This window comes from Bacillus sp. T33-2 (genome assembly GCF_002860205.1).
GTDB lineage: Bacteria > Bacillota > Bacilli > Bacillales > Cytobacillaceae > T33-2.
In genome coordinates this window covers 173,014-230,684 of the sequence record NZ_PGVB01000008.1, presented here as the reverse complement: position 1 = coordinate 230,684, position 57,671 = coordinate 173,014, and the positions used below count along the sequence as shown (strand labels likewise).

The following is a 57,671-nucleotide window of genomic DNA, read 5'->3' as shown; positions in this document are numbered from 1 at the left end:
CTGTTGCGCCAAAATTTAATTAATCTTGGAATTGAGGAAACCGTACAAAACGGGCTTAAAGAATTAGGAATCGACTTAGACGAGCTGGAGGAAGCTGAATCGGATGCGGGACTTGGCAATGGGGGACTCGGCCGGCTGGCTGCCTGTTTCCTGGATTCGCTTGCCTCGTTAAATCTGGCCGGCCACGGCTGTGGCATCAGGTATAAGCTGGGCCTGTTTGAGCAGAAAATCGTCAACGGTTATCAAGTCGAACTTCCGGAACAATGGTTAAGGCATGGGAATGTGTGGGAAGTGAGAAAACCAGAAGCTGCAGAAGAAATTCCATTCTGGGGAAGGGTGGAGAGCTACTATGAAAACGGGCGCCTCCAGTTTCGCCATCTGCATGCAGAAACTGTAGCGGCCGTACCCTATGACCTGCCGGTAATGGGGTATAAAACAGGGACCGTCAACACTTTGAGGTTATGGAGTGCAGAGCCTTCGCCATATCCAACCCATAAAGATGTATTGAAGTATAAGAAGGAAACAGAGTCAATCTCAGAACTGTTATATCCCGATGACACGCATGATGAAGGCAAGATCCTAAGGCTAAAGCAACAATATTTTCTGGTAGCGGCAAGCCTGCGGTCGATTGTCCGAGAATACCAAAAACAGCACGGCTCTTTGCTGGATTTGCATGAACACATCAGCATCCATATAAACGATACACATCCGGCGCTCGCCGTGCCTGAATTGATGCGAATCTTAATGGATGATGTGGGCGTAGGCTGGGACAAAGCATGGCATGTGACCAAAAATACGATCGCGTATACAAACCACACAACTATGTCCGAAGCGTTGGAGAAATGGCCTGTCAGAATCTTTCAGCCGCTGCTGCCCCGTATCTATATGATCATTAACGAAATCAATGAACGCCATTGCCGTGCTTTATGGGAAAAATATCCCGGAGACTGGCAAAGGATCAGGGACATGGCAGTTATCGCCTACGATGAGGTCAGGATGGCCCCGCTTGCCATTGTCGGGAGCCATAGTGTAAATGGAGTGGCCAAGCTGCATACTGAAATCTTGAAAAACCGGGAAATGAAGCTTTTTTACGAAAATGAACCTAACAAGTTCAACAATAAAACGAATGGCATTACCCACAGGAGATGGCTGCTTAAAGCCAATCCGTCCCTTGCAAAGCTAATATCTGAAGGAATAGGGCCTGACTGGCTCGAGTTTCCGGAAAAAATGTCTGGACTCATAAAATACAGTGGAAACCGTGCGTTTTTGGAGCAGCTTAACAAAATTAAGCAGGCGAACAAAGATAAACTGGCAACGACCATATTTGAAAAAACAGGTGTCGCGGTTGACACTGCATCCATTTTCGATGTCCAGGTAAAAAGGCTGCACGCATATAAACGGCAACTGTTGAATGTCCTCCATATCATGCATTTGTATAACAGGCTTAAGGAAGAGCCGGATTTCTACCTATACCCGCGTACATTTATTTTTGGGGCAAAAGCCTCTCCTGGCTATTACTATGCAAAAAAAATTATTAAACTTATTAACTCTGTTGCTGAAAAAGTAAATAATGACCCTGATGTGAATGAAAAGCTGAAGGTCATTTTTCTCGAAAACTATCGAGTATCCCTCGCAGAGGAAATCTTTCCGGCATCAGACATAAGCGAGCAGATTTCAACTGCAAGCAAGGAAGCATCAGGGACAGGAAACATGAAGTTTATGATGAACGGAGCTTTAACGGTAGGAACGCTTGATGGTGCCAATGTTGAAATTACCGAGAGGGTAGGCCGGGGCAATATCTTCCTGTTCGGGCTTAGTGCCGAAGAGGTACTCAATTATCAAAACAATGGCGGTTACCATTCGGTGGAATACTATCATCATGATGAGCGAATCCGCCAGGTGGTGGAACAGCTGGTCAATGGGTTTTTCGCAGATTCCTATGATGAATTCATGCCGATTTACGATTCATTGCTTGCTCAGAACGACCAGTATTTTGTGCTTCGCGATTTTGCTTCATACGCCGATGTACATGAGGACGTCAGCAGGAAATATGACGATCAGCAAAGCTGGCTGAAAATGAGCCTGGCCAACATTTCCGAGTCCGGATACTTTTCCAGTGACCGGACAATACGTGAATATGCAGATGAGATATGGAAGCTGCAGCCTGTATCAAAAGAAACAGTGGGGATTAACTGATTTTTTTTAGCACTGATGGACAAGCTGTATTGGCGGTTTCTTTATCGAGATATCCACTAATCTAATAAAACCCGGCAGACATTGATATACAGTCTGCCGGGTTTTGTTGATAGATTAAAATTATCGTTTGCCGTCTTCATTTTTATCTTCTTCAATATAGCTGTCCTTCTGTTTGTAGGGGATGTTTCCGAGCTGTGATTCCATGCCGGAATCATCAAGCATGTCTTCATATTCATCTTTTTTTCGGGCTTCAAACACTTGCCGTTCATTTCCTTTTATATCTGTAGCTGCAAACGATTCATAATCCTCGGTAAATCCATCATTACTTTCGCTGTCCTGGTATAGGCTGTCATAATCTGAACGATCCCCATCTGCCATGTCAGCGGGAGTTTCCGATGTTCCAAACTGGGCAACGTCCTGGAAGCTGTCTTCATTGTCGGCCATTTCCGCATTCTGCCTGCGCTGAAATTGTGAATTATGGGTCTGTTCAAGAACATCTTCCTCAACCGGCCTGTTCCTGGATATATTTTGATCAGGAGTGTGCTGTAAACAGTACAGGGTGTACGGCACCGCTTCTAGTCGTTCAAACAGGATCTCTTTTTCACAGACGGCACACCTCCCATAGCTCCCCTCTTCGATCGCTTTTAGGGCATCATTGATTTTCTCGAGCTGATCCCCATGGTGTTCATCCATCGCTAAATTTTTGCTTCGTTCAAAAAGTTCAGTCCCGCTGTCTGCGGGATGGTTGTCATAAAGGGATATTTCTCCAGTAGCGTCCCTTGTACTCCCGTCCAGATAGCCTTCCTCATGATTTCTGTCGACCTGGTCTTCAAGTGCCTGTTTTTCCTCTTCAAGCATCGCCTTAAGCCTTTTTATCTGATCCTTCTTTAACATCAAATCACATCCTCTTTTGTGTCTATGGATTTACAGTAATAGTATTTGATACCCTGTCTTATCTCTAGAAAACATACAAAAAGCTTCCGCCTATCGGCGAAAGCTTTTGTATGGCGGATTATAGAATGTAGGCGATGAATAAACCGATCGACAGCAGGAACCCAAATATTGTGTTGGTTTGCGCGGTCGCCTTCATTGCGGGCATCATTTGCAATGGATTGGATTTGCCGATAAAACCTTTAACGGCGGCGTATGCCTTCGGAATGCTTAACCCGGCTATAGCGAGCCATGGTGAAATTGTCCCGGTTAAAATCAGCACCGCAACCCAGATGTATGAAATGATGAACATTCCCGCGAGCAATGTAATCGCATTTTTCCTTCCGACAAGAATGGCGAGCGTCTTCCTTCCAAACTCTTTGTCTCCATCCAGGTCGCGGATGTTATTGGATAAAAGGATGGCTCCAACAAGGAGGAAGCTTGGAATGGAAACGAGCACACTCGTCGTTGTGACCGTTCCAGTCTGGATAAAGAATGATATCAAAATGATCAACAGTCCCATGAAAAAGCCTGCGACAATTTCACCGAATGGTGTATAAGCTATAGGCACCGGGCCGCCGGTATACAGGTAACCCGCAGCAAGACAGACCAAACCGACCAATGCAAGCCACCAGCTGGTGTTCGCGCATATATATACTCCCAACAGCGTTGACACGCCGTACAACCCAAAGGCGAGGTTGAGGATCGTGCGCGGCTTGATGCCGTGACGGACAATTGCGCCGCCTATGCCGATTGACTCTTCGGTATCAAGGCCTCTTTTAAAATCATAATACTCATTAAACATATTCGTAGCGGCCTGGATTAAGAGGCTCGCAATGAGCATTGCGGCAAAAAGGCCAAAATGGATATCACCATTTTCTATTGCAAGAGCGGTGCCAAGCAGAACCGGGGCGAATGCTGCAGTTAGGGTATGAGGCCTTGTCAATTGCCACCAGACTCTCCACCCATTATCGCGAAAAGTTGGTGAAGAATCAGGCTGTATCTGTGTTTGCATTTATCTTTCTCTCCCTTTAATCAATAATTTCGGGGTTTCCTTGCTAAAATGAACAGAAACTGTCAAAAAGGCAACAGAATCCTTGACAGAATTCGTTTACAATATTAAGTGTAGGTTTTCACATAAAACATGTCAATCTCTATTTCCATAGTTGAATGGGTCATTTTTCCTTGCTGTTGGAGAGCGTACAAATGTTTGAAGCAGTGAAATATATAATAAGGAAAAGACTAGGTGCCTGTGTGACCAATCTTATTGACAGAGTGAAATATGAGGTGTATCTTAAAATAAGTTTGAAAACGTATGATAACAGGTCAAAGGCTGTTATTGGGGGGATTTATTTGGTTACCATTCAAGATACGGAACTAAGGGAAGGAATTCTCACAGCAATAGACAGGGCCAAAGCAATTTCTCGATCCGTTTTAGTGAGTGAGATTCAAAAAATAGACAGGATAGACCCTTTCTTCTTTTTTACAGCTGGAAGGGATGCATTTCTTGGTGAACGCTTCTTCTGGAAAGACCCTGCCGGCGATCATGTACTAGCGGGGCTTGGCATATGTAAACAAATCCAATCGGATCAGGCTTCTGACCGCTTTTTTGTTGTGGAAAAGAACTGGAACGAATTTTTGGAAAATGCAATCATCCATAATCCATATAAAGTGAATGGAACAGGTCCTGCGATGTTCGGCGGGTTTTCTTTTGATCCCTTAAAAGAAAAAACATCACTGTGGTCTAAATTTGCAGATTCTTTGTTCCATATTCCGAAATATATGCTTAGCGTGATTGATGGGGAGGCATATTTTACCACGAATGTTGTTTGCACTCCGCATGACGATAAAACCCTGTATGAAAAGATCATCACAGAGAGACAGGCAATCGTGTCACGATCTGATAATTACACACCATTTTCCCAGCCTGAATTAGGCAATAAGGAGGAAATAGCCCCGGAATCGTGGAAGAAAGCGGTGGAGGAAGTAGTTGCCACTCTCGGCAGCGGGGAATTGAAAAAGGTTGTCTTGGCGAGGGAACTGAAACTGTACTTCCGGGATGAAATATATATTGAAGCTGTCCTCGAACGCTTGATTCAGGAACAGCAGGAAAGTTTCATTTTTGCTTTCGAATCAAACGGGGATTGCTTCATTGGCGCCACACCCGAAAGGCTTCTGAAAAAAAATGAATCAGGCGTCTTTTCTGCCTGCCTGGCCGGATCGACCGCACGGGGGAAAACACCAGAAGAGGACCGTTTTCTCGGGGATTCCCTCTTAAATGACGAGAAGAATTTAATTGAACACCAATATGTTGTTGAAATGATCAGTGAAGCGATGAGGCAAACTTGCGATGAAGTCGTCTTGCCCAATAAACCTCAACTGATGAAGATGAAATACATCCAACATTTATATACTCCAGTTTTAGGAAAAAACCGTGACGGGACATCCTTGCTGCAGATTGCAGGCCGCCTGCATCCGACGCCAGCATTGGGAGGCCTGCCACAACAGCTGGCTGTTGAAAAAATCAGGGATGTCGAGAAGCTTGACAGGGGAATGTATGCAGCTCCCATTGGCTGGATGGATTATGAAGGCAATGGAGAATTTGCGGTTGCCATCCGTTCAGGATTATTAAAAGGCAGGGAAGCTTCGCTTTTTGCAGGCTGCGGCATTGTCGCAGACTCAGACCCTGATAATGAATATACCGAAACTAACATAAAATTTCGCCCTATGTTATCGGCACTTGGAGGAAAAAGCAGATGAACCATCAAGAAGGTCTAACGGCATATCTTTCAGCTTTTGTTGCTGAACTCGCCACTGCCGGTGTTACCGATGTTGTAATAAGCCCGGGTTCCCGATCTACTCCTCTTGCCATGATTATTGCAGAGCATCCGGATCTCCGGGTCCACGTCCAGATAGATGAAAGGTCTGCCGGTTTTTTTGCGCTCGGGGTTGCCAAGGCTTCCAAAAAACCGGCTGCATTGCTTTGTACATCCGGTACAGCTGCAGCCAATTATTTTCCAGCTATCATTGAGGCAAGCATTTCCCGGGTTCCTTTAATCGTCATGACGGCGGACAGGCCTCATGAACTTCGGGATGTAGGTGCCCCGCAGGCGATTGACCAAATCAATCTGTACGGAAAAAATGTCAAATGGTTTGTGGAAATGGCACCCCCTGAAAACACTGAAGACATGATCCGCTATGCCAGGACAGTTTGTGCCAGGGCAGCTGCAACTGCCATCGGTTACCCGGCAGGGCCGGTGCATTTAAACTTCCCCCTGCGGGAGCCGTTGATTCCGGAATTGCATGAGCATTTATTTGAAAGTGCGGAACGTACAAGCGGGTATGTCGAAATCCTTCCTGGAAAATTGACTATGCACGAGGGGATCTTCAAAAAAATTGCTGAACAAATGAATTCCTTTAAAAACGGAATCATTGTGTGCGGGCCGATCGAAGAGGAAGGATTTGCTGAAGCGGTTATTGATCTCGCCGATGCACTCAAGTTTCCGGTACTTTCGGATCCTTTATCCCAACTGAGAAGCCGGAAGCAGAGTTCAGATTTAACCATTGATGCCTACGACACCTTTTTGCGAAGTGAAGAGGCGAGGAATGCACTTAAGCCGGACTTGATCATCCGATTCGGAGCTATGCCGGTTTCAAAAGCCCTGACAACATATATAAAAGAAAACAGGAACGCCCGCCAATTAGTGATTGACGGAGGTGGGGGCTGGCGTGATCCAGGAATTACTGCCACAGAAATGATTTACTGTGATGAAACCCAGTTCTGCCAATCAGTCTCCATGTATGTAGACCGCCGAACTACTTCACCGCAGCTGGAAAAGTGGCAGACAATTAACGCCCTCACAAAGGACAAGCTTTCTTCAATCCGGGATGTAACAGAGTTAAGTGAAGGCAAGCTATTCTTTCAGCTGGCCGACATGCTTCCCGAAGGGGCCACGTTGTTTGTCGGGAACAGCATGCCAATCCGTGACCTGGATACGTTTTTTCATTTGAATGGAAAGAACATCCGTGTCATGGCAAACCGGGGAGCAAATGGGATCGATGGAACCATTTCCACTGCCCTAGGTGCCGCTACAGTTTCCCAGCCTTTGTACCTTGTTGTCGGAGACCTGACCTTTTACCATGACTTGAATGGATTGCTTGCAGCCAAAATGCACAACATCGACATAAATATACTGCTGATCAATAATAATGGCGGCGGGATTTTTTCATTCCTGCCTCAGGCTGACCATCCGAAGCATTTTGAAGTTCTGTTCGGAACACCGGTTGACCTGGATTTTAAACATGCCGTCAAGATGTACAATGGCTCCTATGAAAAGGCAGAGGACTGGAACCATTTTACCGTGGTGATGAATCAATTCAAGGAGAGGAGCGGCTTAAAAGTAGTGGAAGTTACGACAGCAAGAGACTCCAATCTTCAAGAGCATCGAGAATTGTGGAATTCTGTTTCCCGGGAAATGACAAGTTGGCTGTCCGGAGAACCTCAATGAATTTTTTAATCAATGGAGTAGACTATCATGTGGAGGTATGCGGAGACGGGCATCCGCTTGTGTTGCTGCATGGGTTTACTGGTGCGGCTTCTAACTGGAAGCCGTTCTGCCCTGTATGGGGAGCCCATTCACAATTATGGATGGTTGACCTTATCGGCCATGGAAAAACAGATAGCCCTCCAGAACCGGAAAGGTATGGAATCATATCAGCGGCCAACGATTTAAACACGCTCCTTGATGAAGCAGGTGTTGAAAGAGTTGATTTGTTGGGTTATTCAATGGGAGGAAGGCTTGCGACCACGTTTGCATGCATGTACCCGCACCGAGTAAGGAAACTGGTTCTTGAAAGTACAACACCAGGGTTGAAAACTGAAAGCGAGAGACAGGCGAGAAAAATGCAGGACCAGAAGCTTGCAAACACCATTATGTCAGAGGGAATAGAACGTTTTGTGGACTATTGGGAAGGCATTCCTCTATTCAGAACGCAAAAGCGCCTTCCCCGGCCTGTCAGGGAACGTATAAGAGGGCAGAGGCTTATGAACAATCCATTTGGGCTCTCCGGGAGCCTGCTCGGGATGGGAACAGGCTCGCAGCCTTCATGGTGGGGAGAACTGGAAAAGCTGCAGTGCCATACCCTGTTATTAACAGGCTCACTTGATGAAAAATTTAGTGGCATAGCTGGCGAAATGGCGAATTTGTTCCCAAGGAGCGCATGGAAAATAATAAATGGCTGTGGGCATGCAATTCATGTGGAAGAACCCTCAATATTTGGTACAATAGTAAGTGAGTTTTTATCCACAACATAAAGGAGGAATCTTATATGGCAGTAGAATGGGTAGCCGGACGCAATTATGAAGATATTATTTATGAAACATATAATGGCATAGCCAAAATCACGATTAACCGTCCAGAAGTACATAACGCATTCCGCCCGAAAACAGTCATGGAGCTGATTGATGCGTTTGCTTACGCACGCGATGATTCGAATGTCGGTGTGATCATTTTAACCGGGGCTGGCGATAAGGCATTTTGTTCAGGCGGGGACCAGAAAGTGCGTGGCCATGGAGGCTATGTTGGAGAGGATGACATCCCGCGTCTGAATGTCCTTGACCTTCAGCGTCTAATCCGTGTAATTCCGAAGCCGGTGATTGCAATGGTCAAGGGTTATGCAATTGGCGGGGGGCACGTCCTTCATATTGTCTGTGATCTTACAATTGCTGCGGACAACGCAGTTTTCGGACAGACCGGTCCTAAGGTCGGCAGCTTTGATGCCGGATATGGATCAGGATATCTGGCAAGAATCGTCGGCCACAAAAAAGCCCGCGAAATCTGGTATCTGTGCCGACAGTATAACGCCCAGGAAGCTCTTGATATGGGACTTGTCAATACCGTCGTTCCCCTTGACCAGGTTGAGGAAGAAACAGTTAAATGGTGTGAAGAAATTCTTGAAAAGAGCCCGACGGCGATCCGTTTCCTGAAAGCCGCTTTCAACGCGGATACTGACGGCCTTGCAGGAATCCAGCAGTTTGCCGGCGATGCCACATTGCTCTATTACACAACTGATGAAGCAAAAGAAGGCAGGGATGCTTTCAAGGAAAAGCGGAAGCCAGACTTCGGCCAATTCCCGCGTTTCCCTTGATCGTATAGCCTGCGATCGAAACTTGCAAAACAAAGTGATTATATACACTTACAGAAGACAGCTTGGTGGGTTTCCATCAGGCTGTTTTCGTATCGTGAAGAAGGTGGGGAAAGCATATGGGACAACGAATGCCAAACTGGCTAAAAAAGCGGGCTGAACTGACTCCTGACCGTCCAGCTGTATTGTATGAGGGCCGCTGGTTCTCGTTCAAAGAATTATTTAACAGGGCTTCACTGGCATCGGGCCAACTGGCAGCTGCCGGGTTAAGCAAGGGCACGCCAACTGCCGTGCTTCTCTCCAACCATGTGGAAACAGTAATTTTACTTTTTGCCATGCAAATGATGGGTGTAAGGACAGTTATTTTAAACAATCGGCTTTCTTCTGAAGAGCTTGTCTGGCAGATCAAGGATTCGGAGTCGGTTTTCTTAGTAACGGAATCTGCTTTTGGCAGCCGCATTGATGAAATCAGCCCAGTGGTGTCCAACAATACGCAAATCGTGGTAAAAGAAAAACTGTTCATGATGGAGCCATCCTCAGCCGTACTTTTGGAAGAATACGATTTGGACGATGTCTCGACCATAATGTACACGTCCGGCACCACAGGGAATCCGAAAGGGGTTATGCAAACATACGGCAACCACTGGTGGAGTGCTGTCGGTTCGGCCCTGAACATCGGGATGATGGAATCTGACAGATGGCTTTGCGCCGTGCCCCTGTTTCATATCAGCGGTTATTCAATCCTTATGCGGAGCCAGATTTATGGAATAGGCATCAGTCTGCACAGGTCTTTTGACGAAGAAAAGGTGATCGAAGATATTGAACAGAATCATATTTCAATCATGTCTGTGGTGAGCACGATGCTCTCCAGGATACTGGAAAAACTGGAGCATAAACGTCTGCCTTCCGGGTTCAGGTGCATGCTTTTGGGCGGAGGCCCCGCGCCATTGCCACTACTTGAAAAAAGCCTGGAAAAACACATTCCGGTCTTTCAGACATATGGAATGACAGAAACATCATCACAGTTTGCGACCCTTTCCCCGGAATACAGTATCGACAAGCTGGGCTCTGCAGGCAAGGTACTGTTTCCCAACCAGATAAAAATTGCCGGGCCAGAAGGAACAGCCCTTCCACCAAATGCCGAAGGGGAAATAGTTGTTAAGGGGCCAAATGTAACGGCCGGGTACTGGAACCGGGAGGACGAAACAAGTTTGAAAATCCGGGATGGCTGGCTTACAACGGGTGATATAGGCTATATGGATGTTGAAGGGTTTCTGTATGTACTCGACAGGAGGTCTGATTTGATCATTTCAGGGGGGGAAAATATTTATCCCGCTGAGGTCGAGGGGGTGCTCCTGTCCCATCCTGGCATAGTAGACGCCGGGGTGATTGGCATCGGTGATATTGAATGGGGACAGGTTCCGGTCGCTTTCTTAGTAAAACAAGCCGGCTCGGAAGTTGATGCCCAAGAACTGCTCTCCTTTTGCCAGCAGAAGCTGGCTAAGTACAAAATGCCAAAAAAATATTATTTTATCGATGAACTGCCACGCAATGCCTCAAAAAAATTGCTCAGGAGGAAACTGCGTGACTGGCTTGAACAAGGTAATAATCCATTTTAAAACAAAAAACAGGCGGAACCGCCTGTTTTTTTCTATTCAGGTATAAATGTTTTGCAATCCGTTTCTTTGCTGTCATCTGCTGTTTTGCCTTTGTGGCTGACGACATAAATACGGTCGGCGCTGCACAGGTTCCCATCGGCCCAGTAGTGGCAGTTGTTGACTTCACATAATACATCCTTGGCCAACATGTATCACTCCTTTTTGATTGATACACAGTTAGCATTAACTCTGTCATATCAATATATCCGTTGAAAAAACAGGCAACACTATCAAGAATGGCCTTTGTTTCCTTTCTGCGTTAAATAGCGTTTGTCTTTCATGAAAAGGCTCCAAAAGTAAATAAAGCCCGGAAATAAAATGAGAAAGCCGACTATGTAAGTGACAAATACTGCGCTGAACGAACTCGGTTCTGTAAATCCAGATTCGATGGTGACTTCCGGATAGACGATATAAGGAAGATGAGCTTGCCCATATACGTAGCTAGCTGCCAAGTATTGAATGGTAATAGCGACCACGGCTAGCCTTGGCATGCCAGTTGTACCTTTTCTGATGAAGGAGGGCAAGACCAACGCGAGGGTTCCAAGCAGAAAAAAGACAACTGACAAAAGTAGGATAGAGAAGTTGTCCATCATTTTTACGTAAATCCATTCAGCTTCATTTCGCATTGTCAGCATTACCGCAAATGCCATAACTAGAGAAATTGGCCCAATAATGAGAGCATCCCTTCGATAAATTCGATAGGCCTCCTTTTCATCAGCAGCATTCGAATAGTCTGCAAGCAACAGTGCAGAGAGGAACAGTGTGCTGCTGACGGCAAAACCAATAAAGGCATATACATTTGGACTGTTGAACAGCTCAGCGATCTTTAATATTTGTCTGCCTTCAGAAAAGTCGACAAATTCGCCATGTGTGATGGGCAGGACACTAATCAACAGCCCGGGTATGATGATGCCTGTGATTCCCGATGTGTATGTAAGTATCCTTTTATAGTCTTCAGCTATGTGAGAGAAAACAAGAAACGCGCTCCGGACTGATAACAGCAGCAGGATCATACTGCCGGGGATGAGAAGCACCGTACCCAGCGTAAAGGCAGCTCCTGGAAACAAACTGTACACGGCCACTACGAGAGCCACGATAAAAGTGTTGGTTACTTCCCATGTAGGGGATAAATAACGATTCGCAATATTTGTTGCTTTCGTTTTCGTCCTGTTCAAATATACCATTGACCAGAAGCCAGCTCCAAAATCCATCGTTGCCATTACCGAATAAATAAATACAAAACCCCATAAAAGAGTTATTGCTGTCAGTGAATCACTCAAGACGTGTCAATCCTTTCATCACATTGACTTAGGTGTTGGACCCGAATAAAGGAATATTGTTCTGTTTCGCCCGATTTAAGTCGTCCATGACAGTATTTCTCCTGAAATAATACAGCAGCACCAGTACTTCAATAATGCCAAGCAAAACATATATTGAGGCGAACAAAATGAATAAAGTTCCCAAGTCCGCCGCTGTCGTTGCTGAATCTTCAGTCCTAAGGACATGATAAATATTCCAAGGTTGTCGGCCTGTGCAGGAGAAGATCCACCCGAATTCGACTCCCAGCATCGAGAGAGGGCCTGAAAAGACAAAAAGCCACAAAAGCCAGCGGGGGAATTTGTCCCTTTTCAATATTTTGTTCCAAATGAAAGCAATCAATGACAGGGCAATCAACAGCATACCGACCCCGACCATTGCATTGAACAGTGTATGCACAAATAAAGGCGGCCAATTTTCTTCTGGAAATTCGTTTAATCCGGCCACTTCGGTATCAAACCGGTTGTCTGCGAGGAAGCTTAAAGCCCATGGAATTTCAATGCCCCATTTAACCGTTTCAGTTTCACGGTCTGTAAATCCTCCAATTGTCAATGGAGCATATCTTTGGGTTTCAAACAGCCCTTCGGCTGCTGCTAATTTTTCGGGCTGGTGTTCATGGAGGGACTGTGCCACGGTATGTCCGTTGACTGCGCTTAAAATGGAAAATATACCTCCAATGATAAGGCTCGCCATCAACGCTTTTTTATGGAATTGATAAAGCCTCGATCCAAATTCTGCCCTTAAAAGCTTAAATGCTGCAACAGAGGCAATAATGAATGCCCCAGTCATATAGGCTGTTATAGCCACATGCAGCGCATTTTCACCGAAACTTGGGTTGAAAAAGGCTGCCCACGGGTCCACATCAACGATCCTCCCGTTTTCTACCCTGAATCCTGCCGGCGTGCCCTGGAAGGCATGCACGTTCGTGATCAGCACTGCCGAGGCAACTGCTCCAAACGCAACGAGAGCCAGACTGGTAATGCGCATCCACGGGGGAATTCTTTCAGCGGCATATACATAGATAGACATGAACAGTGCCTCAATAAGGAATGCATAGATTTCAATCTGGAATGGCAAAGCCATCACCCTGCCGATTATTTCCATAAATCCAGGCCAGAGCAAAGAAAGCTGTACTCCAGCAATTGTTCCAGTTGGAATGCCGACCCCCAATGTAACAGCAAATGCTTTGGTCCAGCGTTTTGCCATAACAACATAATCATTATCCTTGGTCTTCTGGTAAAGCAGCTCGGCTGCTAACATCATTAAAGGCAAGCCTACACCGATTGTTGCGTGAATAATATGGAAGCCCATCGTTGTCCCAAATAACGAACGAGCAATCAGAATGTCATTCATGCTTTTCATCCTTTCGTTCTATAATATTTGTTTATTTTGTTCGAGTTTCAGAAAAGTATGCAATGATTCCCTTTTTAGTAACAAAAAACCTCCCTGTTCGGGAGGTTTGGTTCTATTGATTTAATGCAATCTGTAAAATCTCAACATTTTTGTTCATAAGCGTGAAATATGTTTCGTTTTGCTTGATATTATCATCTGTCAGAGTGGAAAGATTATGGAGTGATAAACGTTCTGCCCTGATTTGCTTTTGAACGCTTTCTGCCAGCTTGGAACTCACATTTTGTTCGAATAATACATATTTAATGCCCCGTTCATTAGCATGGTCGATCAGGCTCTGTAATTCCTTCTGGGAAGGCTCATCCGAACTGGACATGCCGGAAACACTGACCTGCTCAATGCCATATCGCTTCTCCCAATAGCCGAACGCAGCGTGGGAGACGATGATCTCTTTGCGGGCTGCCGACTGTGACATTTTTAGAAAATCATTGTTCAGGTCATCGAGTTCAGCCGACAAGTCTTCAAAATTCTGTTTAAATACCTGTTTCTGTTCTGGCATCTTCTCTGTCAAACCATCTTTTATTGCTTCAGCTAAATCTTTTGCGTAAACAGGGTCCAGCCATACATGTGGATCGATCCCGTCGTGGTTGTGCCCGTCCTCATGTGAATGTTCTTCACCTTCATCAGCGTGTCCTTCTTCCCCATGCTTATGTTCCCCTTCAGTGACATGTCCCTGTTCCCCATGCTCATGTTCCCCTTCAGCATGGCTGTCATTGTGGTCATCTCCGGCTTCGGTGAACTGGACATTTTCGCCCGCTGCAAGCATTGTAGTATCCTCATTTTTTAATGTTTCTTTTGTTTTATCCACAAAGCCTTCAAGGCCGAGTCCGACATAGATGAATAAATCCGAGTCTGCAAGCTTCATCATGTCCTTCTGAGAGGGTTCGAATGTGTGCTCGTCAGCTCCAGGTGGATAGATCGTTTCCGCCGCCACGAACTTTCCGCCAATTCTATCAGTGAAATATTGCAGTGGATATACAGTGGTATATACCTGCAGGGTTTCGTTTTCCACTTTTTTTTCACTTTTTTGTTCGGTGCAACCGGATAAAAACAGACTAAGCGATAATAGTAAAGTCATAAAAACTTTTATTTTTTTCATTAAGTGCTCTCCTTTTATCAACGAATATATGCTTCTGGATTAAAACGTAGTTATTACGATTTAAATGGTGCAATTTTTAAAAGAATGATAATAATCAATTAATACGTAATGATTACGATTTATCTTTTTGTATCTTACAAAATTATATGATAAAAATCAAGGGTATAATTTTGGATTTCCAACGCGGTTTCTTGTATTCTAGGTTAAAGAGAAAGGGGTAATTGCTGATGAGCTTGTTGGAAGAAATGTTAAAATTTAATGAGCAATTTGTTTCGGAGGAAAAATATAAACAATACGTTACATCGAAATTCCCAAATAAGCGAATGGTCATTTTAACTTGCATGGATACAAGGTTGCTTGAACTGTTGCCTAAAGCATTGAATGTCGCCAACGGGGATGTGAAGATTGTAAAGAATGCCGGGGCCTTGGTCGTCCACCCGTTTGGAAGCATTATGAGAAGCATCCTCGTCGCTGTCTATCAGCTCCAGGCTGAGGAAGTGTTTGTTATCGGGCACCATGACTGCGGAATGAGCAGCATAAAGCCTGATGACGTCAAGGCGGAAATGATAAGGCGCGGCGTTAAAGATGAAGTGTTTGATACTTTGACGCATTCCGGCATTAACATTACTGACTGGCTCCATGGATTTGACAACGTCAGTGATAGTGTGGCGCACAGTGCGGAATTAATCAGAAATCATCCACTGATGCCAGATGATGTTCCGGTGCACGGTCTTGTAATTGATCCGGCCACAGGGAAGCTTGACCTTGTTACTGACGGCTACGACGCTTAAATTTATCAGTATCAGGCCATTTTTCCGGCACTGGATCAACTCCTCCAGGGTGAAGCGGATTACATTTCATTATCCGGATTATCGTCATTAATCCTCCTTTAAACGGCCCAAATCGTCTGACAGCTTCAAGGCCGTAGCTGGAACATGTGGGGTAGAATCTGCACGATGGCGGCTTTAAAGGAGATATTGCAACCTGGTAAAAGCGGATTAAACTTATTATGGCTTTGCGTAACAATTTGTTTGTCTCCTTTATAGAAAAATAGTGCTAAAACAAACATACCACATATTTTTTATTCAGTCTAAAGCACGAATTTCAGGTAAACTGATGAAATAACTCGGAATTTAATGTATGATATAATCAAGAACAAAAAGGAGTGAACATAAAATGCCTTCTGTTGAAAGCTTTGAACTTGACCATAATGCTGTTAAAGCCCCATATGTCAGACATTGCGGTGTCCATAAAGTGGGCAGTGACGGTGTAGTGAATAAATTCGATATCCGTTTTTGCCAGCCGAACAAGCAAGCGATGAAACCGGACGCCATCCATACTTTAGAGCATTTGTTGGCATTCAATATTCGCAAGCATGCAGAAAAGTACGATCATTTCGATATTATCGATATTTCGCCGATGGGATGCCAGACTGGTTATTACTTGGTAGTCAGCGGGCAGCCTGCCGTCGAAGAAATCATCGATTTGCTGGACGATACAATGAAGGAAGCGGTAGAGATCACCGATATTCCTGCAGCAAATGAAACACAGTGCGGCCAGGCGAAGCTTCATGACCTAGATGGGGCAAAGAGGCTGATGCGCTTCTGGCTCGATCAGGATAAAAAAAGCCTTAAACAAGTATTTGCATAAAACACCAAGGGAGCTGGCGCAGCTCCCTTTATTTTTTATTTTCCTTACTGGCTGGCTGATTTTCTCCCGCAGCTTCCCGCAAATACGGGTTATTTTCAATTGGATCGACCGTGTGCTTATACGAATATGCTTTGGACGTCGTGACGACAGCCAGTATTAACACTACAAAGATAATAATAATCGAGATGATTAAGACGGTGTACATAAAACGGCCTCCTTTGCCTCAAAATTATTTTATCATGTTCTTTTCCGGTGCAGGAGAAAATAGGTCTTTAATCTTTCAACCAGCCTGCCAGGGGAATATGAATTTCGAGGAGGATGATACAATGTCAGCAGAAGTAATTCAAGCAGTGAATAAACAGGTTGCGAACTGGACGGTGCTTTATGTTAAACTTCATAATTACCACTGGTATGTGAAAGGGCATCATTTTTTTACGCTCCATGAGAAATTCGAAGAGCTGTATAATGAAGCAGCAGAAATCATCGATGAATTTGCTGAAAGGGTGCTTGCCCTTGAAGGCGGCCCGGTTGGCACAATGAAGGAATGCCTCGAATTGTCGACAGTGAAGGAGGCTGCCGGTACAGAAAAAGAAGAAGATATGGTCCGCACCCTCAGTGACGACTTTTCCAGAATGGTGGACGAACTCCAGGAAGCGATAGAGCTGGCTGAGCGGGCTGAAGATGAGGGGACGGCAGATATGCTTTTAGGAGTAAAGAAACGCCTCAGGAAGCATATATGGATGTTTAAAGCCTATTTGAGCTAAGTTACAGACCTCAAAAAAATAGCCGGTTGTTGGCCGGCTATTTTCCTTACTATGTATAAAATCAATGGACATTGCGGGATTGATACAGATGTGTGCGATGATCGCCACCGAACTCATCCTGGGCAAATTTACCTTTTAAACTCTCGATCAAGTAGAGTCCCATTAAATCATAAAGCTCCTGTTTATCTAAATCCTGGATGATTTTCAATAAATCATCACGGCTCATTTCTTCAAGAAATGCGAAAGCCAGCATATCGATATCTTCTTCGTCTCCGGTCAGCTTGTTGCGGTAGAGCTCATACAATTCGTCAATCAGTTTCATTTCATTCACCTCTCATTCTTTAGCAATCTGCGCTCCATTGATTTTTATTTTCATATTTATTAAATACCCTTTGCCGATAAAAATATTCCTGCCGGGCTAGGCTTTTCCCGACAAAAAAGGTGCCCCTTTCCTTTATTATCTGCTTATACTGCTTCGTTTGGCTATATTTTTTTAGAATTTGCCCCAAAATTTTCGTTAATTGAATAAGGGATGAATTCGGGGGAAACGTTAAACCATGGGGTGAAGCAGCATGGAGCAAAAGAAAAAAACTTATTATGTAGAGGTGGCCAGCGGACTGATCACGCAATCTTCGACCTCATCGCCGTGGAATTTCAAAATTCAGGCCACTGATGAAGAAATCATTCGTTTACGGGAACTGTTCGAGCAAAATTATTCTACAGACTGGCAGAACTTTTTCCGGGCGTATGTGCCATATGTGCAATACCATTATGACAGGGAAAATGATGCCCAGGATAGAAATCTAACCAATATTTATGCAGCCCTCCATCAGCTGGGTGATGCTGAAGCGAAAAAACATATTGAAAGCATGGGGATTCTGCCCATATAAATATAGACAGCCGCGGCCTTTTTAGGGCACGCGGCTTTCGTATTTTTTCATCCCTGTTATTTTTTCCATGTTATTATATAACAATAGCATGAGTTTCCATATTAGTGAGGTTATTTGAATGGAAGAGTTTAAAGATATTAACGGGTCGACTGTAAGGCTCGCTTTTGGGCGTAACGCCTTTCCAAAACCGCCCATTCATATACTGGTAGTCTGCCGTTATGGTGATAAGTGGCTGTTGACGGACCATAAGCAAAGAGGCTGGGAGTTTCCCGGGGGGAAAATGGAAGATGGAGAGACCCTTGAAGAAGCTGCGGCGAGGGAAGTGTTTGAGGAAACCGGTGCCATCCTCAAACACCTTATGGCTGTCGGTGAATATGAAGTGGACGGAAAGTTCGTAAAAAGAATTTATTATGGCGAGGTAAAAGAACTGCAAAGTGAATCATATTATCACGAAACAAATGGCCCGGTTTTTGAGGAAGGCGACCTTTTGAAAGAAAGACTTGGCAGCCATTACAGCTTTATAATGAAGGACGAAGTGATCGATAAGGCCTTTCAATATTTAAAAGAGGCGGGTATGATTTAGCCGGCCTCATTTTAAATGTTTCCATTTTTAATCAGTTTTCTTTCAAGCAGTTCCACGAGCTGGTACATTAAAGTGGCAAATACTGCAATGACCAGCAAAGACAGCAATACGAGGGTAAAATTAAACACTTGGAAGCCATATATGATCATATAACCCAGCCCTTTTGCTGATACTAGGAATTCTCCGACGATCACTCCGACCCAGGACAGGCCGACGTTTACTTTTAAAGTAGAAATGATGGTCGGGAAGGACGCAGGCAGGATTGCTTCTTTAAAGCACTGCGAGCGAGTGGCGCCAAAAGTCTGCAAAACCTTTAAGTAGTTTGGGTCGACTTCCTTGAATGAAGTGTACACGACAATTGCGGTTATGATGATCGAGATAATGGCCCCCATGGCGATGATTGAGGTCAAGCTGGGTCCAAGCGCAACAATTAAGATCGGCCCCAGCGCAACCTTCGGCATTGCATTCAGGACGACAAGATAGGGATCGAGGATTTTTGAAATCATCGGTGACCACCAGAGAAGCGCCGCGAGAAGTGTGCCCAGCAAGGTGCCGAGGAAGAAGCCAAAGACTGTTTCGGTTACCGTTACACCCAGATTCATTGCAAGAGAGCCATCTGCAAGTTTCTCGATCAATAATCCCCAGATTTTTGAAGGCGAGCTGAAGATCAGCGGGTCGACCCATAGTTTACGGCTGGCCAGTTCCCATAGGGAAAAAAACAATATGAATATCAGAGCTTGATAGAAACGCACCCATCGGTTTTCTTTATTCAGGCCATCTTTGTATTTTTGATGAAGGAGATCAATATTCGGCTGATGGTTCAAGTGACTCCATCTCCTTCCAAATAGTCTGGAACAGTTGGGTAAACAAACTATGGTGTCTTGCTTCGAACGGGGACAGCTTTCTCAGTTCTTCCGGAATGATAAAGGTTTTATGAAGCTTGCCGGGGCGGGGCGAGAATAAAAAAATCCGGTCGCTCATCGCGACAGCTTCACCGATATCGTGGGTTACGAGAATAGCGGTCTTTCCAAAAGCCTTCAGAGTATCAGCTACAAGGTCCTCAAGCTTTAACTTGGTCTGGTAATCCAGCGCCGAAAACGGCTCATCGAGCATGAGGAGCTTAGGCTCTGTCGCAAGCGTGCGCACAAGGGCAACCCGCTGTCTCATCCCTCCTGAAAGCTGCGCGGGGTATTGGCGCTCTATTCCTTCAAGGCCCATTACTTTTAATAGTGATAGGGCTTGCGATTTTTTATTCTCGTTCAGGGTGCCGTTTATTTTCAAGCCAAGCAGGATGTTTTCCTCAATCGATTTCCAGGGGAACAAATAATCCTGCTGAAGCATATAGCCCATTTTATTGATCGATAGCTGAACTGGTTTGTTTTCAAGGTGAACGGTTCCTTCCGTTGGATCGATCAACCCGGCGATTATGGACAGCAAAGTAGTTTTGCCACAGCCGCTTGGGCCGAGGAAGGAAACAAATTCTCCTTCCCCGATGTCCAGGTTGATATTGTTGAGGGCGGTTGTAGCGGAAGACACGGTAAAGTAAGTATGGTGTACGGATTTAATAGATAAAAAGCCCATCTTCCTGCATCCTCTCGTTATTTCATGACTTTTTCGGCAACCTCCGTATTCACAAGCGTGCTGTGGGACACTTCTTTTGGAAGTTCACCGGCTTCTCCCATGATATCCTGGAGGTTATTCCATTCTTTTTCATCCAACACTGGATTAGTGGCAAATGAGCCCTGGCTTTTGTAACGGTCCACCACTGTTTCAATCAATGACAATTCTGTATCCTCGAAATATGGCTGGATTGCTTCTGCAGTTTCTTTCGCACTATGTTCCTGAACCCATTGCTGTGCTTTGTACACTGCCCTGGTGAATTTCTCAACCGTCTCTTTATTTTGTTTCATATAGCTTTCTTTCGCCATGAAAGTGGTATATGGTATGTGGCCGGACTCAGTGCCAAACGAAGCAACGATGTGGCCTTTTCCTTCTTTTTCAAACAGGCTGGCTGTCGGTTCAAACAGCTGCACGAAATCGCCTGTTCCTGAAGCAAATGCGTTTGAGAACAAAATACACTCTTTATAAACACCATTTACATGGAAATTGTAAAATCTATATCCCTTTGGAAGGTAATTTGTCCTAACTTGTCGAACTATTCGAAGTAATAAATCTAAAGTTTACAAGGGGTGGAATTTAGTGATTTATCATGGAGCAAAATGGTGGAAATTTGACTTTCATACCCATACGCCTATCTCAATTGATTATGGAAAAGGTCCCAACCAAAATACACTTAAAAGCCGTACACCTCGTGAATGGTTATTAGATCATATGGCAATGCATATCGATTGTGTTGCTGTAACGGACCATAATTCAGGGGAATGGATTGACACACTAAAACAAGAATTAAATTCAATGAGAGAAGAGAATGTAGAAGGCTTTAGGGAAATAACCATTTTTCCTGGAGTAGAAATTACCGTACATGGAAATATTCATTTATTAGCTATATTTGATCCTTCTCAATCGTCCATACAAATCAGTAACTTATTAAGCAAATGTGAATATGGAGGAACTAACGGGGATTCTGATGATTGTACTAATAAATCTTTCAATGAAGTTGTTGATATCATTCATCAAATGAAAGGAATAGCGATACCTGCTCATGTTGATAGTACACGTGGTCTGTTTGAGGAGGAGGAAGGTAATTCCTTAAAAAAATGTTTAAGCGCAAATGGGTTATTAGCCATGCAGGTATGCGACCCAAAATTCGTAAAGCCTCAAATTTATAACGACATGAAGTTGAGTTTTACAGAAATTGCAGGGTCAGATAGTCATCATCCTGAATCTGTTGGATCATGTTACACGTGGGTTAAAATGGAACTCCCTAATTTAGAGGCTTTAAGACTAGCACTACACGATGGTGAAGACGGTATAATTAGATATGATTTAACTTCTGTAAATCCCAACGAGGTAAATAAACGCTTTTTTATCGAATCAATTGAGATAGCTAATGGTGCCAAAGCTGGAAGAGGGAAAAATCCATTAAAGGTAAACCTGAGCCCTTGGCTTAACGCAATTATAGGCGGGAGAGGGTCAGGAAAATCGAGTCTTATTGAATATATGAGACTTCCTTTTGATAAAACCACTGGACTACCGCCAAAATTAAATGAAGAATTTCTAGAGTTTCGAAAAGTCCCTAAAGAACGTGGTAAGGCTGGTATGTTAACGAAAGAAACAACGATTAGAGTGGAAATGCAAAAAGATGGTCGACACATTGCATTAACTTGGAAAGATAATAAAATAATCGAAGAACACCAAAATGAATCCGGGATATGGGAAAAGAAGGAAGAAAGCAGTAACATTGACACTAGATTTCCATTGAGAATTTTTAGTCAAAAACATCTATATTCATTAACTGAAGATCCCAATTACATATTAAGTATTATAGACCAACAATTAGATAAAGTAGGATGGATGGAAGAAAAAGATAGGTTGTGTAAGAACTGGTTGCAAATTCGAGCGAAACTTAGGGATTTATTAACGAAAATTAATGCTAAAGGCAATATCCAAACGGAACTTGATGATGTGAAGGCAAAAATGAAGATATATGAGGAATCTGGACATAAAGATCTCCTAGATGAATATCAAAATTCGCAAATTGTTAATCAGAAATTAAATCAGGACGTTCAATCCATCGAAAATTATTATCTACACTTGAAAAGTGTCATTGAAGAAGCTCCTAAATCCCTATTTGTTAGAGATGAGTTTAAATCTTTGGATCATGATTCGCTAAAAAGTCTAAAAGAACAAGCAGACCAGTTTGAAGTCCTTATGAACAGTATGAATCAAGTACTGACTAACTTTGAACAGTTCAACGCGCAAATTCGAAAATCAATTGGAGAGATTCCATGGCAACAAGTTCGATTGACCTATGAAAAAAATTATGATGATTTTGTTAAAAAGTTAGAGGCAACTGGCGAAAAAAATCCGAATGCCTACAGTGAATTTGTAGCAAGAAAGACGGACCTTGAGAAAAAAATCGCAGAGATATCAACGCTTGAAGGGCAATATGAAATTCAAAAAGAGGAATCAAAAAAGATTTTCAAGCAAATTGACTCACATGAAAAAGAATTAAGAAAAAAAAGATCAGACATAATTAATCAATGGGTAGGTACAAATCCAAATATTAAAATGTACTTAAAAGTGATGGGTAATGTAGAAAATGCGGAAGAATCATTTAGAAGTATTATTCGGAAATCCGGTCATGAATATGCCAAAGATATTCTTGAACGTGATGACGATAATAGGCCTCAAAAAGGATTGTTAGTTGAACTGATGGAATCTGCCGATCCATGGAAATTAAGGAAAAGTATTGTTAAAAAAATTCAATCTGTGAATGAAACTGACACAAAAGGTTATGGAAAACTATTTGTCAGACATTTAGTTGGTCTAAAAAATACTACACCAGAAGACATTGATAGAATGATTATTTGGTATCCAGAAGATAAAATAACATTGAAATTGGTGAATCCCAACAAGAAAGAAGAGGACATTGAGACAGGGTCCGCCGGTCAACGTACGGCTGCTATGTTATCCTTAATGTTATTATTAGATGATTCACCAATCATCATCGATCAACCAGAAGAGGATCTTGATACAAAAAGAATATCGGATCTGGTTGTGACAGGTTTGAGAACATTCAAAACGAAACAACAAGTGATTGTTATTACCCATAATCCGAATATCCCAGTTAATGGTGCAGCAGAAAATATTGTTCAAATGAATTTTGCTGGTGGACAAATACAAAAACAATTGAATGGGGCTTTGCAAAACAGTAATGTCCGAGAAGCAGTATGTGATGTAATGGAAGGTGGAAAAGACGCACTGGATAAACGATATTTTAGAATCTCAAAGGCTTTAGAAGACTAGACTAATGAATGCTGACTACTCTGTCAGCATTTTTTTAATCATATAAACCCTAAACGGTGTTGAATAAGCTGATCTAAGTTTCTTTACATCCTCTTCATAGACAATGTAATCTCCATCCATACTGGAGTAATATGCCTCAGCTTTTTCTGGGGTCTCCCAACGAGAGATTGGTAGCGCCAAGTTATGTTCCTTTAATAAATCGAGCTCTGTTAAGGATAGTTTGATAAACATTATTATCCCACCTTTAAGCCTTTTATCAGGTATGACTTACTTTCTTAGCTTAATTCCCAACGTATTAATACTGTTAACGCTTCAAGTTCCGTTAGGTATCTACCTCTACCCTCGTTTCTCTTATTGATAACAATATATGTACGATTCGAAAAAATAACACCTCTAGACCTCACAAGTAATGGGATGGTAATAAGTAAACAATAGGACGTAATAAAACTGTCGTAAATTTCTGGAACGATGTCGATTTAGCCCTGATATATGAACAAAAAAAGAGACAGTTCGCTAACTGCCCTTTTTATATGTATCCTTAAAGAAAATGATGAATCTTTCACGATTATAGCGAAGGTTTTTGTGGACTTATCGTTTAAAAACATGCAATAAAATAGAATTTTTATATGCTGAGGTCTAAAGGTAAGTCGGAAATGTCTTTCAATCTTTTTCCATTAATCATTATATTTAACATTTCCAAAGCGTCTAATGCTCCACAATTAGCTACAGCTTGCATTAATTCATGTAGGGCGAAATGGTAAACGCAGTCAATGTCACCTGTTCCAAGTGCTATGGAAGCTAATCTGCTAGGTAACGGCTCTCCTGTTATTACAACGATGTGAGGAAGTTTACCCTTTCTGTTTCTAATTAAGTTCAGCGCTTCAGAACGGCTGTTTTGACTTCTATCTGATCGGATTGTCCATTTTGAAGAAATGCTAGCATGTAAAATTGGGTGTTGGTTATTTACCTCTCGTAAAGGGGTGTATTTTGCAATGCTACTATCTACAATTTGGGAATAAGTATTTATTTCTGCGTCTGTCAATGGCTTTCGCGAAATAATAGTATCTGGCGTTATGGTATAGTCTCTCCCAATGGCTGCAGCCAAGACTGGATTTTCTTTAGCAATTACTGTAAGGTCTGCTAAGTGGGAGTATTGTTCAAATTCAGCAATTCCCATTCTACTATTGTTTCCAATTTTCCTAACTTCCCATTCACCAGGGCGAATGTGTCCCATCATCTTGAAAGTGTTAATAATAAATTCTGTATTGATGGTTTCAAATTTACTTCCACTAGTTTGACCTGCCAATCTTTCTCCGGTACTGGATTCAAGAAGGTCTGCAATTCCTGCAGCAATTAATACAGATAGACGGTTTCCTTTATCTGCATTACTTGGTACACCATCTGAATTAATGGTCAGGACAGAGTTGAGAAGTTCTGCGTGGTATCTTTTACGTTCCAACTCTAACTCTGAACGTTTTGGTTTGTTGGTCATGTTTAAATAACACCTTTCTTTTACTTTTCTTCAGTTGCTCAGCTTTTAATATTGCATTTTTGATTTGAACTCCTAAAGCCTGAGCTACTGGCGGTGGGAATGCATTTCCGATTTGTCTGTAAGCAGGTGTTTTCTTACCTGCAAAACGCCAAGAGTCGGGAAAGCCTTGTATGCGGGCTACCATATTATTTGTTAATCTTGGCATACCTTCGAAATCTTGATCTGGTGCTTCATTTGCTATCCCTTTTCCATCAACACCTAGAACGACCCATCTTTTTTTTGCTCCGGTGGGTCCTAAATCGGCTCCACCATGTTTTTTGGATCCTCCAACTATCGTAGGTGCTATCCCATTAGCTTTTACAGCCCATTCTTTTGCTTGTTTCCACCCATTTGCTCCCATCAAATCTACTAGAGTTTCTCCAACCGTGGAAGACTGATCACCTACATTTTCTGGCCATTGAAAATGTTTGAATATTTCGGGCTTCATTACAATTAAAATCGATCGAGGTCTTGTCTGGGGAACGCCATAATCAGATGAATTAATTAGGCGCCACTCGCCTATGTATCCGAGTTGCTCAAGTTGCCATAAAATGTATTGTCGGTAATCTTCAAATTTTTTGTCTAATAGCCCTTTTACATTTTCTAACATAACAGCTTTTGGTTTAATTTCAGCTACTAGTCTAAGAGCTTCCGGAATAAGATCCCTTTCGTCTTCACTGCCTAATTGGAGCCCTGCATTTGAAAATGGCTGGCAAGGAACACCTCCAGCTAATAGTTCAACACCTTTATAGGGTTCACCTTTAAAATCCTCTAAATTTTGTTCTAATACATTCCATTCCGGACGGTTATATCTCAGGGTTTCACATGCATTTTTATCGTTTTCTACTAACGCTACATGATGAAAACCAGCAATGGCTAAACCTAATGCTTGACCTCCTGCGCCGGCACATATCTCTACTGATTTCATTCAATTTCACCTGCTTATTAATCTTTCGAATATAATAAATGCTACTAGATTATTATAATAGCAAGTTTTTTTGCTTTTGAATACAGGTATGACTAATGTTTGAGTTTAGTAGTAAATGGCCGGCTTTTTTGTTTTTTTAAGAGAAGGATTTATCTGTTTTATACAAGAGAATCCTTTGTGAATTTTCATTAAGGGGTTCTGCTGGTGTCATAACTTAAAAGTATTGACGCTGATATGATGACACGGTATTATCAAGGTAATTAAAGGTGTCATAACTTAGTGCCATAAATATATTTATAAAGTACATATAAAAGGCGGGGTTTTCATGAAATACGGATATGCAAGGGTATCGACATTTGGACAAGACTTAGATGGACAAATTCACATATTAGAAAATGAAGGCTGTGAACAGATATATAGTGAGAAGTTTACTGGAACTAAAACCGATAGACCTCAGTTTCAAGAGTTACTCTCGATAGTAAATGAAGGTGACACTATTGTTGTTACAAGATTAGATCGGTTTGCACGTTCAGCGGGTGACGCTATACAGGTTATTAGAGGATTATTTGATAAGGGAGTAAAGGTTCATATATTAAACATGGGATTGATTGAGAATACCCCAACAGGCAAGTTGATATTCACTATAATGAGCGGTTTTGCAGAGTTTGAGAGGGATATGATTGTAGAACGTACACAAGAGGGTAAGGCTATGGCTAGACAGCGTGATGACTTTAGAGAGGGAAGACCTAATAAGTTCACAAAAAAACAAATTGAGCACGCTTTAAAGCTGCTAGAGAGCCATTCATACAAGCAGGTGGAGGATTTAACAGGAATATCTAAAAGTACCCTAATCAGAGCCAAAAGAAAACTGTGGGCGAAGTAAATTGTCTCACATAAAACCAATTACATATGAGTTAACGACAGCAGACGAATTGAGTAGTTAAATACTACTCTTTTTTGTTTTATTAGAAAAGACCATACCCGGTACCGAATCATTCACTTTTGACAGAAAGATTTTGTGTAATGCTTATCCGCTCCGTATAAAAATTTTTCAAAATATCAAGACGTACAATTAGTTTAAAACGTATGACCTAAAACTACCAGATCCAATAAAAGTTAGATACAACCATTTTTACAGGTGATAACTATACATACGCTCGCTCAACTTGCCTAAAAAATTCTTTTCATGTACGCACATCTCAAAGGATTTTAATATTATTTATTTTTTTATATTTTATTAGTTGAATTTATACCGGTATCTGTTAATTATATAAACCTATTTCTTATAATGTTTGTGTCTGAAGAAGAAATAACACAATTTGGAGGGTATGACGATATGGAAAAAGAGTTTATAACAGTACGCTCATTATCAAAATTACTGGATATGAGTGAGCAAACAACATATACATTATCCAGAAATGGGGTAATCCCAGGGCGTGTAAAAGTAGGTAACTCCGTACGGTTCAATAAAGCGGAAGTAATAAAATGGTTACAGAATGGTGGTGTTAAAGATGATAGTGAAAATTGATAGTGTTTCTGTGGAACGAGCTAGCAGAATATTGAATCACTTTAACATTTCGTTCACTGAAAATGCAGTTTTAGGGTATTTGCAACGTCGACAACTAGAAAAAGCCCAACGAATAGAAGTAGGTTATCAGTCACGAAATACTAAATACGGTTACAGTGTAAATGTTCAGTCCCTTGTTGAATTTCTGCTTAACCGTGGGGTTACTGAAACAGAAATTGAAGAAGTTTTATCAGCATAGAAGTTTGCTCACTTCCAGTTGTCAACATACAACCGTACCAGGATTTTGCATTAAGCAATTTTCATTGGTGCGGTTTTTTATTTTCCAGATCATAAATTAGCAACTTATAAGCTTTTCATTTCGATAACTAGATAAGCATTAGCTTTTTTAAAAAACTAAGGAGGATTTACTATGGAATTAATTGCAATAAACCCTAACACAGGCGAAGTAAAAGGAGAAATAGCCTTTTATAGAACCCACGAACAGCAAGAGCAATACCTAAAAATAAAATACCTAGAAAAATACAAATTAAGGGGCAACAGACCTTATGTAAGTTGCTACCACGACTCCATTAAAGATGTTACACAACATCTTTCACTTACTGAAAGTGGAGGGGTGATGAAATTATTACTGTACATGAAACTAAATGCTGATGGTCTTTTACAAAAGGATGGAAAGCCTTTAAAACAGCTTGGTATTCAAAATATCCTTGGTAAGAGTAAAAGGCAAACTGTAGAGATTGTAAAACGGCTTGAATTTCTTTCGATACTTAAAGCGGTAAAGGTGGGGCGAACTAAATTCTTTTACATAAATGAACACTTTCATGTCATGGGAAGAATTACTAGGAAAAGCTACTTTACTAAGTTGCTTACAAATAAACTACGTGAGGTAGTGGAGGATTTAAGACTGGAACAGCTAGGCTTTTTATATAAAGTCCTTCCGTACTTCCACTATAATACATGCGTTCTTGCACATAATCCCGATGAAACAGACGAGCAGAAAATTCGATCCATGAACAGAAAAGAGTTAGCGATTGCTATTAACTATGACGTGGATAATATTACACCTCTAGTTAAACAACTTAGGCAAAAGGGGTTAGTCATGACCACCTATAGTAACGGTAATGTACTTTACTATATACACCCTGATTTAATGTACCGGCAAGCAAATGATGGTAATAAAGAACAATTCAATACTTTACGTGGTATGTTTATGGCACATCAACTCAGTGCAAACAGAAGAATTATAAAAATTAAGGACTGAATTTCAGTCCTTTTTTTGAGAATAAAGTACCTGTACACATAACAATAAGGCACACAGTGCACCTATTATCCAATATACCAGGTATAAACTGCACCAATTAACAGGGTTGGAAAGTTCTATAAAACCAATAGTACCAATGGTTGAAGCGTTTTAGATACATGAAGTCCCTCTTTATCTTTAGATGTTTTTTAACCTTAGTCAACGTACTAAAAAATAATGAATGGTGATATAGGGGCGAGGTACGAAGCCCCCGAAGTGAGCGAAGCGAACGGAGAATAATATTACTAAGTGTACTTTTATCTTTAGATGTTCGAAGAACTCCCTTCGGTCGTTCTTCTCCATGGTGCTCCTAAAGTCGCACCTGGGATTTTCCTTTCTCTTTGTAAAAATATTATTGTGGTGGGAATTTTACAAGTATTATATTTTACTTCTTACCTGCTATCCACTTTTTACTGCAATTCATACATTCATTTACCAAATCACTCTCCCAATAAACCTACGAATGATAGCTTCAGTAAAGCCGATATAAGACTGTAAAAATCCAACAAGGGAGGGGAAGACTAAAACAATAGAAGTTACAAGAGTGATAAGTAACGTATTGAACATTATGGAAAATGTATCCCTTCCTTTTCCATAATTTGATTTTTTACAATGAACTTTATTATCATTGTTTTCCACAATACTAGTTTGATGTGTTTGTTTTACTGCTGTATTACCTCTAAATATACATCGATCACAAATTCCCCCTAAAAATTTCCCCCTAAAAATTATCGCAACTAATTCCCTGCATAAAGCGATTACTAGGAGGTAAAGAGTAGTTCCTTGGTTGAGTTGAAGGCTACTAATATTAATGTTCTTGTGGAAATACACTTTATTAATCCACAACATCGGGGTGAGGGCATGATAAGAAACGAAAGTGGGGAACGGTTGAAGGAAATTGTATTTGGTAAAACCAAATATATACACAAAACAGATACCGAATATGACTACTTAATTGATAAATCAAATAATAAAGTCAAGGTGAACTTGACATTTACAAAGAATAAGGAGAAAAACGAAAAGGCAAAGGAAGGACTTAGAAAATTCTTTTCGGGAATATCGTCATGATATTCTATTTTTTTGTGTTATAATGACAGGCAAGTGATACAGGTGAAAAAATGAGGTGTATATTTGATGAAACGTGTATGGAGTCTTTATCGAGTATCAACTAAGAAACAAGTAAATACAGATGATGATATTCCAGTGCAAAGAAATGCCTGTCATGAATTTGTGAGGACAAAGGAAGATTGGCAAATAACAAATGAATTTTATGAAAGGGGTATATCAGGATGGTCTAAAAAAGCAGATGAAAGGGATGAATTAAATGTAATTAGAGAAGGTGCTATAAAGGGGGAATTTGATGTTTTACTAGTCTTTATGTATGACCGTTTGGGTAGACGTGAAGATGAAACACCTTTTGTAGTTCAATTTTTAATTGAGCAGGGTATAGAGGTTTGGTCTGTTAATGAAGGTCAATCTAAAATTGAAGACCATTCCGATATTTTAGTGAATTTTATTCGCTTTTGGCAGTCATCAGGCGAAAGTAAAAAAACATCAATTCGAGTTAGAGAAGCTAAAAAGCAGCTTAGTGCACAGGGGTATTTTCAAGGTGGACCAGCCCCAATCGGTTATAAGATAATTGAAACAGACCAAATGCATTGGAAAAATAAGGATAGGCATATAAAGGAATTAGCCATTGATGATGAAGAGTCAGAAATCATAAAGCTGATTTTTGGTTTATATGTAGACAGACATATGGGATATCGAAAAATCGTTGACTATCTAAATTCCAACGGGTATCGAAATAGAGATGGTAAAATATTTGGGGTTAGTACAATTCAGAGGATTTTAACTAATCCAATTTATATCGGCACGAAACGGTATGAAGGGTTTAATGGCGAAGAAGGAGATACCCAACCTTATAATGAGAAATTAAGGATAGTAACAGATGATTTATTCAAACAAGCGGAACACATTCGCAATAAGAGAAAAAGGAAATTGAACGAACAAGATAAGTCAGAAATACCGCTAGTAGGAAAGCTAATGTTTTCAGGGTTAGCTTTTTGTAAATATTGTGGGGCAAAATTAAGCGGAAATTATCTATATCGAACAAATAAATATAAAGGTGTAGATGATTATTATAAAAGCATTGTGTACCGCTATAGATGTCCACTTAATAAGGGGAGATTGAACTGTAATCATGACCAAAATATTTGGGGGGCAAACAAGTACGATACCATTATTATCAGGCAAGTTAAGCAAGTGTTATCACAACTAGACCTCAACGCATTTATTGCTGGTTCAATTAATCAAAAGAAAACAATTATTAAACAGAAGGAGCGGAATCTTAGGAACTTAGAAAGGGAACTCTATACATTCAATAATCAACTTGAAAAGTTAAATGGAGAAATTGCAAAATCATTAGTTGGTGACAGTGATTTTACTCCACAACAGCTATCAGTGGCTATTGGAGGGGTAGAGAAAAAGATAAAGCAAACTACCGACAGAATGAATAGTTTGATAGAAGAAATGGAGAACGAAAGGGAAAACTATTCTGATGTAAACTATATGGTAAATGAATTAAATAATTGGGAAACCAAGTTTGATAATGCAGATGATGATTTAAAGAAGGCTATGCTTTCCAGGATCATTGATAAGGTACATTTGGGTAAGGAAGAAGTGAACATAACCTTTAATTTAACACTCCAAGAATGTTTACAGCAAAATGAAGCGGAAACATCTATAAAATAGGTGCTCCGCTTTTTTATAAGTAGTGTATTTTGCACCTGAATGCAAATGCGTTCGGAATATTTGCGAAATCAACATTTTGGATAAGGTTCAGGTCTGCGTGAGGGTCGATGCCATGTTTTTTCAAAACGAATTCACCGGCCATCTGTGGCATTCCGCCTTTGCGCTGTCCCAGGAACGTTTTTCCGTTCAGCTGGTCCCATGAGAAATTGTCAATCTTATTCCTGGCGACAAGGAAAGTGCCGTCTGTCTGGGTGAGCTGGGCAAAGTTAAGTACAGGGTCATTGGAACCCTGGGCATATACATAAATGGAGGTTTCCGATCCGACGAGCGCAACATCCGCCCCGTTCGACAAGAGGGCCGTCATTGTTTTGTCGCCGCCCCATGTTGTCTTAAGCTCAACTTTTAAACCCTCATCCTCAAAAAATCCTTTTTCAAGGGCAACATATTGGGGGGCATAAAAAATCGAGCGAGTAACTTCAGCAATGCGGACTTTCTGGATTTCTTCTTTGCCGCACGCCGCGAGCGGTATGGTAAGAATTAGCGCAGCTAACAGGGTGATGCTGCTTTTTAGCCACTTTTTCATTTGAAATCCTCCTTAATCAAACTATTATATTAATCAGCCTGGTAATTGGCTTATGATATCGTATGACATAGAGAAAAATGTGTGAATGCCCAGTTCGATATAAAATTGATAAAAAAAGGAGACGAGGCACAGATGGACGGCGAGATTATTTCAACACAAAGATTTCCCTCCCCAAATCCGGAGGTTGAACTTATTGTCGTGACTTACATAGCGGGGGGGTTAAAAGTAAAGGGAATGCTCGCAAGGCCGGTATCAGGAACGGCACACCACGGCTTTCTGTATTTGCGCGGAGGGATAAAAAATGTTGGCAGGGTCAGGCCCGCGCGAATCGCCCAATTTGCCGTGGAAGGTTTTATCGTATTTGCACCCTTTTATCGTGGGAACCAGGGGGGAGAGGGGAACGAGGACTTCGCCGGGGAAGACCGTCGTGACGCCTTTGCAGGATTCGAACTGCTTCGCAAATACCCAGGCGTGGAAAAGGTCCATGTGTTCGGGTTTTCACGCGGCGGGGTAATGGCTTTGTTTACTGGAATCGAGTACCCGGATGCTGCATCGGTTGTTACATGGGGCGGGGTCAGCGATATGTTTTTAACCTATGTTGAACGAAAAGACCTGAGGCGGATGATGAAACGGGTGATTGGAGGGACCCCCATCAAAGTTCCCGACCTGTATAAGGCCAGGACTCCCCTTTTCAATTTGGAAGACCTGAAAGCGCCGGTGCTGATCATTCATGGAGTGAGGGATGAAAATGTCTCAGTTGAGCATGCCTACCGGCTTGAGAAAAGGCTGAAGGAATTGGACAAGCCCGTTGCAAGCTGGTACTTTGAGGAATTTACGCATTATTTTCCGCCGGCAATCAACCGAAAAGTTGCGGAGGATTTGACGATTTGGATGAAAACACAGGCAGAAGAATGATAATATAAAGTTAAGGAAACAAGAAGGGGCGATTTGGCTATGGGAATGCCTTTAGAGCTAAATACAATGATCGTGACAAAAGGCAGGGAAAATCGGCTGGATAATAATTATTTTACTTTAAAAAAGGATGGCTACAGGCTTTACCCGATTGATATCCCGATTGACGTTAAAAAGACCATCGAGGGCGATTCTAGCGGGACGGCAGTGATTAAAAAGGTAGAATGGGCCGAAAATGCCACCGTTCTGACTTATCAGCTGATATCTTTAAATTCAACCAATTAGGCAGGGCACAACGGTGTTCTGCTTTTTTTCTTGCCTTTTCTAAAAAAGGGTGCATGAGTTGTAATGAAAATTGAACGTCATCCGTCTTATTCGTAAAAGGAGGGTGGACTGGATGGAAGCCGGCCGGCAAATTGAAGAATGGTTTCACCAATTTGAAAAAGATATCACGAATTATCTCGTTTATTATACTGGATCACCAGATGTTGAAGACATGGTTCAGGAAACTTTCCTTAGGGCGTTTCAGCACCACAGCCAGTACAAAAAAGAGGCCAACCCGAAAACCTGGCTTATTTCGATCGCACGGAATACGGCGATTGATCATTTCCGGAAGAAAAGTGTCTGGCAAAAACTGAAAGAGAGGATTGGGAAGGATTCCGAGGAAACAAGCATCCCAACTCCTGAGAAACTTATCCGGCAGGAGGCAAATGCGGCTCTGTATGATGCGATTAATCAGTTAAAACCGCAACAGCGAGATGTTGTTATTTTGAGGGGGATTTCCGAGTTGAGCTCAAAAGAAACAGCTGAAGTGCTGGGGTGGACACCGAATAAAGTGAACGTGACCTTCCACCGGGCAGTCCAAAAGCTTAACAAATTATTGGAAGGGAGAGAACCTCGTGGCGAATATATCGGATAAACAATTGCTTGACAGATTAGGAGAATTTCAGAAGCATGGCTTAAGCTTTGAACAGAAAAACAGGATCATTGTTTCCTTGCGAAAGGCAAGAACGAAAAAAAAGTACGGCTGGAAACCAATGCTGCCGGCTGCCGCAGCCATGTTGGCATTGCTGCTTGTCCCCGTATTATTTTTCTCGCAGCTTGACCAGAATCAGGGCGGCACTGGGGAACAAATAAGGCAGGGGGCAAAAGGATCTGGCCCGGGCCACAATTATGCTGAACCTGGAATTAAAGCAACGCCTGCTGAACGTTTCACACTGCATGATAAAGAACATCCTGAAAGCAGCCTGGACGTGGTTGGAATCCCCGGAAAAATTGCGGTAATGGATCCGTTTGAATGGGTTGCCGAAGATAAACGCAATACTGCTAAAATGTTGGTATTTGCATGGGGAGAAGAAAAAAAACTGCTGAAAAATCCTTTGAAAATTGAAGCAACTCACGTAGATACGGGAATCACTAAACTTTTGGCACATGCCCAACTTGGCTCAAAACGTTACGGTTCCGATGCCCATGCAGTAACATCTTTTCAGCCCATTCCAAAGAGCGGTACCTGGATTCTATCATTCAGCTTTGCGAAAGAAAAGTTCGCTGAATTTTCAGTCCATGTTAAAGAGCCATATGTGAACACCGCTGTTTCAACGCTTCTCATTTCCCAGGAGGACCTCCATCCGGGAACGTTTGAAGACATCTACCTGGATGTCCAGCAAACAGGATTGCCGGAACAAATCGAAGTTAAATGGTGGAACAGTGACAATCCGATTAAAGAACAAACATATATATTTAAAAAAGAATCAGAGTTTGCCGACTCTACCCTTTATAAAGGCGGGTTTTCGGTCGATGCCCCTGGCACATGGAGAATGACTGTACTGGGAGAGTCTACTGCGGTTGATATCTTCGATTAGATTTACCGGGTTAAAACAAAAAGGCAATTGCCAGTTAGATTGGCAATTGCCTTTTTGCTTGTTATACGATTGGGCCGCCTTTGGCCATAATGTCCGCTGGAACGTTTGTGAACTTCTTGAAGTTCTCCCTGAATGCGGCAGCAAGCTCGTGTGCTTTTGCTTTGTAGGCATTCTCGTCCGGCCACGTTCTTGCAGGCTGGAGCACATCATCTGGGACACCTGGTACATGTAAAGGTATATTTAAGCCGAAAATCTCATCTTTGACTGTTTCAACATTGTTTAGCTCTCCTTCAAGGGCGGCATGTATCATTGCACGAGTGTATGCGAGCTTCATGCGGCTGCCGACTCCATACTCGCCTCCCGTCCAGCCTGTGTTGACAAGGTAGACACGTGCGCCGTGCTCATCAATTTTGGTGCCAAGCATTTCGGCGTAACGGGTTGCAGGAAGGGGCAGGAATGGCGAGCCAAAGCATGTGGAGAACGTCGCCTGCGGTGAAGTGATGCCGCGTTCTGTCCCTGCCAGCTTCGATGTGTATCCGCTCAAGAAGTGGTACATCGCCTGTTCTTTTGTCAGCCTCGCGATTGGGGGGAGGACTCCAAATGCGTCCGCTGTCAAAAAAATAATCGTATTCGGGTGTCCGGCAATGCTTGGATCCACAATATTGTCAATCGCCTGGATCGCGTAGGCAGCCCGGGTATTCTCGGTAAGGGTGCTGTCATGATAGTCTACGACCCTCGTTTCATTATTGATGACTACATTTTCAAGTACTGACCCGAAGCGGATTGCATTATAAATTTGCGGTTCTTTATCTTTAGACAAATTAATGCATTTTGCATAGCAGCCACCTTCAATATTAAAAACTCCATTTGCCGACCAGCCGTGTTCGTCATCACCTATCAAGCGGCGGTGAGAATCTGCAGAAAGCGTCGTTTTCCCGGTTCCTGACAATCCGAAGAAAAGGGCAACATCCCCTTCACGGCCTACGTTTGCTGAACAGTGCATGGATAATATGCCGCTCTCGGGAAGAAGATAATTCATGACAGAAAAGATGGACTTCTTCATTTCACCTGCGTATTCAGTCCCCCCGATAAGGACTGTACGGCGTTCAAATGAAATCATGATGAATGTTTCTGATTTTGTCCCGTCAACAGCAGGGTCCGCTTTGAAATTTGGGGCGGAAATGACAGTAAACTCGGCATTATGGCTCAGCAGCTCTTCTTCATTTGGGCGGATGAAAAGCTGATGGGCAAATAAATTATGCCATGCATACTCATTAATAATCTGAATGGGCAGCCGGAATTTCTTATCTGCGCCTGCGAATCCCTTAAATACATACAACTCTTCTTTTTCCTTTAAATATTGTAAAACTTTATTGTATAAATTCGTGAATACTTCTTCCGGGATTGGCTGGTTAACTGGTCCCCAGTCAATTTTATCCCTTACTGAAGCTTCATTGACAATGTATTTGTCCTTCGGAGAACGTCCTGTATATTTTCCTGTCGCAGCACCTACGGCCCCGGTCGAGGTCAACAAACCCTCGTTTCGAGTCAGAACCTTTTCAACAAGCTGGGGAACAGACAGTTGAGTATGAACATTGTTTCCCGACAATAACTCGCTTATATCGCTCATCACACTTATATAACCCATCTGCGAATACCTTCCCTTTCAAAATAATGTTTGGCAGACTTTGCATCCTGAAATTAGTATAACACAATTAAACAATTAATCTATACTATTTGTTCGATATATATGTATTTCTTCCTTTTTAATGGACGTGCACACACTTTATCCCTTTAACCGGAAGAAACAATTGCTTGTTATGGGCGAATAGTCAGGTTGGTAATCGACTATAGAGCAACAAAAACCCTTGTAAAGGTCGAATAGAAAGGCTCTAATCGCCTTTAGGTCCACACAAACCCTTGTAAGGTAGATTAGAAAGGCTCTAATCGACTCCAGGTCCACACAAACCCTTGTAAAGGTCGAATAGAAAGGCTCTTATCTCCTTTAGGTCCACACAAACTCTTGTAAAGGTCGAATAGAAAGGCTCTAATCGACTCTAGGTCCACAAAAATCCTTGTTAAGGTAGAATAGAAAGGCTCTAATCGACTCTAGGTCCACACAAACTCTTGTAAAGGCAGAATAGAAAGGTTCTAATCGACTCTAGGTCCACAAATATCCTTGTTAAGGTAGAATAGAAAGGTTATAAATCAACTTTTAGCGTCTGCCTTCCTGTTGAATAAAATAAATATGATAAAATATAAATGAATATAAGAATTTTTTTGATAGGAATGGTCAATTTGAAAACGACTGCCCTTTTTGATAATACCTGCAGTTTATGCAGGGAGACCAAAAAAACGTTTAAAAAACTTGACTGGTTTAGTGCGGTGGATTGGATATCATTACAGGAGTATGAGAAGAACAGCACACAGCCTGCTTATGGATTGAACGTTCAAAGACCGACATTCGACAAGGCCGAGCTGAGAAAAGAGCTTCATATCATTACTTCAGGCGGCCGTGTGTTAAAGGGCTTCTATGCAGCCAGAAAGCTGATGATCCTTTCACCTCTGACATTTTTCCCCGGGCTGCTGTTATATTTACCTCTTGTGCCGTTGCTCGGGAACCCTGCCTATCGCTGGATTGCCAGGAACAGGCACAGAATTTTGCGGAGGAAATGCGACGACGGAAGCTGTGCGCTATGAAAGTTATAGACAAAATCATTGACAGTAATGTTTCTGTCCGATATGATTTTGTTTTGAACGGATACTCTCTTATCCCGAGCTGGTGGAGGGACAGGCCCTATGAAACCCAGCAACCTGCCAACATTGCATATGACTGCAGATTCAACCGTGATTCCTGGTCATTGCCGAGGCAAAGGTGCTAACCTGACGCAAGGTGGAAGTCCTTGAACGATAAGAGCGAAAGGCGCGAATTTGATTTTTACACCTTTCCTCAGACTGGAAAGGTTTTTTGCTGTTTTCTGAGTACGAATCTTTTTGTAAATGGCATAAGAAAAGTATAGCGTCTGAACGTAAACGCAGTTACTTCTGTTTTCCTTGCTTCATGGGCAGGATGGACATGAAGCAGCTCTGTGGAAATACAACGATTGCGTCAATTTTTCTAATAAAAACTCTGCGTTTATTTCATACTACATAGGGAATGAGTACCGTATCAATCTGAGGTTTAGCCATGTGATAACCTCTTGTTATTTTATAAATGAGGAGGAAAATCAATGTCGACAAGACGCCGTTTGTTCACTTCTGAATCAGTGACGGAAGGCCATCCGGACAAAATTTGTGACCAGATCTCTGATGCAATCCTGGATGCCATTTTAGCGAAGGATGCAAATGCCCGTGTTGCTGCAGAAACTTCTGTCACTACTGGCCTCGTGCTGGTGGCGGGAGAAATCACGACTTCTACATACGTAGATATCCCAAAAATTGTCCGGAAGACAGTCAAAAATATTGGCTACACACGTGCCAAGTACGGTTTCGACGCAGAAACATGTGCGGTTTTGACTTCTATTGATGAACAATCGCCTGATATCGCGATGGGGGTAGACCAGGCGCTTGAGGCCCGGGAAGGCCAAATGACCGACGAACAAATCGAAGCGATTGGTGCCGGGGATCAGGGGCTCATGTTCGGTTTTGCCTGCAATGAAACAAAAGAACTAATGCCATTGCCAATCTCATTGGCCCATAAGCTTTCCCGCCGTTTGACTGAGGTGCGTAAGGAAGAAATCCTGCCATACCTCCGCCCGGATGGAAAGACTCAGGTGACTGTTGAATATGACGAAAATGACAAGCCTGTACGGATTGATACAATTGTCATCTCTACCCAGCACCACCCTGAAATCTCTCTTGAGCAGATTCAGCGCAACCTGAAGGAGCACGTCATCAACCCGGTCGTCCCTGCGGAACTGATTGATGAGAATACTAAATATTTCATTAACCCGACAGGCCGGTTCGTCATTGGCGGACCTCAAGGGGATGCCGGGCTGACGGGCCGGAAAATCATTGTCGACACATATGGAGGATATGCCCGCCACGGTGGAGGAGCGTTCTCCGGCAAGGATCCGACAAAGGTTGACCGTTCTGCTGCATATGCAGCGCGCTATGTTGCAAAAAACATCGTCGCTGCAGGACTTGCTGAAAAAGTGGAAGTCCAGCTTGCATACGCGATTGGCGTAGCCCGCCCGGTCTCGATCTCTGTGGATACATTCGGCACTGGCAAGGTTACCGAGGATGTCTTGATTGATGTCGTCAGTAAAAACTTTGACCTTCGTCCGGCAGGGATCATCAGGATGCTTGACCTGCGCAGGCCGATTTATAAGCAGACAGCTGCCTATGGGCATTTCGGCCGCACAGACGTTGACCTCCCATGGGAACGTACCGATAAAGCTGATGCATTGCGCCAGCAGGCCTTAAACCAATAATTTTTAACTGGGAGTTACATTTTTATGTAACTCCCGTTTTTAATTTTTCGTCATATATAAGATACGGTTTGTCTGTTGTAAAAGCAGGTAATATATAGCGTTACCTGTTTTTTCCGCAGAATTTTTTGACTCGCCACTGCCAATCTATTACGATTAGTGGTAGTATTAGATAGTATGTTTTTGATGAGGATTGTCATAAACAAAGTGAATAAATTTTTTTGAAATGGAGTAGGTGAAGTACATAATGTGTGGCTTTATCGGTTGTGTACATGAAAAAGCACAGGAATACAGCAGTGAACAAAAACAGCTGTTTAAAAATATGAATGATATCATTACTCATCGTGGCCCTGATGATGATGGCTATTTTTATGATGAGCATATCCAGTTCGGCTTCCGCCGCCTCAGCATCATTGACATCGAGTGCGGACACCAGCCGCTCACTTATGAAAATGAACGCTATTGGATCATTTTCAACGGGGAAGTGTACAACTATGTAGAACTTCGAGAAGAATTGATCCGGGAGGGGTTGTCATTCGCAACACACTCTGATACAGAAGTCATTATTGCCCTGTACAGTCATCTGAAGGAAAAGTCAGTCGAAAAACTGCGCGGGATGTTTGCTTTCGTTATCTGGGACAAGGAGGAGCAGGTTCTGTTTGGCGCCAGGGATCCATTTGGAATCAAGCCGTTCTTTTACTACGACGACAAGGAAAGGACTTTCTTTGGATCCGAGAAGAAGAGCATCCTCCATGCCCTTGAAAATGATGTGCTGGATTATCAGTCTCTCCAGCACTATTTAACGTACCAGTTCGTCCCTGAGCCTGACACTATGTCCGAAGGAATAAAAAAGCTTGAGCCAGGACATTTTTTCACAAAAAAACTAGGCGCTCCAATGAACATCCAGAGGTACTGGAAAGCGCACTTCCAGCCGGTGCAAAAATCGGAGGCCCATTTCATCAAGGAAATTAAGGATGTACTATTTGATTCAGTAAAAATGCATATGCGCAGTGACGTGCCCGTTGGATCGTTCCTTTCCGGCGGAATTGACTCTTCGATCATTGCTTCGATCGCAAAGGAATTCCATCCAGCCATCAAGACTTTTTCCGTCGGTTTCGAAAGGAACGGCTTCAGTGAAATTGATGTGGCGAAGGAAACAGCCGACAAGCTAGGCGTCGAGAATATCAGCTATGTGATCACCCCGGAAGAGTACATGAAAGAACTTCCAAAAATCATGTGGCATATGGACGATCCTCTTGCCGACCCGGCGTGTGTCCCGCTTTATTTTGTAGCCCGCGAAGCGCGAAAGCATGTCACTGTCGTCCTGTCCGGTGAAGGGGCAGATGAATTGTTCGGCGGCTATAATATTTACCGCGAACCGCAGGATCTGGAAGTATTCAACAAAATTCCCGAGGCAGGGAAATCGCTCCTTAGAGGCATAGCGAAAATAATGCCTGAGGGAATGAAGGGCAAGAGCTTCATCGAACGTGGCGTGACCCCAATGGAGGAACGCTATATCGGCAACGCCAAAATGTTTACCGAGAATGAGAAGCGCGAGCTGTTGAATGTTTATCAGGACGGTGTTCAATATACGGATATCACAAAACCGTTATATCAGGAAAGCAGAGGCTATGACCCGGTAGACCAGATGCAGTATATTGACATCCATACGTGGATGCGCGGGGATATCCTGTTGAAAGCAGATAAAATGACAATGGCCCATTCACTGGAGCTGCGCGTTCCGTTCCTTGATAAAGTGGTGTTCGAAACAGCTTCGAAGATACCAACGAGCCTAAAAACTGCGGATGGCACGACAAAGTATATTTTGCGGAAAGCTGCAGAGGGGATTGTGCCAGACCACGTCCTTAACCGTAAAAAGCTGGGCTTTCCTGTTCCAATCCGCCACTGGCTGAAGGACGAAATGCATGATTGGGCGAAAAACACAATCCGCGAAAGCAACACTGACCATTTAATCAATAAACAATATGTATTGCGGCTGCTTGAAGACCACTGCCAGAACAAAGGCGATTACAGCCGGAAAATATGGACCGTTCTTATGTTCATGGTATGGCATGATGTGTATGCCGAAAAAAAATACTCCTTCCAGGAGGAGTATGAAGCGAAAAAATCATTGCAGGCGACTCAAGGCTAATGAGGAAGGTAGGTGATCGCCTGCCTTCCCATCTGCACCCATGATTCTTCGAAATCAGCGATGGGTGCTTTTTTATTTTTTTCGCCGGTAAGAGGGTCATTAAAATATATGGATTGTCCGTCGTACCCGGTAAGCAATACCGAATGTTCCTTGTAGGTAACCTTGATTTCCCCATCTGGGGTTTGCCAAGTCTGAAAAGCAGTTTCCGGCAGTTTTTTGAACTGTATATTCGTGATGACCCAGACCGGCCGTCCTTCAGAAAGATGGTTTTTAATTTCCTGCAGTTCAGAACCGGTTAAATCGGCAATTCTTCCGGGAAGATACTGGTCTGCCAGTTCTTTGATTGGAACATGGTAAACTCCAAGGCCGGGTTCACTGAAAGTATACATATTGCCTACAAACCCTTTATTTGGATCTCCAAAATAAATTTCGCCGCCTTCTGCCTTGTATGTTTCAGGATTTTTTTTAACTTTTTCGGCAAGGATCATTTTATCAACAGAAATGCCCGCATGCTGAAGAAGCATCGTCAGGCTGGTCACTTCACAGCCCCGCGGAAGCTCCGGCATTTGGGAAATTGCCGGTGCATCGATCAGTGCGTGGTCCTTGATTTCAATGATCGGCACCGGCTGGCTATGCTCAACAAATGTTTCTGTTTCAACAGCCGGCGGATAAGCCCATTGTTTGACAGAAACAACGGCCCTTGCGACACGGCCGCTTTCTTCAATGTCTGGCAGAAAAAACGCCATCACAAGCAGGAATACCGCATAAAACGTAATCGCAGCTTTCAGGAGATGTCCGCTGTTTCTTAGGAGAAGAAACAGCGAGAGCGATAAAAATCCGATTAAAATATATAATAAAGTCAAATATATCACCTTTAAGGCCTTGTTTGATGATGTCTTAAACAGGCAATCATTATATATTTATATCGGCTTTTTGCAGCGAATGTTAAGCGGGATTCATCACGAAAAAAGGCATATAATGCCATTTTTGGGGTAAAGTTCGATTAGCCGGTACTTTGTCCGCCATTTTTCGTTTGCACGCTTTTATATGATTTCGCTTTTTCAACATATTCCCGTGATATTCGTTCCATATCTGCAATATCTTCTCTTGTAAGCTCACGGACCACTTTTGCCGGCCTTCCGAAAGCAAGAGTATTAGGCGGGATTTTTTTTCCCTGGGGGACAAGGCTGCCTGCACCGATAAATGCCCCCTCACCGATTTCAGCACCGTCCAGGACAATCGCTCCCATGCCGATCAATGCTTGTTTCCTGACGATGCAGCTGTGAAGAATGACCTGGTGCCCAACTGTCACCTCATCCTCAAGGATAAGCGGATTGCCAGGGCTCTGGTGCAGGGTTGAATTGTCCTGGACGTTCACACGGTTGCCGATCATCACAGGCGCTACATCACCCCGAATGACACAGTTAAACCAGATGCTGGATTCTTCACCGATTTCGACATCACCGGTGATTGTAACGTAATCTGCGATAAAGGCTGACTCAGCAATTTTAGGTAATTTACCATTATACGGGTAAATCATTTGCCCACTCTCCCACGAAAAAAATGATATTAGTATTTTGTGCAGTGTAAAATTAATGCTTTTAACTTGCACAGTGCGCAGCGCGTCAAGTTAATTATATATTATTTAGAAAACAGTGAAAGTTAAATGGCAGGAGGAAGAAATGATGTGGAAATGGGAAGCAGAAGGTGAGGCAAAGGCGGTTATCGTAATGGTGCATGGTGCTCTTGAGCATCATCGCAGATATGGATGGCTGATTGAAATGTGGCGCTCATCAGGCTTTCATGTCATCATGGGGGATTTGCCCGGGCAAGGGCTGACAACAAGGGCAAATCGCGGCCATATTGATTCCTTTGACGAGTATTTGAATGAAGTAAAGGACTGGGTCCATGCCGCCTACGAATTTGAATTGCCAGTATTTTTGCTTGGCCACAGTATGGGAGGACTGGTGGCAATCAGGCTTCTCCAGGAAGCCAATCTTAATTTGGCAGGAGTCATCCTGTCATCTCCATGCCTTGGGCTTGTAGCGGCTCCGTCAAAGTTCAAGTATATGCTTTCGCATATCTTGAATGTCTTTATGCCCGCGTTCAGAATGCCGGCGGGCATTACGGTCGATATGGCCACCCGCAACCAGGACGTACGGGACGCTGATGCGAATGATTCACTTTACGTCACTAAAGTATCAGTGAGGTGGTACAGGGAGTTGGCGGCAGCGATGAAGCTTGCATTTGCCAGCCTGGATAAGGTGCGGGACGTGCCGATGCTCTTGATGCAGGCCGGAGATGATAGGATTGTCAATAAACATGCGGTAAAAGAATGGTTCAATCAAGCCCCGCAGTCAGAAAAACGGTATAAAGAATGGCCGAAATGCTATCATGAAATTTTTAATGAGCCTGAACGGGAAGAAGTGTTTGAATACGCGAAGGATTTTGTTTTGAGCCAGTTAAAAGCAATTGGCTATGCTTATTAAGGAAGGAGCCATCTATGTCGATTCCATCAAAGCCGTTGAGCTTAATGTACCATGTATACAGAAAAGTGCTTCCTGAAGTCAACCGCGAGATCCAAAGGTGGAAGCGCAGGGCTGGGATGATACCCAATCCCGAATTGAGAAAGCAGGCTCTGGCAAGCATTGAACTAAAGGCGTTTCATTGTGAAGGAGGCGCAATCTTCAGCCTGGCAGCACTGGAAAACAGCAGCGATGCAATCCGCTTTATCGTAGCCTATCAAACGATCAGTGATTATTTAGATAATTTGTGCGACAGAAGCACATCACATGATCCGGCTGATTTTGCGGCTCTCCACGAAGGGATGTCCGATGCTTTGTCACTTGGCGCGGCGTCTGGGACCTATTACCGGGAACGGCTGGACCGGGATGACGGAGGGTATTTATCCGAACTGGTTCAGACGTGCAGAAGCGTGTTAAAAAAAATTGAGCACTTTAACTCTATCAGCGAGCATTTGATGGAGCTGTGCCGACTCTATTGTGATCTGCAAGTCCACAAACACGTCGTCGTAAACGACAGGGTGCCAAGACTGAAGAGCTGGTTCGAAAACCACCGCTCGATCATTCCTGATATGGAATGGTACGAGTTTTCGGCATGTACAGGCTCTACCCTTGGGATCTTTTGCCTGGTATCTTATGCGATGAGGGAGGATTTTCGTCCGGAGCTTGCCGCAACAATCAAGAGCGGCTATTTTCCTTACATACAGGGGCTGCACATCCTGCTTGATTATTTAATCGACCAGGAGGAAGACCGAGCAGGGGGAGACCTGAATTTCTGCACTTATTACGAAAATGAGGAAAGGCTGTTTGAAAGGCTGAAGCATTTTATTGACAACGCTGATCTTCACACCTCCAAGCTTCCTCACAGAAAATTTCACCGACTGATCAACAGGGGTCTGCTTGGAGTATATTTATCAGATGCCAAGGTCCGCAGCCAGCGAAAAGTCAGAAAACTGGCGGTACAGATGATTAAGCAGGGAGGGGCGGCCAGCTATTTTTTTTACTTCAATGGTCTGATTTACCGCTCTGTGCAAAGATGGAGCCCTGCCGGATTGATGAGGACAATCATGGGCTTGCTGGTGCCGGGGAGATAGTTACTGTCGTCAACATATATAGAGGGGCTGGGAGGGCCAGCCCCACTTTTCATTTATCTTTTCTCAATCGCGACCACGAACGGCGGATTGTTTTTTTGATTTATAAACTGGTATTGCAGGACATGGACGAGGTTCTGGTCCAGGGTTCTTACATACTTGAGAAGGTAATCGCGTTCTACAGCACCTTCAGGATGGCCATGGTAGATGACGAGCACGATTATTCCCCCTGGTTCCAACAGATGGATCAGCTGGTCGACTGCTGCAATGGTTGTTTTTGGCGCCGTGACCACCTTTTTGTCACCGCCTGGCAAATAACCCAGATTAAATACTGCGCCTGAAATTTTCCCATGATGCAAGGGAGGAATACATTCGGCAATTTGTTCATGTCCATTACAAAAGAGGGTGGCCCTGTCAATCATGCCATGCTGAATCAATTTGGACTTGGTCGACAACAGCGCTTCATCCTGGATGTCAAAGCCGTAAACCCTCCCTGACGGACCAACGAGATTGGCTAAAAACAGTGTGTCGTGGCCATTTCCAATTGTTGCATCAACCGCAATATCACCGGGCTGTACGGCTTTTTCTAAAAGGCTTCTCGCGAATGGCAGGATTCTGTCAAGTTTCATCAGTTCACCTCAACCTTGTCGCTAATTTCCCGGAAGAAACAAGATCTGTTTGCAACATTTGCCTCTGGACAGTTATTACGGAAATATTTTCCCTGCATGCTGCCCCTTCTTTTAAGCTCAGCATCAATCGCGTTCAAAACTTGCCATTTGTTGACGCTCCACATCGGCCCCACCATTAAGTCAATCGGTCCATCGCCGGTAATCCGGTGCACAATCATTTCAGGAGGGAGTATTTCCAGCTGGTCGCATACAAGATGTACATACTCATCGAATGACAGGAATTGAAGCATTCCTTTTTCGTACTGTTTCACCATAGGCGTACCTTTTAGAAGATGCAGCAAGTGGATTTTGATTCCCTGCACATCCAATTTTGCAACCTCCCGAGCTGTTTCCATCATCATTTCAGGGGTTTCAAGCGGAAGCCCATTGATGATGTGTGTACAAATGCGGATTCCGTGCTTGCGGAGCTTATTCACCCCCTGGATATAGCATTCAAAATCATGCGCCCTATTGATGAGGAGGGCTGTCCGTTCATGGACTGTCTGGAGGCCAAGTTCCACCCACAAATATGTTCTTTCATTTAGTTCGGCAAGATATTCTACGACATCATCCGGAAGGCAATCCGGCCTCGTGGCAATTGACAGGCCTACGACTCCATCCTGTTTCAGTACAGTCTCGTATTTTTCCCTTAAAGCTTCAACTGGGGCATGGGTGTTTGTGTATGCCTGGAAATAGGCCATGTATTTGCCGTCCTTCCATTTCGTGTGCATCTTGTTCTTGATGTTCAGGAATTGGGTATCGAGGTCCTCAGCCCGGTTGCCGGCAAAATCCCCTGAACCAGCGGCACTGCAAAAAGTACAGCCGCCGTGTGCCACTGTCCCATCCCTGTTCGGGCAATCAAAGCCTCCATCCAATGCCACTTTAAACACTTTATGTCCAAATGTGTGGCGGAGGTGATAATTCCACGTATGGTATCGTTTCTCATCTGCTGCATACGGAAAAGGGTTGATCCGGTTCAATTCAGTACCCTCCTTGCTTACGTTTAAAAAGGAAATCATATTATTTTATCATGAGGAATGCCCATATCCAATGGAAATCAATAATGGAAGCATCTAGCAAGCAGGAAAAGTGATAGAAATGCTGATGTGAAACACAATAGAACTGAAGCCTCTAATCGCTTCATTCAGAATTCAAGGAGGGTTTGCATTGGCGACTCGTCAGTCTGTAGATGACCTTCTCCATCGTTGTGACCTGGCAATCCAAAATGCAGAGGAAGAATACAATGAGTCAAGCAGGCAGGAGCAATACAATGGCCTGGACTACACGGATACGCTTCAGACGCTTGAAGCAGCCTACAATGATCTGACCAGGCTTGCTGCCAGCTGTAATGCAGAGCAGCGTGACAGGCTTCACAGGATGAGGCTGAGGCTCCAGCAGACGCAGAACCGCATGATTTTACTTGATCAATAATTGGCAAGGCCCGGTTCCCCAAAGGAATATGGGCCTTGCCATCTTTTTTGCGGCAATTTTGAGTTATTGTAAATGATGCGGTAAACCGGGTTTTCACTATTTATATAGTCGTTCACAAAACGGTTAAAACTTGGTGAATTTCTGTGATTATAATCACAGATTGAACGTGTTTATAAATGGTTTAAATAAAGTAGATTAAAAATGCATTTTATTTTTATATTGTCCATATCTGCTTTTAGATAACCTCTGCCCGAAGTCGAGTCACGGTAAAAGTCATACTAACCGGCTTCATGGGCACCCAAATAAGTGTGCTTGTGAAAATATTCACGAAATCGTCAAATTTACCGGACTGACCCGAAACGAAATAGCATATGTGCTGGAGAGGATGTTTCAACAATGAAAAAAATAGCGCTATCCTGGTCCATGATCATTTGCCTCCTCGCCGCCGTCCCCGGGCTGGCAAGTGCGGAAAATCATCAAAATGCCTTGCAGATGGAGGAATTGACCATCCAGGTGATGCCGGAATTTTCTTACCACCCGAAGGATAAAAAGAAAAACAGGCCGCCGCTTTTGGTCGGTTACCACGTATCACTTAAAAACAACACAGACAAGCCGCAAAAAGGCCAGATTGAAGTACCGATTCCTATCAAGGACAAAAACTTCCGGATTGGATATGTCGCTGATTATTCGCTGGACCTGACAGAAATGAACGAAATCAATTACCAACTTGACAAGCAAAAAGGCACTATTTCATGGGAGACGAGCGAGGAAATCAAGCCGGAGGAAATTTATAAATTTGTGATTGAGTTTTACACTGACAGCATCAACGAAAGCAAGGACAGTAAAACACTTGATTATAAATTCGAAAGCTTTGCGGACACAGCATTGTTGAACCTGATTTTTGTGGAGCCGCTCAAGACCGACAGCTTTACCCTTAAGCCCGAGGCTGAATCCCACCAGAAAAATACTTACAATATGAACATGTTTTTGTACCAGGCCCAGGGGATGAAGCCGGGGGAAAAGAAGGAAATCCAGCTGAAGTACAAACGGGCAGAAACAAGAACGACCGGCGAAATCATGGATGACAAGGCTGGTGAATCTGCCAAACAAACAAATACGACGAACAACGAGGAAAAAATGCCACTCTGGATTGTTGTCTCCGTAGTGGGCGGAGTTACAGCAGTTGCAGCAGTCCTCCTGATCTTCGTGCTGAGGAGTCGCGCTAATCAATCCGGGAAGAAGGACAAATCCCAACAGCAAACAACTGAAAACGTGAAAAAAACAAAGCTCCGTTCGATGCTTTTGGATGGAAGGGTAACTGAAGAGGAATACAACGCATTATTGAAAAAGCTTGGAGGCCAGTAATTATGTCAAAAAATAAAAAAATCATGGCCGGGTTAGTACTGGCTGCAGCTGCAATCATGATCATGCTGTTCTCGACGATGCCGAGCGCCGGAAGCAAAGAGATTACAATCGCCGACCTGGTTGAAAACAGTGATAAATTTGACGGTGACTATGTGATGACCCAGGGCCTTTTAAAGAAAGAATCAATAAAGTGGGATGCCGACAAGCTTGAACTCCGCTTTGACATATATGAAGAAGGCAAAGGCAGCCTTCCTGTGTTTTATAAAGGCGTCAAGCCGGATAACTTCTCGGATGGCGTGATTGTCATTGTCGAGGGCTTTATTAAAGAAAACGGCGTATTTGAAGCTGAAAAAGTACAGACTAAATGCCCTTCCAAATATGAGGGCGAAGACATGAAGAACTACGACACTGAAATGCACAAGGAAATCTTCCATGGCAAACAGGATTAAAACAGATGGGTGGTTATCTGCATGTATTTGATCGGAAATATTGCTCTCTATCTCGGAATTGCTATATCGGCCTACGCACTAGTCGCCAATATCATTGGGCTTAAAAATCGGAGCAACAAGTGGCTGGAAAGTGCAAGAGGAGGAATTTTATCACTGGTTTTTGTGTCAAGCATCGCCTCATTCCTGCTGCTCTATCTGCTCGGAACAAGCCGGTTCCAATATAAATATGTTGCGTTGTACACGAATGAGAGCTTGCCGCTAGTGTATAAGCTGACAGCCTTCTGGGCAGGAAATGCCGGCTCTTTGATGTTATGGGCTTTCCTGCTTTGCATTTACGCTGGCATACTCGTATTTTCGAAAGAAAAAAGAAATGCGATGATGCCTTACGTATCCAGCATTTTGCTTTTAAACATATTATTCTTTTTCATTGTCATGGCCCTTAATGCCAACCCGTTTGAAATGACAGATAAAGTGCCCGCAGACGGCAAAGGGCTGAATCCGATGCTTCAAAATCCTGGCATGGTCATTCATCCGGTGACCCTTTATATGGGTTATGTCGGGCTTGCTGTCCCGTTCGCATTTGGCATCGCGGCACTGGTCATGAAAAGGATGGATGCTGAGTGGATCAAGCTTACAAGGCGCTGGACACTGACAGCATGGCTATTTTTGACCATCGGAAACATCGTCGGCGGCTGGTGGGCCTACCTCGAGCTCGGATGGGGCGGCTACTGGGCATGGGATCCGGTTGAGAACGCATCGTTTCTGCCGTGGCTGACCGTATCTGCGTTCCTGCACTCGGTCATGATCCAGGAAAGGAAGAACATGCTGAAAACATGGAATGTCAGCCTGATCATCCTGTCATATATTTTATCGCTATTTGGAACCTTCCTTGTGAGAAGCGGCATTTTAACAAGTGTCCATGCTTTCGGGGACAGCAATCTGGGCACTTATTTCCTTGTTTTCATGGCGTTCATGATGCTTTTGTCCATCTATATCGTGATGTCGAGGTACCAGCTCATTAAAAAAGAAAGCAATCCAATCGAATCCTATTTTTCAAAGGAAAGCAGCTTTTTGTTAAACAACCTAATCCTCATCGCTGCTGCTTTCGCGGTATTCTGGGGAACGATGTACCCACTTATATCTGAATCCGTTACAGGTACAAAAGTAAACGTCGGGGCACCGTATTTTAACAAGGTCATGGCGCCAATCATGCTTGCACTGATCGTGCTGATGGCAATTTGCCCTTTGATTGCGTGGCAGAAGGCGGCTGTTGAAATTTTTTTAAAAAACAGCGTGTGGCCTTATGCATCAGGGGTGCTGGCCGCAGTAGTGCTGCTGTCATTGGGAGTTAAAGGGATATACGCAATTATTGGACTGTCCGCAACTGCATACATGCTTGCGACACATTTGCAGGAATTTGCGCGCGGCATGCAGGCACGGATGAAGGCGACAAGGGAAAATGTATTGCAGGCAGCTCTCAAGCTGACGTTGAAAAACCAGCGCAGATACGGTGGCTATCTTGTCCACATCGGGGTTGCGGTATTGGCTGTCGGGGTAATATCTTCCCACGCCTATTCCGATGAAGTTTTGAAAACGGTCGACAAAGGGCAGAGCTTCCAAATCGGTGAGTATGAGCTGACATTCAACAGCATGACCGAGCATAGCAAAAACGGCAACGGGATCGTCGTCGCGAACGTGGACGCAAAATATAAAGGTAAAAGCATTGGAACAATCAAACCCGAAAAAATCTTTTATGAAACATGGCCTGAGCCATCGACTGAAGTGGCAATCAAGACGCATTGGTCTGAAGACCTTTATGTTGTCCTAAGTTCATGGGAGAACAAAGAAAAAGCCACATTCCTTGTCAAAGTAAATCCGTTTGTCAGCTGGATTTGGGCGGGGGGAATCATCATGATGGCCGGAACGGCGTTGGCCCTTTTTGGAGGCAGGACGGTTCCCTTCCGGTTGGCATACAGTTCAAGCGTTAACGTACAGGGAAGGTGATTTGGATGAAGACAAAAATAACGGTGATAGCCTTGTTCATCATCATTCTGATTCCAGGGCTGACTGCCGCTTACACATACAACTCGAAGGAATTCCAGCATATCATCAAACAGCTTGACATGCAGGGCCACGCCGACCATGAGCTTTCCACCTGTTCTGTGAAAAAGGTTTATTATGAAGAAGTTGTTGAAATGCTTAACGGCGGCAAGTCAGAAAAAGAAATCATCCAGTCCTATGTCGATGAATACGGCCAGGCCGCGCTCAGGACCCCTGGCAGCGGAAAAAGCGGCCTGATTGCCTGGGGAATGCCTGCAGCCGGGTTTGCGGCCGGCATCGCCGTCGTGGCAATTTGGCTGAAAAAGCTAAAAGGCAATGGGCACAGACAGAGCGATTTCAAAACAGTGAAATGGGAGTCAGACACCGAAAAAGAGATCGCCGGAAAACTATTTGATGAAGAGCGACGAAAGCTTTTCTAACAGTTAATCTGTTCTGAATCAGGATAATTGTCTAGCTTCAGCGCCTTGCCCCTCGGGTCATAAGCCGTCTCCTTTCGGAAATCGGGATTTCCTGCAGGAGCCGTCTTATGCCTGTCGGGGCTGACCAAGGCGCATACGCTTTTCTTTTAGGAGTTGATAGATATGGACTTTATACTATTAATAGCTGGAGCCGCGGTGATCATTACCTGCTTCTATTTTATTGTCTCGCCGTTTTTTGCAGGGAACCGGGGTGAGGCCGCTGCAAAGGAAACTGGGGAAGAGCGTCTTACGCTCGACATGGTTTACGGAGCTGTAAATGAATTGGAAATGGATTATTTGATGAAAAAAGTGAATGAAAAAGACTTTGTCCAGATGAAAGAACAATACCAGCTTCTTGCTAGTGAGATTATGAAGCAGGAAAGCAAACCAAAATCAGCTGCTGCCAGCAAGAACCGGTCAGACCAGGCTGAGCTTGAAATTTTGCGCGAACTGCAAAAGCTGCGCAAACAGGAAGGAAGATAAGGATGGGTGAAATACCTGCTTTTCATCCCGAATGGCTTGTCACGTTTTGGCTGACCACGCCGGGACTGAACTTGCTCAATCCGCACTATCTCCTGATTTTTATCGCCATTTTTACACTCGGGATGTATTTTTTCAGAAAACAACGTGTTGCAGTACAAGTGCCCGATGAGGATGAAAAACGCTTTAAGCATTTGCTCATGAAAAAAACTGTCATCGAAAAGCAAGTAGACGAATTGGAAGAGAGCCGAAAACAGGGAAGCCTCACCGAGGAGAAATATGAACAAAAAGCAAAGGAATTGGAGAAACATCTTGACCAGGTGAAGAAAGAACTGCTCCACTACACCTTATGAAAGAGTGGGAACCATGCTTGAATTGAAAAGTTTGACGAAAGTACTGGGAGATAAGTTAATTTTACGGAATGTCACTCTTTCGCTGGAAAGAGGGGAGACGCTCGCAGTCATAGGCCCGAACGGTGCCGGAAAAAGCACATTTTTTAAATGCACGGTCGGCCTGCTGCAGCCCACAAGCGGGGAAATTCTTCTGGACGGCGAACAGGTGAAAAAGAATTCACCAGCCGTTAAGCAGAAGATCGGCTTTCTCGGACATGAGTCATTCCTGTACAACACCCTTACGCCAATGGAGAATCTTAAATTCTACGGAAAATTGTACAAAATTAAAGAGATTGACCGAAAGGCAAACGAATTATTGAAGGAAGTGGGCCTCCACCTGTTCCGTGATATGCCGATCCGATCTTTTTCAAGAGGAATGATGCAGAGGCTTGCGATTGCACGGGTACTCCTTGCCGAGCCGGAAATCCTGATGCTCGATGAGCCCCATACCGGCCTTGACCAGGACGCGGTTGCGCTGTTGAACCGGATCATTAAAGAAAAGCAGCTAAGCGGAACATCGATTTTGATTATCTCCCATGATTTTGAGCAGGTATATGCACTTGCCGACAGGGTGGCCATTTTGAGCAAAGGAAAGATTGCCGGTACGATGGACCTTAACCCGGATGTTGGCCTGGATGTGATGAGGCAATGGTACGAGAAGGCGGTGAGGGGAGCATGAATTCGATCCTCGGAGACGCCATGACGATTGCCGGGAAAGACTTGAGCAATGAGCTGAAGACAAAGCAGACGATCGGGATGATGGTCATCTTCTCAAGCCTGGTCATCCTAGTATTGAGCTTTGCATTTGACCCAACAAATAATATGGTGAAGGCAATCATTCCGGGCCTGGTCTGGCTGATCACCGTCTTTTCCGGAATCCTCGGCCTGAACCGTTCGTTTCTTTCGGAACATGAAAATGATTGCCTGACGGGCCTCCGTTCGGCTCCTATTGACCCGGCAAGCATATATCTTGGCAAAGTGATCGCCAATTTCTCACTTGTCACAGTTGTTCAACTGATCAGCATACCTGTGTTGTTCATCTTGTTCGATTATCATTTTATCGGCTCTTATGTCTGGTTCACCCTGGTTGTATTATGCGGCACTTTCGGCTTCATCATCGTTGGCACCTTTCTCGCGGCGCTCGCGGCAAACGCCAAGAACAGTGAAATGCTGCTTCCTGTCCTGCTGCTGCCGCTGCTCAGCCCGTTGATGATTGCCGGTGTGCAGGCAACAAGGATTGTGCTTGAAAATGAAAATATGAAAGACGCTGTATCATGGCTTCAGCTGATGGCGGCATATGACCTTTTGTTCCTCGCAGCTTGTTTCTTCTTATTTGAATTTATCATGGAGGGATCTTAATGAAACACAATTCAGGCCTTATTGACCGGGTGTTGCTTTACACACTCGTTCCGTCGTTCTTTGTCGCCCTTTATCTAGTGTTTATCTGGTCTCCAGTTGAAAAGGTCATGGGAGCACCCCAGAAAATCTTTTATTTTCATGTTGGCTGTGCATGGGTGGCATTCCTGGCGTTCATCACGGTCGGCTACTATAGTGTCAGGACGTTGATCAAGCCAAAAATAAACCATCACATCAACGCGGGTATTGCAGCTGAAATTGGTGTCCTGTTTACAACAATCACCCTTGTGACCGGGATGATCTGGGGGAAATCAAGCTGGAATGCATGGTGGACCTGGGAACCGCGCCTTGCGACTACGTTAATCCTTTGGTTCATCTATGTAGCATACCTGTTCGTGAGAAAAATGGATGGGTCATGGGAAAAAATCGCAAAATTGTCCGCGGTATTCGGCATTATAGGTTGCATCAATGTACCGATCGTCTTCATGGCAATCCGCTGGTGGAACACAAAGCTGCACCCGGTAGTGTTCGGTGACGGCAAGAACCAGCAGGGTGGAGGCATCGAGCCGGATATGCTTGTTACTTTATTGTTTTGCATTTTTACAATCACAGTGCTTTACGCATTCATGATGCGTAAAGGTGTTGAAATCGAAAAAATGCGCTTCATTGTGAAAGAAGCGAAGAACAAAGCGATCAGCAAACTTGCTGGATAACAAAAATAGTCGAAAAACAATTGTTTCAACAAAAAAGGAGGCAACATCAAATGACTTATCTATTCATGGCATATTCAGTAATTTGGGCTTTAATTGTGGGTTATGTACTGGTTCTCGGAAAACGCCAGAAAGACCTGAAAAAAGAACTGCAGCTGTTAGAGGAATGGAATACAGAACATTGAACTACCCACCACTTATTTTTCTAACGAAAATTTGAAGTGGGGGATTCCTGCGAACACCAATGTATCCACTGATTATTTAGCAGGCTACCCCCGTCGCACCGACGGTTGGCAGTACAAGCGACTTTTTTAGTCTCCTGCGGTTTGCAAGTTTGTACGTTGGACTCGCCACACGCCCTACTTCACCTTGGTTTTCGCAACTTCGGAACGTGTGAAGGCGATTAGAACGTTGAAGATTTTACCTGGCAGACGTTTTTCCTGCCAGAACCTCATATCTTCAGTTTTCAAAGAACAACTTGTACAGGAATATAATTCCATGCATGTTTTGTTAATCGAAAAGGCGATTCATCTTCTACTCATTTTGGGCTATGCCCTCTACAAAATTGAAGTAGGAGTGTTCCCGCCTAGAAAAATAAAAGCAGGTGAGAGAATGGGGAAGAAAATCGTTCCGTTGTTCGTCATCATCGCAGCATTTGGGATCCTCGGGTTTCTCATGAATGGCCTTGGCGGTAAAGCCTCGGCCAATCCCGGGGACAAGGCGATCGAGTTTGAACTAAAAGATATATATGGGAAAAAGTATAAATTATCCGATTTTAATGGCCGGACAGTAGTGCTGAACTTCTTTGCCACCTGGTGCCAGCCATGTATAGATGAAGCACCGGAGCTTGAGGCATTCGGAAAAGATTACAAAAATGCAAAGCTGCTCATTATCGCTAAAGGCGAATCGACAATGAGGATGAAAAAATATATTAGCGAAAGCAACTCGAAGTTAACTTACTTATTGGATACAAAAGAAGATACTTCAAAGGCTTACAATGTCGTCGGCCAGCCCGAAACTGTGATTATCGATAAAAACGGGTTAATTGTACACAGATTTTCCGGACCGACCACAAAGGACAATTTAATCGATTTGATTGAGAAAAAGGCTTCACCATAACCTGGTTAAAACACGTTCAGTGTTTTAATAGATTCATTATTTGTATCTAGCTATGGCGCCTAGCCCCTCGGGTCATAAGCCAGTCCCCTACAAAAGTCAAAAAGCGACTTCCTCCGGGGACTGTCTTATGCCTGTCGGACTTGCACAGGATGTGCTGACGTGGACGTTCGCCACAGGACGTGGCGGTTTTTAGTCGAAGTTCATCTGTCAAGGCGCCTCCGCTTTTATGCTTTAAGGGAAGGTGAAAGTGATGTTAAAAAAACTCTTGGCTATTGACAAGAGGATGCTGTTGTTCATCGGTGTCTTTGCCGGGATCATTGTTTCGGTGGTCACCGTGAAGACATTGGCGTATACGGATTCCCCGGATTTTTGCAGCAGCTGCCATATCATGACCAATGTCAATGAATCGTTTTCCGATTCAACGCATGCTGAACTGGCCTGTGGGGACTGCCATCTGCCGCACGACAATATGGTCAAAAAGTATTCGTATAAGGCAAAAGCCGGGATGACACATGTTTATTACAATACTCTGGGGGAAGAAAAAATTCCTAAAGTGCTGCATGCAACAGACAGCACAGAAGATGTAGTCAGCCACAACTGTATCAGTTGCCACGAAAACACATTAGAGAACGTGTCGCATGATGCAAAAGACAACTGCACAAGCTGCCACCAGTCTGTGCCGCATGGAAAAGGCTTTAAGACAGAAGATTACTTTAAGCCGCCAAAATCAGGGGAGTTACTAGAAAATAAGGGAGGTACTATGAACAATGGCTAGGAATTTTCGGTGGGGATACTTGATCCTGGTCGCTGTCATAATGATCATTTCAGGCTGCTCAGGCTCGGAGGATAAAGCAACTTCAGCCAGTGAGCTGAAAACCGGGCTGAAAAAAAATGAAATAAGCAACGAAGCATTCAAGGATTTATTCCCGCTTCAATATGACAGCTACAAGAAAAATGAAAAAATGCAAGATACAAAATACAGCGGCTCCGTCAAACGCAGCAAGTTTGACCATGATAAAGAGCCTTACCTGCCAGTCCTTTTTAACGGATACGGCTTTGCGACCGAATACAACGAAGACCGCGGCCACACATACGCAAACGAAGACATCCGCGCGGTGGCACGTATCACTGACAAGTCGGTCGGTTCTTGCTTAACTTGTAAATCAACGGCTGTTCCACACATGATCGAGGAAATGGGCGACGACTATTGGGGCGGCAATTTCAATAAAGACATCTGGCCAAAGGCAGAAGCAATGGGCCATTCGCCAATCGGCTGCTCCGACTGCCATGATCCGCAAACGATGGACCTGCGCGTTACCCGTCCAAGCTTTGTTAAAGGAATGGAATCACAGGGTATTGACATATCGAAGGCTACCAAAAATGACATGCGGAGCTATGTATGCGGACAGTGTCATGTTGAATATTACTTTGCCGCAGATAACAGCGAAGTCACTTTCCCTTGGTCCAAAGGGTTCAAGCCTGAGGACATGTATGAATACTATGAAACAACAGCGAAAGAAAATGGTTTCGAAAAAGACTGGGTCCATAATGTTTCCGGGACACCAACACTGAAATCACAGCATCCAGACTTTGAAACCCATATGGAAGGTCCTCACGGAAAAGCTGGTGTAAGCTGTGCAGACTGCCATATGCCATATGACCGTGTTGACGGCAAGAAAAAAATCAGCTCCCACTGGTGGACTTCACCGCTTAAGACAATGGATCAATCCTGTGCAACATGCCATAGCAACCGGGAAATGGACGACCTGAAGGAACGCGTCACGGACATCCAGGATACACATATGGAAGGGCTTCATAACGCAGAAGATGTCTCGATCACTGCACACTACTATGTCAATAAAATGATTACATCTGGAGTAAGCGCAGAAAAAGTGAAGGTAGCTCAGGAACATGTCCGAAAAGGCCAGTGGTTCTGGGATATTGTTGCGGCTGAAAGCTCCGCAGGATTCCATAATCCGCAAGGATCGATGAATTCGTTAAGAATTTCAATGGAAGCATCCA

General features: G+C 43.5%; 60 protein-coding genes, 2 pseudogenes and 1 riboswitch (2 of these 63 only partly in view). Of the genes and pseudogenes, 41 read left to right on the top strand and 21 right to left on the bottom strand.

Annotation, left to right across the window (positions count from 1 at the left end; translation table 11 throughout):
* A protein-coding gene (locus tag CVD19_RS06600; protein WP_101581062.1) for a glycogen/starch/alpha-glucan phosphorylase crosses the window boundary here: on the top strand, positions 1-2,196 show its 3' portion. It extends 222 nt beyond the left edge of the window; 2,196 of the gene's 2,418 nt are visible here — the last part of the coding sequence; its start codon lies off the left edge, out of view; its stop codon occupies positions 2,194-2,196.
* 120 nt (positions 2,197-2,316) lie between these two features.
* Here the strand turns inward: CVD19_RS06600 and CVD19_RS06595 are convergent, their stop codons facing one another.
* Together CVD19_RS06595 and CVD19_RS06590 are read right to left on the bottom strand one after the other, a co-directional pair.
* Positions 2,317-3,090 (bottom strand): TraR/DksA C4-type zinc finger protein, encoded by a 774-nt coding sequence (locus CVD19_RS06595; protein WP_101581061.1) that lies wholly within the window; start codon positions 3,088-3,090, stop codon positions 2,317-2,319.
* Between the two features lie 118 nt (positions 3,091-3,208).
* Positions 3,209-4,141, bottom strand: coding sequence for a 1,4-dihydroxy-2-naphthoate polyprenyltransferase (locus CVD19_RS06590; RefSeq protein ID WP_101581060.1), 933 nt, complete (start codon positions 4,139-4,141; stop codon positions 3,209-3,211).
* A 191-nt stretch (positions 4,142-4,332) separates the two neighbouring features.
* Here CVD19_RS06590 and CVD19_RS06585 point away from each other — a divergent pair, with 191 nt between their 5' ends.
* The 5 genes from CVD19_RS06585 (at position 4,333) to CVD19_RS06565 (ending at position 10,889) form a co-directional block, all read left to right on the top strand.
* Positions 4,333-5,886, top strand: a complete 1,554-nt coding sequence (locus CVD19_RS06585; RefSeq protein ID WP_101581059.1) for an isochorismate synthase — start codon at positions 4,333-4,335, stop codon at positions 5,884-5,886.
* The gene (gene menD, locus CVD19_RS06580; RefSeq protein WP_101581058.1) at positions 5,883-7,634 is read left to right on the top strand and encodes a 2-succinyl-5-enolpyruvyl-6-hydroxy-3-cyclohexene-1-carboxylic-acid synthase; all 1,752 of its coding nucleotides are present in this window, start codon (positions 5,883-5,885) and stop codon (positions 7,632-7,634) included. Before CVD19_RS06585 ends, menD begins: the two co-directional genes overlap by 4 nt.
* A complete protein-coding gene (gene menH, locus CVD19_RS06575) occupies positions 7,631-8,440 on the top strand; it encodes a 2-succinyl-6-hydroxy-2,4-cyclohexadiene-1-carboxylate synthase (RefSeq protein WP_101581057.1) in 810 nt (269 codons plus the stop codon). Before menD ends, menH begins: the two co-directional genes overlap by 4 nt.
* Positions 8,441-8,454: 14 nt before the next feature.
* On the top strand, positions 8,455-9,273 hold the full coding sequence (menB, locus tag CVD19_RS06570) for a 1,4-dihydroxy-2-naphthoyl-CoA synthase (RefSeq protein ID WP_101581056.1): 819 nt from the start codon (positions 8,455-8,457) through the stop codon (positions 9,271-9,273).
* A gap of 116 nt (positions 9,274-9,389) precedes the next feature.
* Positions 9,390-10,889 carry an o-succinylbenzoate--CoA ligase gene (locus CVD19_RS06565; RefSeq protein ID WP_101581055.1) on the top strand — a complete coding sequence of 500 codons (1,500 nt, stop codon included), beginning with the start codon at positions 9,390-9,392 and terminating at the stop codon, positions 10,887-10,889.
* 32 nt (positions 10,890-10,921) lie between these two features.
* On the opposite strand, the gene CVD19_RS06560 is transcribed toward CVD19_RS06565, so the two are convergent.
* From CVD19_RS06560 to CVD19_RS06545, 4 genes are all read right to left on the bottom strand, one after another.
* Positions 10,922-11,074 carry a DUF1540 domain-containing protein gene (locus tag CVD19_RS06560; RefSeq protein WP_101581084.1) on the bottom strand — a complete coding sequence of 51 codons (153 nt, stop codon included), beginning with the start codon at positions 11,072-11,074 and terminating at the stop codon, positions 10,922-10,924.
* Positions 11,075-11,158: 84 nt separating this feature from the next.
* Positions 11,159-12,208, bottom strand: a complete 1,050-nt coding sequence (locus tag CVD19_RS06555) for a cytochrome d ubiquinol oxidase subunit II (protein ID WP_101581054.1) — start codon at positions 12,206-12,208, stop codon at positions 11,159-11,161.
* A 28-nt stretch (positions 12,209-12,236) separates the two neighbouring features.
* Complete coding sequence (locus CVD19_RS06550; RefSeq protein ID WP_101581053.1) at positions 12,237-13,598, bottom strand: cytochrome ubiquinol oxidase subunit I; 1,362 nt, start codon at positions 13,596-13,598, stop codon at positions 12,237-12,239.
* A 112-nt stretch (positions 13,599-13,710) separates the two neighbouring features.
* Complete coding sequence (locus tag CVD19_RS06545; RefSeq protein WP_101581052.1) at positions 13,711-14,754, bottom strand: metal ABC transporter solute-binding protein, Zn/Mn family; 1,044 nt, start codon at positions 14,752-14,754, stop codon at positions 13,711-13,713.
* 227 nt (positions 14,755-14,981) lie between these two features.
* Here CVD19_RS06545 and CVD19_RS06540 point away from each other — a divergent pair, with 227 nt between their 5' ends.
* A complete protein-coding gene (locus tag CVD19_RS06540) occupies positions 14,982-15,545 on the top strand; it encodes a beta-class carbonic anhydrase (RefSeq protein WP_101581051.1) in 564 nt (187 codons plus the stop codon).
* Here CVD19_RS06540 and yidD read toward each other — a convergent pair.
* Positions 15,523-15,780, bottom strand: coding sequence for a membrane protein insertion efficiency factor YidD (gene yidD / locus CVD19_RS06535; RefSeq protein ID WP_101581050.1), 258 nt, complete (start codon positions 15,778-15,780; stop codon positions 15,523-15,525). The two genes, CVD19_RS06540 and yidD, sit on opposite strands and share 23 nt — an antisense overlap.
* A gap of 150 nt (positions 15,781-15,930) precedes the next feature.
* Here yidD and CVD19_RS06530 point away from each other — a divergent pair, with 150 nt between their 5' ends.
* Positions 15,931-16,404 (top strand): S-ribosylhomocysteine lyase, encoded by a 474-nt coding sequence (locus CVD19_RS06530; RefSeq protein WP_101581049.1) that lies wholly within the window; start codon positions 15,931-15,933, stop codon positions 16,402-16,404.
* Between the two features lie 28 nt (positions 16,405-16,432).
* Here the strand turns inward: CVD19_RS06530 and ytzI are convergent, their stop codons facing one another.
* Entirely contained in the window at positions 16,433-16,609 is a 177-nt protein-coding gene (gene ytzI / locus CVD19_RS06525) for a YtzI protein (RefSeq protein ID WP_101581048.1), read from the bottom strand.
* Positions 16,610-16,730: 121 nt separating this feature from the next.
* Between ytzI and CVD19_RS06520 the strand changes: the two genes are divergently transcribed.
* Positions 16,731-17,168: a Dps family protein gene (locus tag CVD19_RS06520; RefSeq protein ID WP_101581047.1), complete on the top strand. Its 438-nt coding sequence runs from the start codon at positions 16,731-16,733 to the stop codon at positions 17,166-17,168.
* Positions 17,169-17,229: 61 nt separating this feature from the next.
* Here CVD19_RS06520 and CVD19_RS06515 read toward each other — a convergent pair whose 3' ends face one another.
* A complete protein-coding gene (locus tag CVD19_RS06515) occupies positions 17,230-17,490 on the bottom strand; it encodes a DUF6154 family protein (RefSeq protein ID WP_101581046.1) in 261 nt (86 codons plus the stop codon).
* 250 nt (positions 17,491-17,740) lie between these two features.
* On the opposite strand from CVD19_RS06515, the gene CVD19_RS06510 reads away from it, so the two are divergent.
* Both CVD19_RS06510 and ytkD read left to right on the top strand, forming a co-directional pair.
* Positions 17,741-18,058, top strand: coding sequence for a hydrolase (locus CVD19_RS06510; protein ID WP_101581045.1), 318 nt, complete (start codon positions 17,741-17,743; stop codon positions 18,056-18,058).
* 118 nt (positions 18,059-18,176) lie between these two features.
* On the top strand, positions 18,177-18,641 hold the full coding sequence (gene ytkD, locus CVD19_RS06505; protein ID WP_101581044.1) for an RNA deprotection pyrophosphohydrolase: 465 nt from the start codon (positions 18,177-18,179) through the stop codon (positions 18,639-18,641).
* A gap of 11 nt (positions 18,642-18,652) precedes the next feature.
* Here ytkD and CVD19_RS06500 read toward each other — a convergent pair whose 3' ends face one another.
* From CVD19_RS06500 to CVD19_RS06490, 3 genes and pseudogenes are all read right to left on the bottom strand, one after another.
* A complete protein-coding gene (locus tag CVD19_RS06500) occupies positions 18,653-19,465 on the bottom strand; it encodes an ABC transporter permease (protein WP_101581043.1) in 813 nt (270 codons plus the stop codon).
* The gene (locus tag CVD19_RS06495) at positions 19,443-20,222 is read right to left on the bottom strand and encodes an ABC transporter ATP-binding protein (protein WP_101581042.1); all 780 of its coding nucleotides are present in this window, start codon (positions 20,220-20,222) and stop codon (positions 19,443-19,445) included. Before CVD19_RS06495 ends, CVD19_RS06500 begins: the two co-directional genes overlap by 23 nt.
* Positions 20,223-20,239: 17 nt before the next feature.
* Positions 20,240-20,707, bottom strand: a pseudogene (locus tag CVD19_RS06490) (ABC transporter substrate-binding protein); the annotation flags it as partial.
* Positions 20,708-20,840: 133 nt separating this feature from the next.
* Here CVD19_RS06490 and CVD19_RS06485 point away from each other — a divergent pair.
* Complete coding sequence (locus CVD19_RS06485; protein WP_101581041.1) at positions 20,841-23,570, top strand: TrlF family AAA-like ATPase; 2,730 nt, start codon at positions 20,841-20,843, stop codon at positions 23,568-23,570.
* A gap of 15 nt (positions 23,571-23,585) precedes the next feature.
* On the opposite strand, the gene CVD19_RS06480 is transcribed toward CVD19_RS06485, so the two are convergent.
* The 3 genes from CVD19_RS06480 to CVD19_RS06470 form a co-directional block, all read right to left on the bottom strand.
* Positions 23,586-23,801, bottom strand: a complete 216-nt coding sequence (locus CVD19_RS06480; RefSeq protein WP_101581040.1) for a hypothetical protein — start codon at positions 23,799-23,801, stop codon at positions 23,586-23,588.
* 391 nt (positions 23,802-24,192) lie between these two features.
* Entirely contained in the window at positions 24,193-25,062 is an 870-nt protein-coding gene (locus CVD19_RS06475) for an NgoMIV family type II restriction endonuclease (protein WP_101581039.1), read from the bottom strand.
* On the bottom strand, positions 25,019-26,029 hold the full coding sequence (locus tag CVD19_RS06470; protein WP_101581038.1) for a DNA cytosine methyltransferase: 1,011 nt from the start codon (positions 26,027-26,029) through the stop codon (positions 25,019-25,021). The genes CVD19_RS06475 and CVD19_RS06470 overlap by 44 nt, the downstream gene beginning before the upstream one ends.
* A gap of 325 nt (positions 26,030-26,354) precedes the next feature.
* Between CVD19_RS06470 and CVD19_RS06465 the strand changes: the two genes are divergently transcribed.
* From CVD19_RS06465 to CVD19_RS06440, 6 genes are all read left to right on the top strand, one after another.
* Complete coding sequence (locus tag CVD19_RS06465) at positions 26,355-26,912, top strand: recombinase family protein (protein ID WP_101581037.1); 558 nt, start codon at positions 26,355-26,357, stop codon at positions 26,910-26,912.
* 453 nt (positions 26,913-27,365) lie between these two features.
* Complete coding sequence (locus tag CVD19_RS06460; RefSeq protein ID WP_180953544.1) at positions 27,366-27,557, top strand: helix-turn-helix transcriptional regulator; 192 nt, start codon at positions 27,366-27,368, stop codon at positions 27,555-27,557.
* A complete protein-coding gene (locus CVD19_RS06455) occupies positions 27,541-27,795 on the top strand; it encodes a hypothetical protein (RefSeq protein WP_101581035.1) in 255 nt (84 codons plus the stop codon). The genes CVD19_RS06460 and CVD19_RS06455 overlap by 17 nt, the downstream gene beginning before the upstream one ends.
* 171 nt (positions 27,796-27,966) lie before the next feature.
* The gene (locus tag CVD19_RS06450; RefSeq protein ID WP_101581034.1) at positions 27,967-28,818 is read left to right on the top strand and encodes a hypothetical protein; all 852 of its coding nucleotides are present in this window, start codon (positions 27,967-27,969) and stop codon (positions 28,816-28,818) included.
* 822 nt (positions 28,819-29,640) lie between these two features.
* On the top strand, positions 29,641-29,925 hold the full coding sequence (locus tag CVD19_RS06445; protein WP_257985050.1) for a hypothetical protein: 285 nt from the start codon (positions 29,641-29,643) through the stop codon (positions 29,923-29,925).
* Between the two features lie 66 nt (positions 29,926-29,991).
* Positions 29,992-31,608 carry a recombinase family protein gene (locus tag CVD19_RS06440; RefSeq protein ID WP_101581033.1) on the top strand — a complete coding sequence of 539 codons (1,617 nt, stop codon included), beginning with the start codon at positions 29,992-29,994 and terminating at the stop codon, positions 31,606-31,608.
* Between the two features lie 40 nt (positions 31,609-31,648).
* On the opposite strand, the pseudogene CVD19_RS06435 reads toward CVD19_RS06440, so the two are convergent.
* Positions 31,649-32,191 (bottom strand): annotated as a pseudogene (locus CVD19_RS06435) (ABC transporter substrate-binding protein); the annotation flags it as partial.
* 132 nt (positions 32,192-32,323) lie between these two features.
* Between CVD19_RS06435 and CVD19_RS06430 the strand changes: the two are divergent.
* From CVD19_RS06430 to CVD19_RS06415, 4 genes are all read left to right on the top strand, one after another.
* Complete coding sequence (locus CVD19_RS06430) at positions 32,324-33,106, top strand: alpha/beta hydrolase family protein (RefSeq protein ID WP_101581082.1); 783 nt, start codon at positions 32,324-32,326, stop codon at positions 33,104-33,106.
* A gap of 39 nt (positions 33,107-33,145) precedes the next feature.
* Positions 33,146-33,388, top strand: a complete 243-nt coding sequence (locus CVD19_RS06425) for a DUF2584 domain-containing protein (protein ID WP_101581032.1) — start codon at positions 33,146-33,148, stop codon at positions 33,386-33,388.
* A 112-nt stretch (positions 33,389-33,500) separates the two neighbouring features.
* Entirely contained in the window at positions 33,501-34,022 is a 522-nt protein-coding gene (locus tag CVD19_RS06420) for an RNA polymerase sigma factor (protein WP_101581031.1), read from the top strand.
* On the top strand, positions 34,003-34,965 hold the full coding sequence (locus tag CVD19_RS06415) for a hypothetical protein (protein WP_101581030.1): 963 nt from the start codon (positions 34,003-34,005) through the stop codon (positions 34,963-34,965). Before CVD19_RS06420 ends, CVD19_RS06415 begins: the two co-directional genes overlap by 20 nt.
* Before the next feature lie 61 nt (positions 34,966-35,026).
* Here the strand turns inward: CVD19_RS06415 and pckA are convergent, their stop codons facing one another.
* Positions 35,027-36,613 (bottom strand): phosphoenolpyruvate carboxykinase (ATP), encoded by a 1,587-nt coding sequence (pckA, locus tag CVD19_RS06410; RefSeq protein ID WP_101581029.1) that lies wholly within the window; start codon positions 36,611-36,613, stop codon positions 35,027-35,029.
* Between the two features lie 614 nt (positions 36,614-37,227).
* Between pckA and CVD19_RS06405 the strand changes: the two genes are divergently transcribed.
* From CVD19_RS06405 to asnB, 3 genes are all read left to right on the top strand, one after another.
* The gene (locus CVD19_RS06405) at positions 37,228-37,665 is read left to right on the top strand and encodes a thiol-disulfide oxidoreductase DCC family protein (protein ID WP_257985049.1); all 438 of its coding nucleotides are present in this window, start codon (positions 37,228-37,230) and stop codon (positions 37,663-37,665) included.
* Positions 37,666-37,731: 66 nt separating this feature from the next.
* Positions 37,732-37,882: riboswitch (SAM riboswitch) on the top strand.
* A gap of 313 nt (positions 37,883-38,195) precedes the next feature.
* Positions 38,196-39,398: a methionine adenosyltransferase gene (gene metK, locus CVD19_RS06400; protein ID WP_101581027.1), complete on the top strand. Its 1,203-nt coding sequence runs from the start codon at positions 38,196-38,198 to the stop codon at positions 39,396-39,398.
* A 244-nt stretch (positions 39,399-39,642) separates the two neighbouring features.
* Entirely contained in the window at positions 39,643-41,547 is a 1,905-nt protein-coding gene (asnB, locus tag CVD19_RS06395) for an asparagine synthase (glutamine-hydrolyzing) (protein WP_101581026.1), read from the top strand.
* On the opposite strand, the gene CVD19_RS06390 is transcribed toward asnB, so the two are convergent.
* Together CVD19_RS06390 and CVD19_RS06385 are read right to left on the bottom strand one after the other, a co-directional pair.
* A complete protein-coding gene (locus tag CVD19_RS06390) occupies positions 41,544-42,410 on the bottom strand; it encodes a C39 family peptidase (protein ID WP_257985048.1) in 867 nt (288 codons plus the stop codon). The genes asnB and CVD19_RS06390 overlap by 4 nt on opposite strands.
* A gap of 140 nt (positions 42,411-42,550) precedes the next feature.
* Positions 42,551-43,087, bottom strand: a complete 537-nt coding sequence (locus CVD19_RS06385) for a gamma carbonic anhydrase (protein WP_101581025.1) — start codon at positions 43,085-43,087, stop codon at positions 42,551-42,553.
* Between the two features lie 145 nt (positions 43,088-43,232).
* On the opposite strand from CVD19_RS06385, the gene CVD19_RS06380 reads away from it, so the two are divergent.
* Both CVD19_RS06380 and CVD19_RS06375 read left to right on the top strand, forming a co-directional pair.
* The gene (locus CVD19_RS06380) at positions 43,233-44,036 is read left to right on the top strand and encodes an alpha/beta hydrolase (protein ID WP_101581024.1); all 804 of its coding nucleotides are present in this window, start codon (positions 43,233-43,235) and stop codon (positions 44,034-44,036) included.
* A 14-nt stretch (positions 44,037-44,050) separates the two neighbouring features.
* Entirely contained in the window at positions 44,051-45,163 is a 1,113-nt protein-coding gene (locus CVD19_RS06375; RefSeq protein ID WP_101581023.1) for a tetraprenyl-beta-curcumene synthase family protein, read from the top strand.
* Between the two features lie 53 nt (positions 45,164-45,216).
* Here CVD19_RS06375 and CVD19_RS06370 read toward each other — a convergent pair whose 3' ends face one another.
* Together CVD19_RS06370 and CVD19_RS06365 are read right to left on the bottom strand one after the other, a co-directional pair.
* The gene (locus tag CVD19_RS06370) at positions 45,217-45,789 is read right to left on the bottom strand and encodes a class I SAM-dependent methyltransferase (RefSeq protein ID WP_101581022.1); all 573 of its coding nucleotides are present in this window, start codon (positions 45,787-45,789) and stop codon (positions 45,217-45,219) included.
* Positions 45,789-46,808, bottom strand: coding sequence for a TIGR01212 family radical SAM protein (locus CVD19_RS06365; RefSeq protein ID WP_101581021.1), 1,020 nt, complete (start codon positions 46,806-46,808; stop codon positions 45,789-45,791). The genes CVD19_RS06370 and CVD19_RS06365 overlap by 1 nt, the downstream gene beginning before the upstream one ends.
* Before the next feature lie 187 nt (positions 46,809-46,995).
* Between CVD19_RS06365 and CVD19_RS06360 the strand changes: the two genes are divergently transcribed.
* From CVD19_RS06360 to CVD19_RS06295, 14 genes are all read left to right on the top strand, one after another.
* Positions 46,996-47,259, top strand: coding sequence for a YtzC family protein (locus tag CVD19_RS06360; RefSeq protein WP_101581020.1), 264 nt, complete (start codon positions 46,996-46,998; stop codon positions 47,257-47,259).
* 396 nt (positions 47,260-47,655) lie between these two features.
* Positions 47,656-48,624, top strand: coding sequence for a hypothetical protein (locus CVD19_RS06355; RefSeq protein ID WP_101581019.1), 969 nt, complete (start codon positions 47,656-47,658; stop codon positions 48,622-48,624).
* 2 nt (positions 48,625-48,626) lie between these two features.
* On the top strand, positions 48,627-49,073 hold the full coding sequence (locus tag CVD19_RS06350; RefSeq protein ID WP_101581018.1) for a cytochrome c maturation protein CcmE: 447 nt from the start codon (positions 48,627-48,629) through the stop codon (positions 49,071-49,073).
* Positions 49,074-49,094: 21 nt separating this feature from the next.
* Positions 49,095-51,077 carry a heme lyase CcmF/NrfE family subunit gene (locus CVD19_RS06345; protein ID WP_180953543.1) on the top strand — a complete coding sequence of 661 codons (1,983 nt, stop codon included), beginning with the start codon at positions 49,095-49,097 and terminating at the stop codon, positions 51,075-51,077.
* A gap of 5 nt (positions 51,078-51,082) precedes the next feature.
* Positions 51,083-51,553: a cytochrome c-type biogenesis protein CcmH gene (locus tag CVD19_RS06340; RefSeq protein WP_101581016.1), complete on the top strand. Its 471-nt coding sequence runs from the start codon at positions 51,083-51,085 to the stop codon at positions 51,551-51,553.
* A 162-nt stretch (positions 51,554-51,715) separates the two neighbouring features.
* A complete protein-coding gene (locus CVD19_RS06335; RefSeq protein WP_101581015.1) occupies positions 51,716-52,075 on the top strand; it encodes a hypothetical protein in 360 nt (119 codons plus the stop codon).
* Positions 52,076-52,077: 2 nt separating this feature from the next.
* Entirely contained in the window at positions 52,078-52,425 is a 348-nt protein-coding gene (locus CVD19_RS06330) for a hypothetical protein (RefSeq protein ID WP_101581014.1), read from the top strand.
* Positions 52,426-52,438: 13 nt separating this feature from the next.
* Positions 52,439-53,143 (top strand): heme ABC exporter ATP-binding protein CcmA, encoded by a 705-nt coding sequence (ccmA, locus tag CVD19_RS06325; RefSeq protein ID WP_101581013.1) that lies wholly within the window; start codon positions 52,439-52,441, stop codon positions 53,141-53,143.
* Positions 53,140-53,823, top strand: a complete 684-nt coding sequence (locus CVD19_RS06320) for a heme exporter protein CcmB (RefSeq protein ID WP_101581012.1) — start codon at positions 53,140-53,142, stop codon at positions 53,821-53,823. Before ccmA ends, CVD19_RS06320 begins: the two co-directional genes overlap by 4 nt.
* Positions 53,823-54,533, top strand: a complete 711-nt coding sequence (locus CVD19_RS06315; protein ID WP_101581011.1) for a cytochrome c biogenesis protein — start codon at positions 53,823-53,825, stop codon at positions 54,531-54,533. The genes CVD19_RS06320 and CVD19_RS06315 overlap by 1 nt, the downstream gene beginning before the upstream one ends.
* Positions 54,534-54,583: 50 nt before the next feature.
* The gene (locus tag CVD19_RS06310) at positions 54,584-54,715 is read left to right on the top strand and encodes a CcmD family protein (RefSeq protein ID WP_101581010.1); all 132 of its coding nucleotides are present in this window, start codon (positions 54,584-54,586) and stop codon (positions 54,713-54,715) included.
* Positions 54,716-54,941: 226 nt separating this feature from the next.
* On the top strand, positions 54,942-55,649 hold the full coding sequence (locus CVD19_RS06305) for a TlpA family protein disulfide reductase (RefSeq protein WP_180953542.1): 708 nt from the start codon (positions 54,942-54,944) through the stop codon (positions 55,647-55,649).
* 250 nt (positions 55,650-55,899) lie between these two features.
* Entirely contained in the window at positions 55,900-56,424 is a 525-nt protein-coding gene (locus CVD19_RS06300; RefSeq protein ID WP_101581008.1) for a cytochrome c3 family protein, read from the top strand.
* Positions 56,417-57,671: the 5' portion of an ammonia-forming cytochrome c nitrite reductase subunit c552 gene (locus CVD19_RS06295; protein ID WP_101581007.1), read on the top strand. It continues 191 nt past the right edge of the window; the window shows 1,255 of its 1,446 coding nt (coding positions 1-1,255); its start codon is at positions 56,417-56,419; its stop codon lies off the right edge, out of view. The genes CVD19_RS06300 and CVD19_RS06295 overlap by 8 nt, the downstream gene beginning before the upstream one ends.

Coding starts and splice junctions, on each gene's coding strand:
- CVD19_RS06595 (WP_101581061.1), bottom strand. CDS start 3,090: ATGTTAAAGAAGGATCAGATAAAAAGGCTTAAGGCGATGCTTGAAGAG.
- CVD19_RS06590 (WP_101581060.1), bottom strand. CDS start 4,141: ATGCAAACACAGATACAGCCTGATTCTTCACCAACTTTTCGCGATAAT.
- CVD19_RS06585 (WP_101581059.1), top strand. CDS start 4,333: ATGTTTGAAGCAGTGAAATATATAATAAGGAAAAGACTAGGTGCCTGT.
- menD (WP_101581058.1), top strand. CDS start 5,883: ATGAACCATCAAGAAGGTCTAACGGCATATCTTTCAGCTTTTGTTGCT.
- menH (WP_101581057.1), top strand. CDS start 7,631: ATGAATTTTTTAATCAATGGAGTAGACTATCATGTGGAGGTATGCGGA.
- menB (WP_101581056.1), top strand. CDS start 8,455: ATGGCAGTAGAATGGGTAGCCGGACGCAATTATGAAGATATTATTTAT.
- CVD19_RS06565 (WP_101581055.1), top strand. CDS start 9,390: ATGGGACAACGAATGCCAAACTGGCTAAAAAAGCGGGCTGAACTGACT.
- CVD19_RS06550 (WP_101581053.1), bottom strand. CDS start 13,598: ATGAATGACATTCTGATTGCTCGTTCGTTATTTGGGACAACGATGGGC.
- CVD19_RS06545 (WP_101581052.1), bottom strand. CDS start 14,754: ATGAAAAAAATAAAAGTTTTTATGACTTTACTATTATCGCTTAGTCTG.
- CVD19_RS06540 (WP_101581051.1), top strand. CDS start 14,982: ATGAGCTTGTTGGAAGAAATGTTAAAATTTAATGAGCAATTTGTTTCG.
- CVD19_RS06530 (WP_101581049.1), top strand. CDS start 15,931: ATGCCTTCTGTTGAAAGCTTTGAACTTGACCATAATGCTGTTAAAGCC.
- ytzI (WP_101581048.1), bottom strand. CDS start 16,609: ATGTACACCGTCTTAATCATCTCGATTATTATTATCTTTGTAGTGTTA.
- CVD19_RS06520 (WP_101581047.1), top strand. CDS start 16,731: ATGTCAGCAGAAGTAATTCAAGCAGTGAATAAACAGGTTGCGAACTGG.
- CVD19_RS06515 (WP_101581046.1), bottom strand. CDS start 17,490: ATGAAACTGATTGACGAATTGTATGAGCTCTACCGCAACAAGCTGACC.
- CVD19_RS06510 (WP_101581045.1), top strand. CDS start 17,741: ATGGAGCAAAAGAAAAAAACTTATTATGTAGAGGTGGCCAGCGGACTG.
- ytkD (WP_101581044.1), top strand. CDS start 18,177: ATGGAAGAGTTTAAAGATATTAACGGGTCGACTGTAAGGCTCGCTTTT.
- CVD19_RS06495 (WP_101581042.1), bottom strand. CDS start 20,222: ATGGGCTTTTTATCTATTAAATCCGTACACCATACTTACTTTACCGTG.
- CVD19_RS06480 (WP_101581040.1), bottom strand. CDS start 23,801: ATGTTTATCAAACTATCCTTAACAGAGCTCGATTTATTAAAGGAACAT.
- CVD19_RS06475 (WP_101581039.1), bottom strand. CDS start 25,062: ATGACCAACAAACCAAAACGTTCAGAGTTAGAGTTGGAACGTAAAAGA.
- CVD19_RS06470 (WP_101581038.1), bottom strand. CDS start 26,029: ATGAAATCAGTAGAGATATGTGCCGGCGCAGGAGGTCAAGCATTAGGT.
- CVD19_RS06465 (WP_101581037.1), top strand. CDS start 26,355: ATGAAATACGGATATGCAAGGGTATCGACATTTGGACAAGACTTAGAT.
- CVD19_RS06460 (WP_180953544.1), top strand. CDS start 27,366: ATGGAAAAAGAGTTTATAACAGTACGCTCATTATCAAAATTACTGGAT.
- CVD19_RS06455 (WP_101581035.1), top strand. CDS start 27,541: ATGATAGTGAAAATTGATAGTGTTTCTGTGGAACGAGCTAGCAGAATA.
- CVD19_RS06450 (WP_101581034.1), top strand. CDS start 27,967: ATGGAATTAATTGCAATAAACCCTAACACAGGCGAAGTAAAAGGAGAA.
- CVD19_RS06440 (WP_101581033.1), top strand. CDS start 29,992: ATGAAACGTGTATGGAGTCTTTATCGAGTATCAACTAAGAAACAAGTA.
- CVD19_RS06430 (WP_101581082.1), top strand. CDS start 32,324: ATGGACGGCGAGATTATTTCAACACAAAGATTTCCCTCCCCAAATCCG.
- CVD19_RS06425 (WP_101581032.1), top strand. CDS start 33,146: ATGGGAATGCCTTTAGAGCTAAATACAATGATCGTGACAAAAGGCAGG.
- CVD19_RS06420 (WP_101581031.1), top strand. CDS start 33,501: ATGGAAGCCGGCCGGCAAATTGAAGAATGGTTTCACCAATTTGAAAAA.
- pckA (WP_101581029.1), bottom strand. CDS start 36,613: ATGGGTTATATAAGTGTGATGAGCGATATAAGCGAGTTATTGTCGGGA.
- CVD19_RS06405 (WP_257985049.1), top strand. CDS start 37,228: ATGAATATAAGAATTTTTTTGATAGGAATGGTCAATTTGAAAACGACT.
- metK (WP_101581027.1), top strand. CDS start 38,196: ATGTCGACAAGACGCCGTTTGTTCACTTCTGAATCAGTGACGGAAGGC.
- asnB (WP_101581026.1), top strand. CDS start 39,643: ATGTGTGGCTTTATCGGTTGTGTACATGAAAAAGCACAGGAATACAGC.
- CVD19_RS06385 (WP_101581025.1), bottom strand. CDS start 43,087: ATGATTTACCCGTATAATGGTAAATTACCTAAAATTGCTGAGTCAGCC.
- CVD19_RS06380 (WP_101581024.1), top strand. CDS start 43,233: ATGTGGAAATGGGAAGCAGAAGGTGAGGCAAAGGCGGTTATCGTAATG.
- CVD19_RS06375 (WP_101581023.1), top strand. CDS start 44,051: ATGTCGATTCCATCAAAGCCGTTGAGCTTAATGTACCATGTATACAGA.
- CVD19_RS06370 (WP_101581022.1), bottom strand. CDS start 45,789: ATGAAACTTGACAGAATCCTGCCATTCGCGAGAAGCCTTTTAGAAAAA.
- CVD19_RS06355 (WP_101581019.1), top strand. CDS start 47,656: ATGAAAAAAATAGCGCTATCCTGGTCCATGATCATTTGCCTCCTCGCC.
- CVD19_RS06350 (WP_101581018.1), top strand. CDS start 48,627: ATGTCAAAAAATAAAAAAATCATGGCCGGGTTAGTACTGGCTGCAGCT.
- CVD19_RS06345 (WP_180953543.1), top strand. CDS start 49,095: ATGTATTTGATCGGAAATATTGCTCTCTATCTCGGAATTGCTATATCG.
- CVD19_RS06340 (WP_101581016.1), top strand. CDS start 51,083: ATGAAGACAAAAATAACGGTGATAGCCTTGTTCATCATCATTCTGATT.
- CVD19_RS06335 (WP_101581015.1), top strand. CDS start 51,716: ATGGACTTTATACTATTAATAGCTGGAGCCGCGGTGATCATTACCTGC.
- CVD19_RS06330 (WP_101581014.1), top strand. CDS start 52,078: ATGGGTGAAATACCTGCTTTTCATCCCGAATGGCTTGTCACGTTTTGG.
- ccmA (WP_101581013.1), top strand. CDS start 52,439: ATGCTTGAATTGAAAAGTTTGACGAAAGTACTGGGAGATAAGTTAATT.
- CVD19_RS06320 (WP_101581012.1), top strand. CDS start 53,140: ATGAATTCGATCCTCGGAGACGCCATGACGATTGCCGGGAAAGACTTG.
- CVD19_RS06315 (WP_101581011.1), top strand. CDS start 53,823: ATGAAACACAATTCAGGCCTTATTGACCGGGTGTTGCTTTACACACTC.
- CVD19_RS06310 (WP_101581010.1), top strand. CDS start 54,584: ATGACTTATCTATTCATGGCATATTCAGTAATTTGGGCTTTAATTGTG.
- CVD19_RS06300 (WP_101581008.1), top strand. CDS start 55,900: ATGTTAAAAAAACTCTTGGCTATTGACAAGAGGATGCTGTTGTTCATC.